This is a genomic window from Chryseobacterium sp. MHB01, from assembly GCF_034651565.1.
Lineage (GTDB): Bacteria > Bacteroidota > Bacteroidia > Flavobacteriales > Weeksellaceae > Chryseobacterium > Chryseobacterium nepalense.
Map to the genome: position 1 here is coordinate 1 of NZ_JAYEDA010000015.1, position 57,671 is coordinate 57,671.

The 57,671-nt window shown below is 36.9% G+C and carries 55 protein-coding genes and 1 pseudogene (1 of these 56 running past the window's edge); 27 read left to right on the forward strand and 29 right to left on the reverse strand.

Features of this window, described 5'->3' with window-relative positions:
* Positions 1–666: pseudogene (locus U9K52_RS18445) on the forward strand (hypothetical protein); the annotation flags it as partial.
* Positions 667–691: 25 nt separating this feature from the next.
* On the opposite strand, the gene U9K52_RS18450 reads toward U9K52_RS18445, so the two are convergent.
* From U9K52_RS18450 to tsaD, 3 genes are read right to left on the reverse strand one after another with little or no spacing between them, the layout of a single operon-like run.
* Positions 692–1,396: an RsmE family RNA methyltransferase gene (locus tag U9K52_RS18450; RefSeq protein ID WP_322927693.1), complete on the reverse strand. Its 705-nt coding sequence runs from the start codon at positions 1,394–1,396 to the stop codon at positions 692–694.
* Entirely contained in the window at positions 1,393–1,788 is a 396-nt protein-coding gene (locus tag U9K52_RS18455) for a hypothetical protein (protein ID WP_322927694.1), read from the reverse strand. The genes U9K52_RS18450 and U9K52_RS18455 overlap by 4 nt, the downstream gene beginning before the upstream one ends.
* Entirely contained in the window at positions 1,785–2,801 is a 1,017-nt protein-coding gene (gene tsaD / locus U9K52_RS18460) for a tRNA (adenosine(37)-N6)-threonylcarbamoyltransferase complex transferase subunit TsaD (protein WP_312173428.1), read from the reverse strand. The genes U9K52_RS18455 and tsaD overlap by 4 nt, the downstream gene beginning before the upstream one ends.
* A 4-nt stretch (positions 2,802–2,805) precedes the next feature.
* Between tsaD and U9K52_RS18465 the strand changes: the two genes are divergently transcribed.
* The 5 genes from U9K52_RS18465 (at position 2,806) to U9K52_RS18485 (ending at position 9,779) form a co-directional block, all read left to right on the forward strand.
* On the forward strand, positions 2,806–7,602 hold the full coding sequence (locus U9K52_RS18465; protein ID WP_322927695.1) for a hypothetical protein: 4,797 nt from the start codon (positions 2,806–2,808) through the stop codon (positions 7,600–7,602).
* Positions 7,603–7,736: 134 nt separating this feature from the next.
* Complete coding sequence (locus tag U9K52_RS18470; protein ID WP_029298841.1) at positions 7,737–8,207, forward strand: Lrp/AsnC family transcriptional regulator; 471 nt, start codon at positions 7,737–7,739, stop codon at positions 8,205–8,207.
* 68 nt (positions 8,208–8,275) lie between these two features.
* A complete protein-coding gene (locus U9K52_RS18475; protein WP_248394599.1) occupies positions 8,276–8,653 on the forward strand; it encodes a hypothetical protein in 378 nt (125 codons plus the stop codon).
* A gap of 181 nt (positions 8,654–8,834) precedes the next feature.
* Complete coding sequence (locus U9K52_RS18480) at positions 8,835–9,362, forward strand: TetR/AcrR family transcriptional regulator (RefSeq protein WP_263602438.1); 528 nt, start codon at positions 8,835–8,837, stop codon at positions 9,360–9,362.
* 3 nt (positions 9,363–9,365) lie between these two features.
* The gene (locus U9K52_RS18485) at positions 9,366–9,779 is read left to right on the forward strand and encodes a nuclear transport factor 2 family protein (RefSeq protein WP_322927697.1); all 414 of its coding nucleotides are present in this window, start codon (positions 9,366–9,368) and stop codon (positions 9,777–9,779) included.
* A 49-nt stretch (positions 9,780–9,828) separates the two neighbouring features.
* Here the strand turns inward: U9K52_RS18485 and U9K52_RS18490 are convergent, their stop codons facing one another.
* From U9K52_RS18490 to U9K52_RS18505, 4 genes are all read right to left on the reverse strand, one after another.
* Positions 9,829–10,776, reverse strand: a complete 948-nt coding sequence (locus tag U9K52_RS18490; protein ID WP_248394595.1) for a transketolase family protein — start codon at positions 10,774–10,776, stop codon at positions 9,829–9,831.
* A 53-nt stretch (positions 10,777–10,829) separates the two neighbouring features.
* On the reverse strand, positions 10,830–11,681 hold the full coding sequence (locus U9K52_RS18495) for a transketolase (protein ID WP_263602439.1): 852 nt from the start codon (positions 11,679–11,681) through the stop codon (positions 10,830–10,832).
* Between the two features lie 555 nt (positions 11,682–12,236).
* Positions 12,237–12,452, reverse strand: a complete 216-nt coding sequence (locus U9K52_RS18500) for a hypothetical protein (RefSeq protein WP_322927698.1) — start codon at positions 12,450–12,452, stop codon at positions 12,237–12,239.
* Positions 12,453–12,467: 15 nt separating this feature from the next.
* On the reverse strand, positions 12,468–13,394 hold the full coding sequence (locus tag U9K52_RS18505; protein WP_322927699.1) for an IS1595 family transposase: 927 nt from the start codon (positions 13,392–13,394) through the stop codon (positions 12,468–12,470).
* A gap of 313 nt (positions 13,395–13,707) precedes the next feature.
* On the opposite strand from U9K52_RS18505, the gene U9K52_RS18510 reads away from it, so the two are divergent.
* The 3 genes from U9K52_RS18510 to U9K52_RS18520 all read left to right on the forward strand — a co-directional run bounded on the left by U9K52_RS18510 (position 13,708) and on the right by U9K52_RS18520 (position 15,079).
* Complete coding sequence (locus U9K52_RS18510) at positions 13,708–14,085, forward strand: hypothetical protein (protein WP_322927700.1); 378 nt, start codon at positions 13,708–13,710, stop codon at positions 14,083–14,085.
* Positions 14,082–14,708, forward strand: coding sequence for a hypothetical protein (locus U9K52_RS18515; protein ID WP_322927702.1), 627 nt, complete (start codon positions 14,082–14,084; stop codon positions 14,706–14,708). The genes U9K52_RS18510 and U9K52_RS18515 overlap by 4 nt, the downstream gene beginning before the upstream one ends.
* 131 nt (positions 14,709–14,839) lie before the next feature.
* Positions 14,840–15,079, forward strand: coding sequence for a hypothetical protein (locus tag U9K52_RS18520; RefSeq protein WP_322927703.1), 240 nt, complete (start codon positions 14,840–14,842; stop codon positions 15,077–15,079).
* 280 nt (positions 15,080–15,359) lie between these two features.
* Here U9K52_RS18520 and U9K52_RS18525 read toward each other — a convergent pair whose 3' ends face one another.
* From U9K52_RS18525 to U9K52_RS18570, 10 genes are all read right to left on the reverse strand, one after another.
* Positions 15,360–16,799, reverse strand: coding sequence for a sodium:solute symporter (locus tag U9K52_RS18525; protein WP_263602440.1), 1,440 nt, complete (start codon positions 16,797–16,799; stop codon positions 15,360–15,362).
* 131 nt (positions 16,800–16,930) lie between these two features.
* On the reverse strand, positions 16,931–17,230 hold the full coding sequence (locus tag U9K52_RS18530; RefSeq protein ID WP_248394589.1) for a GNAT family N-acetyltransferase: 300 nt from the start codon (positions 17,228–17,230) through the stop codon (positions 16,931–16,933).
* 1 nt (position 17,231) lies between these two features.
* Positions 17,232–17,630 carry an OsmC family protein gene (locus U9K52_RS18535; protein WP_248394587.1) on the reverse strand — a complete coding sequence of 133 codons (399 nt, stop codon included), beginning with the start codon at positions 17,628–17,630 and terminating at the stop codon, positions 17,232–17,234.
* A gap of 7 nt (positions 17,631–17,637) precedes the next feature.
* Positions 17,638–18,171, reverse strand: coding sequence for an NADPH-dependent FMN reductase (locus tag U9K52_RS18540; protein ID WP_248394586.1), 534 nt, complete (start codon positions 18,169–18,171; stop codon positions 17,638–17,640).
* Between the two features lie 14 nt (positions 18,172–18,185).
* On the reverse strand, positions 18,186–19,088 hold the full coding sequence (locus U9K52_RS18545; RefSeq protein WP_322927705.1) for a pirin family protein: 903 nt from the start codon (positions 19,086–19,088) through the stop codon (positions 18,186–18,188).
* A gap of 527 nt (positions 19,089–19,615) precedes the next feature.
* On the reverse strand, positions 19,616–21,019 hold the full coding sequence (locus U9K52_RS18550) for an MFS transporter (protein WP_248394584.1): 1,404 nt from the start codon (positions 21,017–21,019) through the stop codon (positions 19,616–19,618).
* 173 nt (positions 21,020–21,192) lie between these two features.
* Positions 21,193–22,005 (reverse strand): hypothetical protein, encoded by an 813-nt coding sequence (locus tag U9K52_RS18555; protein WP_248394583.1) that lies wholly within the window; start codon positions 22,003–22,005, stop codon positions 21,193–21,195.
* A gap of 274 nt (positions 22,006–22,279) precedes the next feature.
* Positions 22,280–23,953: an asparagine synthase B gene (gene asnB / locus U9K52_RS18560; RefSeq protein ID WP_322927707.1), complete on the reverse strand. Its 1,674-nt coding sequence runs from the start codon at positions 23,951–23,953 to the stop codon at positions 22,280–22,282.
* Between the two features lie 317 nt (positions 23,954–24,270).
* A complete protein-coding gene (locus U9K52_RS18565; RefSeq protein WP_322927708.1) occupies positions 24,271–25,935 on the reverse strand; it encodes a GLPGLI family protein in 1,665 nt (554 codons plus the stop codon).
* Between the two features lie 109 nt (positions 25,936–26,044).
* Positions 26,045–27,250 (reverse strand): RsmB/NOP family class I SAM-dependent RNA methyltransferase, encoded by a 1,206-nt coding sequence (locus U9K52_RS18570; protein WP_263602445.1) that lies wholly within the window; start codon positions 27,248–27,250, stop codon positions 26,045–26,047.
* Between the two features lie 206 nt (positions 27,251–27,456).
* Between U9K52_RS18570 and U9K52_RS18575 the strand changes: the two genes are divergently transcribed.
* Positions 27,457–27,801, forward strand: coding sequence for a zinc ribbon domain-containing protein YjdM (locus U9K52_RS18575; RefSeq protein WP_248394577.1), 345 nt, complete (start codon positions 27,457–27,459; stop codon positions 27,799–27,801).
* Between the two features lie 486 nt (positions 27,802–28,287).
* On the opposite strand, the gene U9K52_RS18580 is transcribed toward U9K52_RS18575, so the two are convergent.
* Positions 28,288–29,223 (reverse strand): ABC transporter ATP-binding protein, encoded by a 936-nt coding sequence (locus U9K52_RS18580; protein WP_322927710.1) that lies wholly within the window; start codon positions 29,221–29,223, stop codon positions 28,288–28,290.
* An 85-nt stretch (positions 29,224–29,308) separates the two neighbouring features.
* Between U9K52_RS18580 and U9K52_RS18585 the strand changes: the two genes are divergently transcribed.
* From U9K52_RS18585 to U9K52_RS18600, 4 genes are all read left to right on the forward strand, one after another.
* Positions 29,309–29,968 carry a YceI family protein gene (locus U9K52_RS18585; protein ID WP_322927711.1) on the forward strand — a complete coding sequence of 220 codons (660 nt, stop codon included), beginning with the start codon at positions 29,309–29,311 and terminating at the stop codon, positions 29,966–29,968.
* Positions 29,969–30,129: 161 nt separating this feature from the next.
* Positions 30,130–31,140: a phenylalanine--tRNA ligase subunit alpha gene (gene pheS / locus U9K52_RS18590; RefSeq protein ID WP_322927712.1), complete on the forward strand. Its 1,011-nt coding sequence runs from the start codon at positions 30,130–30,132 to the stop codon at positions 31,138–31,140.
* Positions 31,141–31,218: 78 nt separating this feature from the next.
* Positions 31,219–32,940 carry a HAMP domain-containing sensor histidine kinase gene (locus U9K52_RS18595; RefSeq protein WP_322927713.1) on the forward strand — a complete coding sequence of 574 codons (1,722 nt, stop codon included), beginning with the start codon at positions 31,219–31,221 and terminating at the stop codon, positions 32,938–32,940.
* Positions 32,930–33,574, forward strand: coding sequence for a response regulator transcription factor (locus tag U9K52_RS18600; RefSeq protein ID WP_248394567.1), 645 nt, complete (start codon positions 32,930–32,932; stop codon positions 33,572–33,574). The genes U9K52_RS18595 and U9K52_RS18600 overlap by 11 nt, the downstream gene beginning before the upstream one ends.
* A gap of 298 nt (positions 33,575–33,872) precedes the next feature.
* Here the strand turns inward: U9K52_RS18600 and U9K52_RS18605 are convergent, their stop codons facing one another.
* On the reverse strand, positions 33,873–34,643 hold the full coding sequence (locus tag U9K52_RS18605; RefSeq protein WP_322927714.1) for a DUF3108 domain-containing protein: 771 nt from the start codon (positions 34,641–34,643) through the stop codon (positions 33,873–33,875).
* 157 nt (positions 34,644–34,800) lie between these two features.
* Between U9K52_RS18605 and U9K52_RS18610 the strand changes: the two genes are divergently transcribed.
* Positions 34,801–35,856, forward strand: a complete 1,056-nt coding sequence (locus U9K52_RS18610; RefSeq protein ID WP_322927715.1) for an NAD(P)/FAD-dependent oxidoreductase — start codon at positions 34,801–34,803, stop codon at positions 35,854–35,856.
* A 72-nt stretch (positions 35,857–35,928) separates the two neighbouring features.
* On the forward strand, positions 35,929–36,258 hold the full coding sequence (locus U9K52_RS18615; RefSeq protein ID WP_248394562.1) for a 2Fe-2S iron-sulfur cluster-binding protein: 330 nt from the start codon (positions 35,929–35,931) through the stop codon (positions 36,256–36,258).
* A gap of 67 nt (positions 36,259–36,325) precedes the next feature.
* On the opposite strand, the gene U9K52_RS18620 is transcribed toward U9K52_RS18615, so the two are convergent.
* From U9K52_RS18620 to U9K52_RS18650, 7 genes are all read right to left on the reverse strand, one after another.
* Positions 36,326–36,907: a TIGR00730 family Rossman fold protein gene (locus tag U9K52_RS18620; protein WP_322927716.1), complete on the reverse strand. Its 582-nt coding sequence runs from the start codon at positions 36,905–36,907 to the stop codon at positions 36,326–36,328.
* A gap of 13 nt (positions 36,908–36,920) precedes the next feature.
* A complete protein-coding gene (locus U9K52_RS18625) occupies positions 36,921–37,220 on the reverse strand; it encodes a type II toxin-antitoxin system RelE/ParE family toxin (RefSeq protein ID WP_248394559.1) in 300 nt (99 codons plus the stop codon).
* Positions 37,204–37,437: a hypothetical protein gene (locus tag U9K52_RS18630; protein ID WP_248394558.1), complete on the reverse strand. Its 234-nt coding sequence runs from the start codon at positions 37,435–37,437 to the stop codon at positions 37,204–37,206. Before U9K52_RS18630 ends, U9K52_RS18625 begins: the two co-directional genes overlap by 17 nt.
* Before the next feature lie 116 nt (positions 37,438–37,553).
* On the reverse strand, positions 37,554–38,999 hold the full coding sequence (locus tag U9K52_RS18635; protein WP_322927717.1) for an aminoacyl-histidine dipeptidase: 1,446 nt from the start codon (positions 38,997–38,999) through the stop codon (positions 37,554–37,556).
* Positions 39,000–39,081: 82 nt separating this feature from the next.
* Positions 39,082–39,573, reverse strand: a complete 492-nt coding sequence (locus U9K52_RS18640) for a hypothetical protein (RefSeq protein WP_248394556.1) — start codon at positions 39,571–39,573, stop codon at positions 39,082–39,084.
* A gap of 19 nt (positions 39,574–39,592) precedes the next feature.
* Entirely contained in the window at positions 39,593–40,198 is a 606-nt protein-coding gene (locus U9K52_RS18645; RefSeq protein WP_322927718.1) for a hypothetical protein, read from the reverse strand.
* Positions 40,199–40,320: 122 nt separating this feature from the next.
* Positions 40,321–40,518, reverse strand: a complete 198-nt coding sequence (locus U9K52_RS18650) for a hypothetical protein (protein ID WP_263602455.1) — start codon at positions 40,516–40,518, stop codon at positions 40,321–40,323.
* Between the two features lie 39 nt (positions 40,519–40,557).
* On the opposite strand from U9K52_RS18650, the gene recR reads away from it, so the two are divergent.
* The 5 genes from recR to U9K52_RS18675 are packed head-to-tail and all read left to right on the forward strand — an operon-like array spanning position 40,558 to position 44,703.
* Positions 40,558–41,172: a recombination mediator RecR gene (gene recR / locus U9K52_RS18655; RefSeq protein WP_263602456.1), complete on the forward strand. Its 615-nt coding sequence runs from the start codon at positions 40,558–40,560 to the stop codon at positions 41,170–41,172.
* Between the two features lie 22 nt (positions 41,173–41,194).
* Positions 41,195–41,986 carry a glycosyltransferase family A protein gene (locus U9K52_RS18660; RefSeq protein ID WP_312173494.1) on the forward strand — a complete coding sequence of 264 codons (792 nt, stop codon included), beginning with the start codon at positions 41,195–41,197 and terminating at the stop codon, positions 41,984–41,986.
* Positions 41,983–42,534, forward strand: a complete 552-nt coding sequence (locus tag U9K52_RS18665) for an acyltransferase (protein ID WP_322927719.1) — start codon at positions 41,983–41,985, stop codon at positions 42,532–42,534. Before U9K52_RS18660 ends, U9K52_RS18665 begins: the two co-directional genes overlap by 4 nt.
* A 4-nt stretch (positions 42,535–42,538) precedes the next feature.
* Positions 42,539–43,672 (forward strand): NAD-dependent epimerase/dehydratase family protein, encoded by a 1,134-nt coding sequence (locus tag U9K52_RS18670; protein WP_248394551.1) that lies wholly within the window; start codon positions 42,539–42,541, stop codon positions 43,670–43,672.
* Positions 43,669–44,703 (forward strand): hypothetical protein, encoded by a 1,035-nt coding sequence (locus U9K52_RS18675; protein WP_322927720.1) that lies wholly within the window; start codon positions 43,669–43,671, stop codon positions 44,701–44,703. Before U9K52_RS18670 ends, U9K52_RS18675 begins: the two co-directional genes overlap by 4 nt.
* Positions 44,704–44,786: 83 nt before the next feature.
* Here U9K52_RS18675 and secG read toward each other — a convergent pair whose 3' ends face one another.
* From secG to U9K52_RS18690, 3 genes are all read right to left on the reverse strand, one after another.
* Positions 44,787–45,143 carry a preprotein translocase subunit SecG gene (secG, locus tag U9K52_RS18680; RefSeq protein ID WP_263602461.1) on the reverse strand — a complete coding sequence of 119 codons (357 nt, stop codon included), beginning with the start codon at positions 45,141–45,143 and terminating at the stop codon, positions 44,787–44,789.
* Between the two features lie 130 nt (positions 45,144–45,273).
* Positions 45,274–47,319, reverse strand: coding sequence for a M16 family metallopeptidase (locus U9K52_RS18685; RefSeq protein WP_248394547.1), 2,046 nt, complete (start codon positions 47,317–47,319; stop codon positions 45,274–45,276).
* A gap of 45 nt (positions 47,320–47,364) precedes the next feature.
* Positions 47,365–48,678 carry a M16 family metallopeptidase gene (locus tag U9K52_RS18690; RefSeq protein ID WP_248394546.1) on the reverse strand — a complete coding sequence of 438 codons (1,314 nt, stop codon included), beginning with the start codon at positions 48,676–48,678 and terminating at the stop codon, positions 47,365–47,367.
* A 380-nt stretch (positions 48,679–49,058) separates the two neighbouring features.
* On the opposite strand from U9K52_RS18690, the gene U9K52_RS18695 reads away from it, so the two are divergent.
* From U9K52_RS18695 to U9K52_RS18720, 6 genes are all read left to right on the forward strand, one after another.
* Positions 49,059–50,915 carry a PAS domain S-box protein gene (locus U9K52_RS18695; RefSeq protein ID WP_322927721.1) on the forward strand — a complete coding sequence of 619 codons (1,857 nt, stop codon included), beginning with the start codon at positions 49,059–49,061 and terminating at the stop codon, positions 50,913–50,915.
* Positions 50,916–50,927: 12 nt separating this feature from the next.
* Positions 50,928–51,302, forward strand: coding sequence for a response regulator transcription factor (locus tag U9K52_RS18700; RefSeq protein ID WP_248394544.1), 375 nt, complete (start codon positions 50,928–50,930; stop codon positions 51,300–51,302).
* A gap of 136 nt (positions 51,303–51,438) precedes the next feature.
* Positions 51,439–53,772 (forward strand): ATP-dependent helicase, encoded by a 2,334-nt coding sequence (locus tag U9K52_RS18705; protein WP_263602465.1) that lies wholly within the window; start codon positions 51,439–51,441, stop codon positions 53,770–53,772.
* A 107-nt stretch (positions 53,773–53,879) separates the two neighbouring features.
* Positions 53,880–56,609 (forward strand): TonB-dependent receptor plug domain-containing protein, encoded by a 2,730-nt coding sequence (locus U9K52_RS18710; protein ID WP_322927722.1) that lies wholly within the window; start codon positions 53,880–53,882, stop codon positions 56,607–56,609.
* 104 nt (positions 56,610–56,713) lie between these two features.
* The gene (locus U9K52_RS18715) at positions 56,714–57,532 is read left to right on the forward strand and encodes an alpha/beta hydrolase (protein ID WP_322927723.1); all 819 of its coding nucleotides are present in this window, start codon (positions 56,714–56,716) and stop codon (positions 57,530–57,532) included.
* Between the two features lie 87 nt (positions 57,533–57,619).
* A protein-coding gene (locus U9K52_RS18720) for a phospholipase D family protein (RefSeq protein ID WP_322927724.1) crosses the window boundary here: on the forward strand, positions 57,620–57,671 show its 5' portion. 716 nt of this gene lie beyond the right edge of the window; only the first 52 of its 768 coding nucleotides appear in the window; it begins with the start codon at positions 57,620–57,622; the stop codon falls past the right edge of the window.

Consider the following 57,671-nt stretch of genomic DNA (forward strand, 5'->3'; position numbering starts at 1 on the left):
ATTACCGATTCTTCTACGGATTACAGGGGATATCCTGATACTTCCGGTATTGAGATTGGGTATGATAATAATGGAAATATGACGAGCCATCAGGACAAAGGAATTCTTGAGATTGATTATAATTTCCTGAATCTCCCGAGCTATATAAAATTCGATCAGGTTTATATTCCCAGAAATTTTGCACGTCCTGTTAATATACGTAGTTTCTATCAATATAACGCATCGGGAGAAAAAATTCGGAAAATATACCTTCACAAAAACCCCACTGGATCTGGGGAGGAATCTATTACTGTAGATTATCTAAATAGCTTCCAATATGAATCTAAACAGCTTAATGGTAATACACCAATTGTTTCTTTAAAATTTGTCCCGACTTCCGAAGGGTATTTTAATTTTGAAAATAATAAGTATATTTACAATTATGTTGATCATTTAGGAAATATTAGGTTAAGCTACTTTAATAATGGCAGCAGCATAGAAGTTCTTGAAGAGAATAATTACTATCCTTTCGGGTTAAAACATGAAGGGTATAATGCATTGGCAGGAAATCCTGCGTATCAGTACAAGTACAACGGAAAAGAACTTCAGGAGACGGGAATGTATGATTATGGAGCAAGATTTTATATGCCGGATATCGGACGCAATTGCAGTGGGTTTGTTTTATAGAATAATTATATTATTAAAGAAAAACTCATACAAAATCTTTCAAACTACCATAATTCCACGCCGCTACAAAAATTCCCGCTGTTTCGGTCCTTAGCCGCTGATTGCCTAAAGAAACAGCTTTCACATCATGATCAGCTAATAATTTGATCTCCTTTTCAGAAAAATCACCTTCAGGGCCGATGAGGAAAGTCATCTGGTCAAGTTTAGGGATCTCATTTAAGGCAATCCGGTGAAGGTTTTCGTGACAATGAGCTACAAATGTATTTTCTGAACTGATCGTTTTTAAAAAATCCTGAAGTTTAATGCTGTCATTAATAACCGGAAAATGAAATCTCAGACTTTGCTTGGATGCGGCAATTGCCTGTTTTCTCAGTTTGTCGATATTCAGGTTTTTACGTTCCGTTTTTTCAGTTTGTAAAATAGTAATTTCAGAAATTCCCATTTCTACGGCTTTTTCTGTAAAAAACTCAATACGGTCAATATTTTTCGTGGGAGCAATGGCAATGTGCAGTTGAGGATGAAAATCCGGCAGTCCGGTTTTAATTTCATCAATCGAGATCGCTGCCTTCTTCCCTTCAATCATCAGTCTTCCGGAAGCGAGATTCCCTTTCCCGTCGGTTATATGGATCTCTTCGCCTTCCTTCATCCGCAGCACCTTTACAATGTGCTGCTGTTCTTCATCGTTGATTGTTACTCGATTTCCTTCAATTTCTCCGTAAAATAGTTTCATAGATCTTGCGTTAAAAAAGCCACTCCTGTTTTTATGGTCGTGTAAATATCTGTATCACAATTTCGGTAAGAACAGATGTATATTTCTTCGATCCAATGGTCGTTAAGGTAAATCAGATTTAAATATTCCTGTTTTCTTAAATTATTTTTAATGGACAAATAATCTCCTTCTTTGGGCTCATAGGGAAAGCTGAAAATATTTTCGGCATTTATTTTTTGTATAATTTCATCTTTTATGTCCTGGATATACCCTGTTTCGGAGCTGGATGGAAAGTAATCCATATAAAGCTCGGAGGCATCATTTTTTCCCGTAACGGTTTCTAAGATCCAATAATATTTTGAATTTTTCTTAGATTGTGTCCCCAATATTTTTTCTTCTAAAAGAATTTTCATAGATCGTATTTTGCTGTTGCACTGGTTCTTAAATCCGTAAATTCTCCTCTTTCAAATTTCAGCTGTGCTACCATCGCAATCATCGCTGCATTGTCGGTGGTATACTCGAATTTCGGGATATAAATATTCCAGCCCAGTTTTTCCTGATTATCCTGCATGGCTTTTCTCAAAGCTGAATTCGCGGAAACACCGCCGGCAATGGCAACTTCGTTAATATTTAAGTCTTTCGCGGCCTTTTCAAGCTTGTTCATCAGGATTTCTATGATGGATTTCTGCACCGAAGCACAAAGGTCATTGATATTATTTTTAATAAAATCCGGATCTTTTCTCACTTCTTTCTGAATAAAATACAGTACGGAAGTCTTTATTCCACTGAAAGAATAATCATACTGTTCCAGTTTAGGTTTGTTAAATTTAAATGCTTCAGAATTACCTTCTTTGGCAAGCTTGTCAATGATGGGTCCGGCAGGATAATCCAGGTCGAAAATTTTTCCGATTTTATCGAAAGCTTCACCTGCTGCGTCATCAGTTGTTTTCCCGATAATTTCCATGTCAAAATAGTCCTTTACCAGGACGATCATGGTATGTCCGCCACTTACGGTAAGGCATAAAAAAGGGAATGTAGGCGGCATAGGATTTGCATCCTCAATGAAATGCGCTAAAATATGTGCTTGAAGATGGTTTACTTCGATCAGCGGAACGTCTAAGCTCATTGCCAAAGACTTAGCAAAGGAAGTTCCCACAAGAAGAGATCCTAAAAGGCCGGGACCCCGGGTAAATCCTATCGCGGAAATTGCATTTTGTTGTATATTTGCTTTAGTTAGAGATTTTTCAACAACCGGAATGATATTTTGCTGGTGAGCACGTGATGCAAGCTCAGGAACAACACCGCCATATTCTTTATGGATTGCCTGGTTTGCAGCAATGTTCGACAGAATAGAATTTCCCTTGATGATAGCTGCTGATGTGTCGTCGCAAGACGATTCAATACCTAAAATTATAGAGTCGCTCATAATAATGGCAAAGTTAGAGAATAATAACGAGAATGAGAACAAAAAATCAGTAGCTGAAAACTTAGGTAATCAGGTACAAAAAGCCGTGGAAAACGCCGGGGAAAAAGTGAAGGAGACCGTAAAAGAAGCTTCTGAGCTGGCTTCTGACGCCATCAAGCACCCGGTAGAAACGGCTGAAGAATTCGGAAAACAGGCCGTAAAAGATGTTACCAGTTACTCATGGTGGGCACGTCTGCTTTTGATTCTCTTCTGGCTCGGACTTGGACTTGTTGTTTCTATTTTTATCGCGATTAATCTTCCGGTTACCAAGCAATGGGCTGCTGATCAGGCGCTGCAGGTCGTAAACAGGGATTTCAAAGCCCAGATGTCAACGGAAAGCGTGGAGGTAAATTTCTTCGGGAATGTAAAGGTTAAAGGGTTGAAAATCAAAGATTATAAAGGCTATGATTTTATTCAGTCTAAAGAGTTTATTGCCAATTCAAACTGGCTTTCTTTATTTGGCAACATTACAAAAAACAATTCGTTAAGCTTTAACTCGCTTACGCTAAAAAATGCCGATGTAAAAGTAATTACTTATAAAGGCGACAGTATTTCAAACTTTATCCGTTTCACCCAATTGTTTGACAGCGGAAAAAAAAGAGATCCCAATAAACCTCCTTTTCAGTTGGATTCAAGACTTCAGATCCTTGATTCTAAAGTTTCTATTGTGAATTTAAATTCTCCTGGAGAAAAAGGAAAATGGTTAACTGCCACCAATTTTAACCTGAAAGCACCTAATGTAAAAATCAACGGAAGAAATATTTCGGCACTCATCAATAACATGTCCTTTACGACAAAGCGATGGGGCAAATCTCACTTTGTAGATACTTTTTCTACAGAGCTTTCAATGACGCCGGATTATCTTTCTTTAAAAGATCTGACGTTAAATACAGATCATTCGCTTTTGCAGGGAGATATAAAATTCAATCTTCATGATGACGGTTCATGGGCAGATTTTGCTGATAAAGTAAAGTGGGAAATGAATCTACGGCAGGGAAGCCAGCTGAGCGGCTATGATATCAGCTATTTTGTAACGAATTGGGACAATTTCAAGCCGTTTAATATTTCCGGTAAAATGGCTGGTCCGTTAAATAATTTCCGGCTGGATAATTTCCTAATCAGAAATCCGGATGTGAATATAGCAACCAAAACCATGAAGGTCGACAGATTATTAAAGGGTAACTTTTTAATCGAAACCCCGGATCTTTCTGCAGATTTTACCTATAAAGATCTTAAGGCCATGATGCCTTCATTCATTGCTACAAAGATGAAAAACTTTGCAGATGATTTCGGCAAACTAAAATATAATGGAACAGCAAGTGTTAATCCGAATAAGGTATATGTAGCCAACGGAAACCTCATTACCGGAATCGGACAGGCGAAAATTACCAGGTTTTCATTAACAGAGTACAGCTCATCAATGCCAAAATATGTAGGAATTGCTGAAGTTAAAGATTTAAATACTTCCGTAATTACCAAAAATAAAGCAGTAGGCTTAATTTCAGGAAGATTTGATATCAACGGTCAGAGTTTCGATGTCAACACCATGAGACTGACAACGAAATCAAGAATTACCAGTGTTGAAATCATGAATAAGGAGATCAACAACATTTATCTGGAGGGCCTTCTTGATCATAAAAAATATAACGGACTCATTACAGTGGATGATGAGCAGGCAAAAGCCAATATTAAAGGATTAATTGACTTCAGCACATCAAGAATTTCGATGAATGTAAATGCTGATGTTAATTATCTGAATATGAATTATTTTACCAATACTCCCGGAACTCAGATTGTAAGCGGAAAGGTAAATGGTAAGATGGCCATGTCTTCAATCAATGACCTTACCCTTGATGTTGAGGCAAACGGAATTAATTTCGCTACAGCCAGCCAGAAATACTATATTCCGACAGCAAAACTGAAAACGTTTATGGAAAACGGAGGCCGCGTAATTGATGTGGACGCGCCGGGAGCCGTTAATGGGAAAATATCAGGCAGATATAACCTAGGTGATCTTACAGGAATGGTAGAAAACGGATTGAACAGAATTCTCGTAGGACCAGCTCCAAGAAAGATGTACAGAGGACAGAGTTTTGCCATGAATTTTGATGTTCAACAGGGCCTGGTAAGCTATTTTCTTCCGGATCTTAAATTACCGCAAGGTGCAAAGGTAGAAGGGCAGTACGATGGAAATTCCAATAATCTAATCTTGAATCTTGATGCTGCTTCTTTAAAATATATCATGACCAAAACCCGTGAAATTACGGACGCAGACCGGGCTCTTGCAGCAGCCAATCCTGCCTATACCATTAATGAAAGGGATAATGTTACCAGGGACAGCGCTATGGTGGACAGTGTAATGGTGAGGATCAATACAGCGAATCTTGATGAACAGATTTTTGCAAGAATCAGCAGGTTACAGTATAACAAAAATATTCTCAAAGATGTTACCCTAAGCGGAAGAAATGAAGATAACACACTTCTTCATTTAGCGGCAAAATTCAAACACGGAAGTCCTGAAGATGAGCTTGATGATACGATGAAGGAATATGCTATTAATGTCAATCAGTCTACCAATGCGGGAGGAGATTTTATATTCAGATTCGAGCCTACGGAGGTTAAATTTAATGAAGTAACATGGGCTGTTGATACAAGTCCTGAACTTAATCATTCTATTACCTATCGTAAAAAGGAAAAAGATTTTGACATCAGGAATCTGAGAATTTATTCCGATAACAGTTCATTACTTGTTAAAGAAGCGCAATTCAAATCAGCTAAAGATTTTTATCTGGATGCGGAAGTCAATGATTTTTCCATAGAAAAGCTCCTGGAAATGCAGCCGGGAGGAAATACAATGAATATTAAAGGACTTGCCAACGGCAGTGTACAGATTCGCATGGATAAAAGCACGCTTCAGCCTTTAGTGGATATGACCATTGATGATATCATGATGAACGGAAACGATATGGGAGACATTACAATTTCTGCAACCAACGGATTCTCCCTGAATGTTTACGATGTTGATATCAGGGTAAACTCTGCGGGAGTAATAGGAAATAACAGCCTTCATGTAACGGGAACCGTAAATAATAATACCTCTTCGCCTACGATAGATCTTACCGCTGAAATGAGGGATTTTGATATTGCTTTTGCACAGCAGTTTGTAACTACAGTTTTTGGAAATTTAAGGGGAAAAGCTACAGGAGATCTTAAGATCAGCGGAAAATTCAGTGATTTGGATTACAGTGGCGATATCGCTTTAAAAGGATTCGGGCTTAAACTTTTATTTACCGGGGTAGATTATTCTTTTGACGATACGGTAATTCCGCTTACCAAAGGTCTGGCCATCCTGAATAATATCGGGGTTCACGACGGAAGAACAAATTCGAGCGGAAATATTTCGGGAGCAATTCAGTTTGAAACGCTCTCTTCAATGGGAGTCAACCTGGTAATGCGGGCGGACAATCTATTAGTTCTGAATACCACTCAAAAGGATTACGATTTGTTCTGGGGAAGGGTCTACGGACAGGGAGATCTCTATGTGGATGGCCCGGTTTCAGGTCTCAGTCTTTCCACTCCTAATATGAAAGCCCTGAGCGGAAGTACTTTTACATTCAATTCGGGATCTACTTCCAATGTTGAAGAGTTCAAAATGCTGAGGTTCCTTAAGGAAGGAAAAGACGGTCTGGTAACTTTAGAAGATAAGAAAAAATCCGGAGCCAATATGAATATCGATTTTGCACTCGATGTGGATAAAGGAACTACAGTAAATGTTCTGATTGGTGACGAAGTAGGAAATATTACAGTGAAAGGTGCTGCTGAAAAACTGCGTTTCCAGATGAGCAGACAAGGAAATATTGCTATGAACGGAACGTATAAAGTGGAAAACGGAACTTTTGTTTCAAAAGCAATTCTGAATAAAACCTTCCAGATTGAAAAAGGCAGCAGCATCCGGTGGGATGGAGATGCCATGAAACCCGCGCTTAACATTACAGCAAATTATGTAAGAATGGTTTCCAATGCCGGAGAATATCTTAACATGGGAAGTCTTCAGCCAATCAGTATTTTACTGCAGGCTAATATTACACAGTCTCTAGTAGATCCCCAGGTTGATCTTGATGTTACTGCGTTGGATGTTTCCAGTCAGGTTAAAGAAACACTGGCTGCAAAAATGAGCCAGGAAGGGGAGAAGGTATTGCAGTTCGGATCTGTATTGCTTTTAAATAGTTTTAATGTTTCTAAAACCGGAGGAGTTGATGTGGATGTTGCAGGCGTTGCAGAATCATCAGGATACAACCTTCTTTTAAAGCAGTTGGGTTCTGTACTTAATACCATGAGTAATGAATTCCAGATTGACCTTAATTATGTGAAAGGAGACCAATATTCCAATACGGGCGACCGTGCGAATGCAGGGGTGAGTTTCGCTCTTTCACCAAGAATAAAAGTGAAAACCGGTTTGGGAATTCCTCTTACCAAAACTGAAAATACGGAAGCCAATTATCTTTCCGGAGAAGGAACAATTGAATATGATATTTCTAAAAAGAATGATGGAAGTCTGGTGCTGAGAGGGTATTCAAAACCTTCCAATATTGGTGTCATTAATGGTGCGGGCTCAAACGGTACTGCCAATCAGGCTTATGGAGGAGGTATCGTATGGAGCAAGAGCTTCAATTCTTTATTCAAAAAGAAGAAAAAAGTAAAAAATGCACCTGAAGATCAAACAGGAATAAAAACAGATTCTATAAAATCAAATACAAAATAATTCTAAATTTATAATGATTTTTCTCATATGTGTTAATTATTGTTAATGTTTAATATAATTTTTTTAGTTAAATTATTTTTTATAAATTTGCAAAAAATACATTGTTTTTTTAAGAAAATTGTAATTTAACTAATATGAACTATCAACTGGACGAAATAGACAAGAAAATTCTTGATTTCTTAGTAGAAAACACAAGAATGCCTTTTACAGAAATTGCTAAACAGATGGATGTTTCCGCTGGTACAATTCACGTAAGAGTGAAAAAGATGGAGGATGCAGGTATTATTTTGGGATCATCTCTTAACATCGATTATGGAAAATTAGACTATCATTTTACAGCTTTCATAGGAATTCTTCTTACGAAATCTAACAGAACACAAGAGGTTTTGAAAGAGTTGTCAACCATTCCAAATGTAATCGAAGCAAGCGTTATTTCCGGAAAATACAATATTTTCTGTAAAGTAAGAGCTAAAAATACGGACGATGCAAAAAGAATTATTTATCAGATCGATGATATTCAGGATGTAATGAGAACAGAGAGTATGATTTCCATGGAAGAATATCTAAGTGACAAAAACAGACTGATCAACGCGATTTCCGTATAATCGTTTTTCAAAACAAATTATATAAAAGAACTTATGAAATCTCTCATAAGTTCTTTATTTTTGTACTTATGGAAGAATACAGCTACTTTGACGAAAATCCTAAAAAAGGATGGGGTTTTATCCTCGCATTCGCAGCCCTGATGTTATTTACCCTGATGGGGTTCGGGATTGATCTTGATGAGTATTTACAGCATGAAACCCTGAATATTCCTGCCTGGTATGCTTACACTGTTTTCGCAATTGATGCATTGATGGTGGTAAGTCTTATACTCATGTTTTTTTATAGAAAAATAGGCATTTTTGCCTTTCCTGCACTGCTTGTTTTACATTTCTTTATGCATAATTATTACCTGTCTACATTCCTGTATACGGATGTAACCAATCTTTTCCTTTTCACCGGTTTTGGAATGCTGGCCATTATTCCTAAGTGGAAGTTTTTCAGGTGATTAATAAATGCAATATAATAAATCATTAGGAGCGGGCTTTTGCCCGCTTTTATTTTTTTTTAGAGACAACATCATGAATTTCTGCTATCGGTGATAGATAAAAATGCATAACAAATATAGACAGAACGATCTGTCTGTTTTGAAAATTAATGTATACATTTGTCTTATCAAATAAAACAGTATGCCATCACCAAAAGAAAGAATTGTAAAAACAACATTTGAACTTTTTGCAAAACAAGGATATCATTCAACAGGAATTAATCAGATCATTTCAGAAGCAAATGTAGCTAAAGCGAGTTTTTATCAGTATTTTAAATCTAAAGAAGATCTCTGTGTTGAGTTTTTAAACGTAAGACATGATTATTGGTTTAATGAATTACATCAATTTACCATACAGGAAAAAGAAACGAAGTCTAAAATCCTTTCGTCTTTCGATTTCCTGATTTATATGAATGAAAAAGAAAATTTCAGAGGCTGCAGTTTCCTTAATATTTTGTCTGAAATTCCTACAGATAATGTGAAAATATTAAATGTCATTCAGCATCATAAAACAGATTTGAGAAATTTTTTTTCTGAAATAACAGAAGATAAAGATCTTTCAGATCATATTTATTTATTGTTTGAAAGCAGCATAATTGAAAGTCAGCTTTTCAGAAAAAATGAGCTTATAGAAAAATCAAAAAAAATTATCAACCAATTAATTAATTAAATTATGGAACAAAAACATCCGCTTCCGCCTTTTACACTTGAAACAGCATTGGAAAAGATTCAGTTAGCAGAAGATGCCTGGAACAGCCAGGACCCTGAAAAAGTTTCCAAAGCTTACACCACTGATAGTGAGTGGAGAAACAGGGACCAATTTGTCAATGGAAGGGAAGAAATTATAAGGTTTCTCAGCAGCAAATGGCAAAAAGAGTTTAATTATAAGCTGAAAAAAGAATATTGGGCGCATACAGACAACCGTATTGCCGTTCGTTTCGAGTATGAATATCAGAATAAAGAAGGAAATTGGTTTCGGGCGTACGGAAATGAAAACTGGGAATTTGATGAAAATGGCCTTATGAAAAAAAGATTCGCAAGCATCAACGATTTAGCTATCAAAGAAGAAGACCGAAAGTTCATCTAAATAATAAAAGCATCCAAAAGGATGCTTTTATGTATAATTCGAAAAAAAATTATTTATCTAAAATTCTTTTCACCGCTTCTTTCACGGCAGCCGAATCAATCTTATATTTTTTCATCAGTTCAGCAGGTGTCGCAGACTCTCCGAAAGTATCATTCACCGCTACGAATTCCTGTCTTGTAGGTCTTCTTCTGGCAAGCATTCCGGCAATAGATTCTCCCATTCCCCCAAGATAATTATGTTCCTCAGCCGTTACGATTTTTCCTGTTTTTTCAACCGATTTTAAGATGATTTCTTCATCAAGAGGCTTGATGGTGTGAATATTGATCACTTCACAAGAAATGCCTTCTTTTTCAAGCTCATCTGCAGCAACAAGAGATTCCCAAACCAGGTGGCCTGTTGCAACAATTGTCACATCAGTTCCTTCCTGAAGCATAATTCCTTTTCCAATTTCGAAAGGCATATCTTCAGGAATAAAAACCGGAACAGTTGGTCTTCCGAATCTTAAATAAACAGGACCTTCGTGCTCAGCAATAGCAATGGTAGCCGCTTTGGTCTGGTTGTAATCACAAGGATTGATTACCGTCATTCCGGGAAGCATTTTCATCATTCCGATGTCTTCCAAAACCTGATGTGTAGCGCCGTCTTCTCCTAAAGTAAGACCTGCGTGCGAAGCACAAATTTTTACATTTTTATTGGAATACGCGATAGACTGACGAATCTGGTCATACACTCTGGAAGTGGAAAAGTTGGCGAAAGTTCCCGTAAAAGGAATTTTTCCAGTGATGCTCAATCCTGCGGCAAGGCCCATCATATTCGCTTCCGCGATACCTACCTGAAAAAATCTTTCAGGAGCTTTTTCAATGAATTTCTCCATTTTTAAAGATCCGATAAGGTCTGCGCAAAGTGCAACAACATTTGGGTTTTTATCTGCAAGCTCAGCCAATCCGGCTCCGAATCCTGAACGTGTATCTTTTTTTTCTGTATATGTAAATTTCATTTTTTCTAATTATTAATTAAGATTACTTATTATCAATTACTTATTACTTGTAATTAATAATCAGCCGGAGCTTCTAAATATAATTGTTTGAAAGCCGTGTCCAATTGCTCGTCATTTGGTGCTTTTCCATGCCAGGCGTGAGTTCCCATCATGTAATCTACTCCGTTCCCCATGATTGTATGAAGAATAATAGCAATAGGTTTACCTTTTCCGGTTTCGGTTTTTGCTTTTTCAAGAATGGCAATTACCGCTTCAAGATCGTTACCGTTTTTCTCTTCAAGAACCATCCACCCGAAAGCTTCCAGCTTGGCATGAAGATTTCCTAATGAAAGCACATTCTCTGTACTTCCATCAATTTGCTGTCCGTTATAATCAATAGTAGAAATGATATTGTCTACTTTTTTGGAAGCTGCATACATAAAAGCCTCCCAGTTTTGGCCTTCCTGCAATTCTCCGTCTCCCTGTAAAGTATATACTAAAGAGTTATCCCCATCCAATTTCTTACCCTGAGCTACACCGAGAGCAACGGAAAGTCCCTGTCCCAAAGAGCCGGAAGCTACTCTGATCCCCGGAAGCCCTTCATGAGTCGTAGGGTGTCCTTGTAATCTGGAATCTAATTTTCTGAAAGTTCTTAATTCGTCCACCGGGAAAAATCCGAACCTTGCCAAAGTAGAATAGAATACCGGAGAAATATGTCCGTTCGAAAGATAAAAATGGTCTTCATTCTTACCTTCCATCGTGAAAGGAAGTTTATAGTTCATCACTTTTCCGTAAAGGGCTGTGAAAAATTCGGTACAACCTAAGCTTCCACCTGGATGACCGGAATTCACAGCGTGAACCATTCTTAAAATGTCTCTTCTGATTTGTGTAGTAAGAGATTTCAACTCTTCGATGCTTTTACTCATTGCTTAGAATTTATATGCACACAAATCTACAATTTTTAAATGGCTTACGGAAATGTAAAAACCCGGATCTGTGTCCGGATTTTAATCTTTTAGCGTATTTTTAATGATAAGTATTTTTAAGTAAAGGTAAGCCGGTTTTATAATTAATGATCTGATAAAGTATAATTTTAAATTTGGTAACTACATACAAGTTTACAGCAAATAAAAGTGATAAACAAATTTGTTATATATTTACAAAGTAAAAGGGACGGGTTTTATACCGCCCCGAAACCTAATTACTTTTTACAGTTTTTAGGTTTGCTTCTGTAAAAGTATTTTCTGCCATTTTGTGTTGGCTTGTTTACTCTTACGAACTTGGTTGTAGGTTTTGTCGCCATTACATTACAAGTTTAAGCGATGACAACCATCACCGTGTCACCTTCGATGCTTCTTCATTTCACCGATTCGACATTTAGATGGAAAACCTTTTATAAATATAGAAATATATCTTGAAGCAAACCAAAAAAAATATCCTTCGTTATGAGGGATATTTTTATTATGTTCAAATTTTACTTTTTAAGCTTTGAATAGTCCTTTAAAGACTTTATCAAAATTTGTAATTTCCTGAATATTTTCTGCAGTAATATAAATTTGCTTCCCAACAATAAGAACTTTCTTTATATCAACTTTAAGATCAGGATGATTTTCTTTGATATCTTTAACATCAAAGTATTCAATTCCGTTAAGATTAACGCTTTTCACGTTTCTATCTTTAAGCTCTTGTAATTCCATAATTCAAATATAAGCTTATGCTGCTAATTCTTTGTATTTGGTTCTAACATTACTATGTAAAAGTAAATGTTTGAACTTTTCATTTTCAGGTGTTTTTCTTAGATTGTATCTATAAACAAACTCGTCAACGTATTTCTGTAAGTGTTTTCGGGAAACATGATTGTACATTCCGCTCACAGCACTTTTTAATATCTTCCAGCTTCCTTCGATATTGTTCGTATGTATAAATGAGTCTTGCAAACTTACATATTCTTTCTTAGAATGATCAATTATTCTATGGTCATAATACTTTTCCAATCCATTATATCCGAGCCATTCATCGCTTATGAGCTTTGTTTTTTCAGGGTTTACAAAGCGACATATTAAGGGCTGAATGCTATTCCTTTTTGTGTCTGAAACAACAAAAGCATTTATCTTTCCGTCTCTCTGTAACATTCCCATTACTGGAGTTTTATCTTTAAAACTTCGTCCCTGGGAGTTTTGAACTTTTTTATCTTTGTGTCGGTTTTTATTCTTGCCGCCGATAAATGTTTCATCACATTCTACAATTCCTTCTAACTCATTATTGTTCTCAACAACAAAACAAGCTCTTATTCTTTGTAACATAAACCATGCGGTTTTCTGTGTAACATCAATATCTTTTGATAGCTGAATTGAGCTAATTCCTTTCTTATGTGAAGTGACAAGCCAGATAGCCAAAAACCATTTGCGAAGGCTCACTTTGGTGTTTTCAAACATTGATCCGGTTTTTACATTGAAATATTTACCGGTGTTTTTACATCTATACTTGTTGTCTTTGCATTTATAGACAATAGATGTAGAATCAAAAGGACTTTCAACAATACCATTCCATCGCATTTGCTCTAAATATTCGACGCATATTTGTTCCGTTGAAAAAGTATTCAATAGTTCTAATACTGATTTAATATTTGTGCTTATCATTGGTGTATAATAATAGAACTAATTTACGAAAAATTTCATTTAGTATTGTTTTTTAACACTTTAAACTACTATTTTTGTAACAATCTTTAACGAAAAAATTAAGCGTTAGCAGTTTATACTACCTCGTGGAATCTGGTAAATTCAAAAATAGGTGTATATAAATATGCGAATGCTCATGCCATAGGCGTGGGTCTTCCTGTTTATTTACCTATTGGCTTACCAGAGCCTCACGAGAAATAAATACAGCTAAGTCCCACGCTTTCTGTATTTATTAACCTTTCATTTTGGGACTGAGTGATTTAAAAACCAGTCAATGAAAAACATTAGTATTCCAGTTCTATTCTTTATATCTGTAATTCTTCAAATTATTTCCTGCTATATATTTTCAGGTAAAAATTCTCAACTTAGTTTTTTTCTTATTTCTGTATTAAGCAGTTTTACTGCAACCTTTTTAGCTTATGCGCTAATTTATTACTTCACATTTGATTCTGGAGAAAAGAGATCTACTTCTGATATTAAAATTGGCTTTACAACTTGTCATTATATAATAATATCAGTATTTGTCATATTCCTATTTATTCTTCCTTACAATAAACTTTATGAAAATCAAGCCATAGGGATAAACGGAATTATTCTGGCTATATATGGACGTCAAATATTAAATAAAGAACTTAATAATATAAAATCATGAAAAAACTAATGACAATTTTTACAGTGTTACTGTCAACAATTTTATATTGTCAAGATATTTATCAAAATGGCTTCTCAGCAGGATATAAAGCAGGATATTGTTATAATATTTTAGGATGCATAGCACCAATATCTCCAATTGGAGATAGAGATATTAAAAATGATTATCAAACTGGATATAATAATGGATTTGTAAAAGGCCAACAAGATCAGAAACATTATACAACACAGCATACTCCTACTGGAGGGGCTTATGGACAAGTAAAACCTGCGGTACAAGAGTTAGATTTGAGTATTGATACAGATCACATGCGTGATCTTTGGGCTGATTATTATGAAAAAAGAAGAATCAAGAAACAAAAAAAAATAGCTGAAAAACAAGAAAAGGAAGCAAAAATTTCTCAGCTTATTATAGATCGTACCACTGAAGTTATTGATGAAATAGACAAATTGAAAAAGCGATTAAAAGCTAATAGTATGAATGATGCAGAAATTGATAAGATCATTACTAATTTTCATTACGAAAATCAAACGCTCTATAATAAGTATAAAGATAACGTCAAAAAATATGGTGACTTTTACGTAGAAAATGAAAAACTAAAAGAAAAAATTTCCAAGTTATAAAATGAGCCTACTTTAATAAGCAGACTCATTAGAATTCTAAACCGTTTAATCCGGCTTTTCAAATTTACAAACTTTTCTCAATATGGGAAAAGTTTTTTCTTATATTAGTGGAAACTAAAAACTTATAACTTATGGAAAAGAAAACACCAAAAAATCAAGGAAAAAATTGGAGTACTCAAGAGATTGAAAAGTTAAAAAAACTAGCAAATGGCAACACTCCCACAGGTCTTATTGCTCACGAACTTGGTAGATCTAAGGCGTCTATTAGCAGCAAAGCTAGTCAACAGAACATTTCACTACAACCAACAAATAAATCTCCTTATGATAGAAATGTGTCTAATTCTAAGAAAGGGAATTCAAATAAGAAGTAATCTTTTCAAATCTTTTTCTCATATCATTAGACCATAGGGTTCCTGCTGGAATCATAGAACCTAAATCCATTATAAAATCATGGATTTCCTCATTTGTAATCTTTTTTAATTCTGCCATAGCTTTATTTTTGAGTGAAGTTACGGCAGAATTTATTTTTTGGCGGATTGCTAATTTCGTATCTTTGTGTAAACTTGTATGTAGTTACCTTAAATTTTTATCACGGACTTTATTTTCATTTGAAAATGATAAGTAAATACCAATTAATTTGGATAAATAATATTATTTTCTTCTGATCAGCCAAAGTCCTATGAAAGTAAGCAGGCCATTAATGATTAAAAGTTCAAGCCCGATTTTAAACTCTCCGAAGAGTTTTTCCTGATACTTGTCGATAAGAAAAGAAATCACCGGCGCGGCGATACAGACAAATGGAACCAGCTTGTCCTTCACTTTATATTTTGTGAAAATCCCGAACGCAAATAAACCTAAAAGTGGTCCGTACGTAAATCCGGCAAGCTTAAGGATTAATCCGATCATTGAATTATCATTAATGACTTTAAAAATAATAACCATTATTAAAAAAGACAAAGCAACCAAAAGGTGAATGTTTTTTCTGAATTTCTCCTTCTTGCTGTCGTCCCACTGCGTTTTTTCCCGCATTCCGAAAATATCAATGCAAAGTGATGAGGTAAGTGCCGTCATCGCACCGTCCGCACTTGGAAATAAAGCCGAAATAAGAGCAATAATAAAGATGATTGATATAAATGGTGGCATATGATTTAGGGCAATATCCGGAAACAGCTGGTCGCCTGCGCTGGAAACACTTTCCTGTGCACCGTAAAGATGAAGAAGGCCTCCCATATAAAGAAACAATGAAATAACTCCTAACAAGATGAAACCTAAAGTAACCATATTTTTCTGAGAATCTTTCAGTCTGGTTACAGAAAGGCTTTTCTGCATCATTTCCTGATCAATTCCTGTCATGGTAATTGTAATAAAAGCTCCGGCCAGAATTTGTTTAATAAAGAAACTTTTCTGATTCGGATCAAAATCAAAAATTTTCGTGTAGCCTTTTTCATTCATTGCTGTAAAACTGTCACCAATGCTTAATCCGAGATGGTTCAGCATATAAACCGTACAGATTATCAGTCCTAAAAGCATGCAGGAAGTCTGCAGGGTATCTGTCCAGACGATGGTTTTTACGCCCCCCTCATACGTGTAAAGAATAATCATTCCTAAGATAATAAGGGTAGTAACGATAAAAGGAACACCCAGACTGTCCAGAATAGAAACCTGAAGAATATTTACAACAAGGTATAACCTCGCCGTTGCACCAACCAGTCTTGAAACAATAAAGATCCAAGCACCGGATTTATAAGAAAGCTGTCCCATTCTCTGCTGAAGATAGCCATAAATGGAGGTCAGTTTCAGCCTGTAATATAAAGGAAGAAGAACGTAGGCAACAACAATGTAACCAATGAGATAGCCTAATGTAATCTGTAAATAAGAGAACTTGTCATTTCCTACTGCTCCGGGAACACTCACAAAGGTAACTCCCGATAAAGAAGTTCCGATCATTCCGAAGGCAACCAGCATCCAGTTACTTTTACGGTTTCCTATAAAGAAACTCTCATTATCACTTCCTTTTCCTGTTTTGTATGCTACCCAGAGCAGCAATGCGAAGTAGATGATGATAATGGATAATAAAATAATCGGAGACATGTTCTGTTTAAATTAAAATTTTAGCAAATATAGTTTTTTTATATTCTGCTTAAAAAAATAAAAAACCTTCCGGATTTACTCTGGAAGGTAGTTTTTAAAATAAGATCGAATAAGTCTTAGCCTTAATCATCCTATGCCTGTGCCTGATTTACCAGAACATCCTGAAGCTCCTCATGTTTCTGGAAAGTAGCTTTTGCAAAAGGACAGAGCGGAATAATGGTTTTTCCGTTTTTTCTTGCAAAGTCTACCGCAGCCAGAAGCATTTCTTTGCCAACGCCTTTTCCGTTATAAGCTTCCTCCACTTCAGTATGATCAATAATGAATCTTTCTTCTCCTGCCCAGGTATAGGTCATTAAACCTGCACGTTTACCATCTATAAACGCTTCAAAATTTCCGTTTTTTTCGTTGTTGCTTTGTTTTACTTCAATCATACTATGAAAATTTGGTTAATATTTCAATATCGTTGGTTAATATTTTATGAATAGGACATGCATCAGCAATGGCCCTGAGTCTTTTAATCTGTTCTTCATCGGGGATTATTCCTTCAAAAGTAATATCTCTTTTGAAAATTGCTCTTTTGGTTAAAGGGAAATTTTCAAGCTCCACTTCTACGTTAATGGTATCAATATTCCATTCTTTCCTGTCGATATACATTCTGAGGGTTGCTGCAGTACAGCTTGCGAGCGAAGTAGCCAGGATTTCAAAAGGATTGAAACCTTTGTTTCCGCCACCTTTATCCAACGGCTCGTCGGTAATCAGGGTGTTTTCACCGGCGATAACTTCGGTGTAGTACTTTTCTTTGCCTAAACTAGCTTTTACGGTTATAGCCATTGTCTGTTTAATTATTTATCTGTGCTTTAAAGCTACTGATTTTATCTTTTAGATCTTTTCGCATTAAAGGATCAATAACACCGCTTTCCATATCAAAATTCTCGTAAAATTTCGGCAGTGAAAAAGTTTCTTTTACATCGGCGCCGAACTGTGGAAAAAATGTTTTTGCCGTATTCATAACATTTCCGCCACCATACCCTCCGGGCGAGGTAGACATCAGAAGCATTGGCTTATTCTGGAAAACTTTTACATTAATTCTTGAAGCCCAGTCGAATACATTTTTAAATGCAGCGCTGTATGATCTGTTGTGTTCCGCCAGGGAACAGATAATGGCATCACATTCTTCAATAACCTTTAAAAAATGATGCGCTTCATCCGGAAACCCCTTTTTTTCTCGGTCTACGGAAAACACGGGCATGTCGAAGTCATTTAAATCAATTAAATTAATCTCGTCATCCTGAAAATCTTTCAACACAAACTTTACAAGCTCTCTGTTGATGGAGGTGGAAGAAGTGCTTCCTGCAAATGCTAATATTTTCATAGTTTATTTTCGTCCTATGGTTTTCTGTTTAAAATGGCTTTCGGAAGCGGTACATAATCTTCTTCGTCTCCCGGAACCAAAGGAAAAGCTTCATGGTTTTGGTCATTCCAGTTTACTTTTGCCTGCTCAATCAGTTCTCTGTCTGAATTTACAAAATTCCAGAATATAAAACGTTCCTCGTCGAAAGGTTCACCTCCGAAAAGATATACTGTTCCGTTTTCACTCATATCAAACTCGCAGAGTTTGGTATCTTTCGCAATCATGAGCTGCTTGGAACCATACGAATTTCCGTCGGTAGAAACTGTTCCGTCCAATACATACATGGCTGCTTCTCCGTAAAGATCTTTTCCGATGCTTATTTTTTTTGCATCTCTTGTTTTAATTTCGATAAAAAACAACTTGCTGTGAACGGGAACCGGAGATTTTCTTCCGAATGCTTCACCTGCGATCAGTTTATATTGTATACCATCTTCTTCCCAAGCCGGAATTTCATCTGCTTCAATATGATGGAAGGTAGGTTCTGATTGTTCAAGATGTTTCGGTAGGCCTACCCAGATCTGGAAACCGTGAAGTCTCTTGTCAGAATGTCTCAGGTATTCCGGTGTTCTTTCAGAATGCACAACGCCTTTTCCGGCAGTCATCCAGTTGACGGCTCCCGGTTGTATTTCAATGGCGCTACCCACGCTGTCTCTGTGGAAAATAGAGCCTTCCAGAAGATAGGTTAATGTTGAGAGCCCGATATACGGATGTGGCGGAACATCTAAATTTTGATAATCTTTCAATTCGGCAGGTCCCATGTGGTCTATAAAAACAAAAGGCCCGACTGCTCTTTTTTCACGAAAAGGTAAAAGCCTGCCCACCAGAAAATTTCCTATGTCTGCAGATTTTTCTTCTATAATAAGTCCGATATTTGACATAATATATTAATTTTTATTAAGCTGATGGTACTGAAATCAGCAAACATTTTCCATAAAAATAGGAAAAATAATAAACGGATTTGAATTTTAAGTTAAATTAATGCCACAGACAACCGAATCTTCCCAGGTTATAATCTTCTAAGCATGCATAATTTTTCCTCTTGCATTTATCATAAAAAGAGTCTTAATGATAGATCGGTTCATCTGCCATAATATTGATATTATAAAGCAAAGGTAAGGGAAACGCAGGCTGAATGTATTGATGTGTGGTAATATTTAAGTAAGTGAATGCTATACCTGCGGATCTGTATTTAAACAGCTCTTAACGCCAGCCTTGCATTATTCTTGTTATGATATAGTGTCACTTAAATATTAAAGTATGTCGAGCAAGAATCGACCTCCGGATGTTAGCAACCGGAGTTTTTTATAACGTCTGTTTATACTTTTATACTGAAGAAATTTAGAAATTAATTAATGAGAATAGGAGCTCAACTACAAGCTGAAATTTCCATCTAATTATAAATTTTTTAGTCTTCCTTCGATTTCATATTTTTTCCATCCGAAATATGAAGTCTTCTGAAAACAAAACCGGAAATAATCGTAAGAATGCCTATGGTAAGAAATGTATACCGGAAGGCATTATGCGGCTCACCATGAATAAGATCGGTACTTTCAAAAATCTTTAAAACAATCAGTCCGAAAGCGATTCCAAATCCGATAGCCAGCTGCTGATTGACGGATAAAAGCGAATTTCCGCTGCTGGTCTGGAAGTTTCGGAGATCTGCAATGGAAATGGTATTCATTGAAGTAAACTGAATCGAGTTGAAGAATCCCAATACCGCAATAATAGGCACAAACCAGTACAGGGAAGTATTGATGTCCGGAATGGCGAGTAAGCAGATCAGTGTACCGATAATGAAAGTGTTGATCATAAGTGTCTGCCGGTACCCGAATTTGTCTAATATTTTAATGACATATGATTTTCCGAAGATCGCGGTAAGGGCCATCGGAGCAATGATCCATCCTGAGGTGACGGCAGATTGTCCGTACGCAATCTGAATCATTAATGGTAATAACAATGGAACAGAACTGATTCCCAGTCTGGTAGCAAGATTTCCAACAATTCCTACCCTGAAAGTTCTTACCTGGAATAAATTTAACGGGAAAATAGGACTGTTATCTCTTTTCGCATGACGGTAATAGTAATACATGAAAAGAAATCCCAATATGAAAACAATAAGAACGGGCGTTGTATTCTGAAGGTCTCCGAAGAGCTCAAGAGAAATGGAAAGAAGGAGAGAAGCTGCTGCAAAAATCAGGAAGCCTTTTAAATCGAAATCCACATCTGCGGATTTATAATTGGGCATGAATTTTAATCCTAATGTTACCCCAAGAATGCCAATCGGTATGTTAATGAGAAAAATCCAGTGCCAGGAAAGGTAATCTACCATATAACCTCCAACGAGCGGGCCAAGAACCGGACCAATAAGAGCGGGGATAATAGCAAAGTTCATGGCTTTAAGCAATTCATTTTTGTCGAATGTTTTAATAAGCGCCAGTTTTCCGACCGGTGTCATAAGACTCCCGCCGATTCCTTGTATCACCCTCGAAATAACCAAATGGGTAAGGTTTTGTGAAAGGGCACAGAAAAGGGAACCGAGACTGAATAATATGATGGATGTGATAAAAATCTTTTTGGTCCCGAACCTGTCTGCCAGAAATCCGCTTGCCGGCATGAATACGGCCAGCGTTAAAACATAGCTGATAATAGCATTCTGCATATTCAGGGGGGATTCCTTCAGATCCCTTGCAATAGCCGGGAGTGAAGTGTTGAGAACAGTGGAGTCCAGCATCTGCATAAAGATTGCGGTTGCTAAGATCAGCGGTAATATTTTCTTTATCGAATTAGGTTGCGAAACGGCTTCTGACATTGTTTCTGATACTGGAATTATCCAGATTTGTTTGGTTCAAAGAATTAAAATGGTAGTGTTTACAGCAATATTTATTCCTTTGGATTTATTTATTTTAAAAAATTAGTATCAGGAGACTTTTTATAATTTTAAACCACTAAAAAAGTCCTGCAGATTTCCGCAGGACTTTGATTTTATTTTCTTGGTTTTTCAACCCCTTTCCACTCTTCGCCGGCTTTTCTGTACTGGCTCAGTTCAAAGGTTTTGAAATCTTTTGTTTTGTACTCGATGTTGTCGGTATTTTGCTCAAATGGCATGATGTAATAATATTCTGCATCCGTTCTGTCTGTTTTGGTACCTTTTTTTACGGAAGGAACATATTTCGAGAATTTGTAACTTGGAAGATACTGCTTTAATCTTGCATAGAAAGCTTTATTCTCTTTTTCATCCGGAATGATGCTCACGATGTTGAAATCGTCTTTCTTTTTATCGATCCACAGATAATACGTTGTATCTTCTCCTGTATTTCTGTTGTTGGAATTGAAAGCAAAAAGCTCTTTCGGTACCAGCTCCTTGATTTTTTCAGCATCAATCTTTGTATAATATTGTCCTTTTGAAGGATCTACATACGTTTCAAGATTGTACATCAAAACAGAGTTGTTCTCAAGGTTCTTGTTTTTGAAATATTGATTCAAAGACAGTTCTGCAGTTTCTCTTAGCTCTTTTCCTCTGTCATCAAGCTTTTTGGTAGGATTCTGAGGGTTAACTTTCTTTACAAATTCATATAAAACTTTTGGCTTTATTTCTTTCAGGTGAGGATATGTTTTCAGCTGCTCAGCTTTTACCAGCCAATAGTATTGTTGATAAAAGTCTTCTTTATCAGCATCCTTCACACTTTTATACACCATTGCAAGTTTTTTGGAGCTAAGATATTTGCCGTATTTTCCCTGTCCGAAAGCCAAAGTCATGGATAATAAAGCAAATAAGATAGTAATGTTTCTTCTCATTTTTTTATAATTGATATTTTCGTTTTCCAAATATAATTATTTATTAGATAATATTTTTCATAAACGGTTAAATTGTAACAATATTATTATCGTTACTGCAAAAGAAAATCCTGTATTGCTACAGGATTGATAAATTTATATTTATGTTGCAGGTTTTTAAGGTTAAAGGTTTAGCTTCAAAATTGATAATATGCATTGATCAATCAGGAATATTTAAAAATTGAAAGTAATTTCACAAACACAAAAAAACTTTCATGCACTCTAATCCTCAACCTTATTCTCCGTAAGAAGTTTCATGGACTTTTACAGCCCTTCCGCTGGGATCATTCATGTTTTTGAAAGCTTCATCCCATTCCAAAGCAATAGGAGTGGAGCAGGCAACTGAAGGAACAGAAGGTACGGTAGCGGCAGCTGTTTCACTTGGAAAATGTTCTTCAAAAATAGATCGGTAGCGGTATTCTTCTTTATTCTGAGGGGTATTCACAGGAAATCTGAATCGTGCATGCGTCATCATTTCATCCGTCACTTCTTTCTCGGCAACGGCTTTCAATGTATCAATCCATGAATAGCCCACACCATCCGAAAACTGTTCTTTTTGTCTCCAGACAATGGATTCCGGAAGAATGTCTTCAAAGGCTTTTCTCAATACCCATTTTTCAATCTTTCCTTCAGCGGCATTTACCATTTTATCTTTAGGGTTAATGGTCATTGCAGTATCCATGAATTCTTTATCTAAAAAAGGAACGCGGCCTTCAATACCCCAGCTCATTAGCGCTTTGTTGGCACGCAGACAATCGTAAAGGTGAAGTTTTCCCAACTTTCTAACGGTTTCATCGTGGAATTCTTTCGCATCAGGTGCTTTATGAAAATATAAATATCCTCCGAACAATTCATCAGAACCTTCTCCCGAAAGTACCATTTTAATTCCCATTGATTTAATTACTCTTGCCAGAAGATACATCGGAGTAGACGCTCTGATAGTGGTAACATCATAGGTTTCAAGATGATAAATTACATCACGGATCGCATCAAGACCTTCCTGAACGGTAAAATTTACTTCATGGTGAACCGACCCGATGTGTTCCGCTGCTTTTTGCGCAGCTGCCAGATCGGGAGAGCCTACAAGACCAACTGCAAAGCTGTGTAATCGAGGGTACCATGCTTCCTGCGTGTCCCCGCTTTCTACTCTCTGTCGTGCAAATTTTGCCGTTATGGCAGAAATCACGGAAGAGTCTAAACCGCCGGAAAGAAGCACTCCGTAAGGAACATCACTCATGAGTTGTCGGTGTACGGCATCTTCCAGGCCTTTTCTTAATACATTAATATCAGTTTCATTGTCTTTAACAGCGTCATAATTTTCCCAGTCTCTTTTATACCATTGCTGGAGTTCGCTTCCATCCTTGCTGTACACAAAATGTCCGGGTAAAAAGGATTCGATTTTTTTGCAGATTCCTTCCAGTGCTTTCAGTTCGGAAGCTACATAATAATTTCCGTTTTTATCCCATCCCTGATAGAGCGGGCAGATTCCCATATGATCGCGGGCAATAAGGTAAATGTCGTTTTCGGTATCGTACAGTGAAAAAGCAAAAATACCGTTTAGTTTTTCTATAAAATCTTTACCGTATCTTCTATAAAGTGCCAGGATAACTTCACAGTCAGACTGGGTCTGAAATTCATAATCCGGAAACTCTTCTTTTAATTCTCGATGGTTGTAAATTTCCCCATTTACGGCAAGAACTACTTTCCCGTCTTTGGAAAAAAGTGGTTGCTTTCCGGAAGTAGGATCTACAATAGCGAGCCTTTCGTGGGAGAAAACTACTTTTTCATCCTGGAAGACCCCGCTCCAGTCCGGACCGCGGTGACGGATTTTTTTAGACATTTCGAGAACCTGAGGTCTTAATATTTCAGTTTTTTGTTTAGCGTCAAAAAGACATACAATTCCACACATTGTTTTATCATTTAATTAAAACAAAAGTATTGTTGTGGTTTATAATAAACAATAAAAAAAATCATTAAGCGTATATTTTTAACTTAATGATTTATTATTTAGTAAAATTTTAATTATATGTAAAATTTTATATGATTTTAGTTAAATTTTTTAACTGCCCGTATGGTGTTAAACATATACAAAATTAAAATTGAATATTTATTAATGTATGATAATTAATTACGGAAATTTTTCCCATTACTTTGTGGCTCGAAATAATTTTTTTTCATCATTTGTGTTTTTACCTTCTTGCAGATCCAATTTGCGAGAAGGTTTTTTTATTCATTTCCCAGCAGGACACCTGAAACATTCCAGGAGCTGAAACTGTTTCCTTCGGTTGGTCCCTGAGGGATTTTTACCTGAATGGTATGTTTTCCGGCTTTAAGATCTCCAAGAGAAATAAAATCAGGATTCGTAATAGTTCCGGGGCACCAGTTTGAGCGGCTTAGGTCTGATGAAGACAGTCCGTCGCCAAAATTTCCGGATGCCGGATTATAAAGCCGGTAAGAACCGCAGTCTGATCTCCACGGAATAAAAGAAAATACCTTATTTCCGTCTAATAATACCGTATTGGTTTTCGGAACAAATTCATCACCATTTTCCCAGCCTCCGTGTCCGGTGGTAATATATCTCAACTGCGCATTTTTAAGATCTTTTGTTAAAGTAAATTCCACCATTAAGCCTTTGTCCTGGCTGAACATTGTAGAATAGTCCTGTCCTGCCATTTCCATAATATTAAGCGTATTGAATAAGGGAATCACCGTATTGTTTTTATGGATAGTCTGGTCGCTTTTATGGATGGTGATTTCCAGGCTGATTTTGTGGCCACCTTTATCATAGTTTCCTATAAAAGTTCCGATCCACAATTCTTTGTCATTTAAAGCAGATTTCAGTTCAGTAATGTCCTGTCGGTATGGACTGGTTTTCTGCCAGGTTTTATCTTTAATCTGAAGATTATTGAATTTATTAATCCCGAAAGCGGTAAAGAAACGCATCATTTCCACCGCCGGATTATAATTTTCTGTTGCGGTAACGCCGAAATACTGCTTTCCGTTTCCGTTGTCGTACGCCGGAAGAGTTTTTACACCGTTTTCCAATCCGTCCAGAAAAGATTCTTTTTTATCCTGCGGAATAAAAAATACGGTCCCCGTTCTGTCGTAGGCATCTCCGTTGGACTGCTGTTTTAGCTCAACGAAGATATTGTCGCCTTCCTTTATTTTTGGGAATTTAATTTTTTTAAGGATAATAGTTCCGTTGGCAAATCTTTTAACCTCACCATCGGATTTTGAATCTCCGGAAAAGTTGATCGTTTCGTTTTCAAAAACTTTTAATGTGGTAAACCTGCTTTTCCAGAGCATGTCCTTGTAGCCCAGCTGATCCGTGGAAGTAACCTGGCTGCTGAGAATTTTATCAATATCCGTTTTCTTGATTTTTTTAATCGAACTGGCGGATAAAAGTGAATTTTTATTTCTTTCAATTTCCAGCACAAAACCTAAACTTTGTCCCAGTACAGAGGGGCCACCGTTAATCTTAAGATCAGTGGTATACCAGATTTCGATGGTATTGGAATTAATTTTGGTTACTGCTTTTTTGCAATTGTAGCCTAAAATTTTCTTTGTTTCATTTGTGAATTCAAAGTTTTGTTTATTTACAGATTCAGCATCGGATGTAGAAATAATTTCGTCCGGTTTCAAAAATGCATAGGAAATTACGGTATTGGAAGGTTTTTCAATTTTGGTGATTTCAAACGGGAATTCCGCTTTTTGTTCTCTGATTTTGGTATTCAGAATAAAATTTTCCTTTTCGTTGGCCCAAACCAGCGTGGCAGACTGATTGGGAATTACTTTTCCATTATATGAATTGATGTACTGGACCTCATAGGTTTGTGAAAAAGATAGTAATGATAATACAATGAAAAAACTGAGTGAAATTTTTTGAAACATATTGGATTAATCGTTTTTACAAAGATAAATTTTATATCTGTTGCGGATGTGCTCAAATAAAAAAACTACCCTGATTTCAGAGTAGTTGTATTTTGGTATGTTATTAATCCTAAGAAACTCTTTCGATCAGAGCCATATAAAATCCGTCGTAGCCTTCGCTGGGCATTACCTTTTCATCCTTGATCATTTTGAAATTCGGATTATGTTTCAGGAACTCTTTTACCTGCTCATTATTTTCGGATGGTAAAATAGAACATGTTGCATACACCATTTTTCCTCCTTTTTTTAGCATTTTAGAATAATCCTGAATAATCTGCTGCTGTTCTTTTTTGATGCGGTCTATAAAATCCTGATCGATTTTCCATTTGCTGTCCGGATTTCTTTTTAAAACACCAAGTCCTGAACAAGGTGCATCAATCAATAAACGGTCAGCTTTGTCGTGAAGTCTTTTAATTACTTTATTATCTGTAATCAGACGGGTTTCAATGTTATGGGCTCCGGCTCTTTTTGCGCGTCGTTTCAGCTCTGCAAGCTTCCAGTCGAAGATATCTAATGCGATGATTTGCCCTTTATTGCCCATTAATGCGGCAAGATGGAGTGTTTTTCCGCCGGCTCCGGCACACGCGTCCACTACACGCTGGCCTTCTTTTACATCAAGGAAATACCCGATTTTTTGTGAAGAAGCATCCTGAACTTCAAACAAACCTTCTTTAAAGGCAGTAGTAAGAAAAACATTTTTTTTCTCCTCCAGCTGTACTGCATCGGGATAATTTCTTACCGGATAAGAGGTGATATTTTCGTCCGCAAGATCAGAAATAAGTTCTTTAGTGGTAGTTCTTAAAGAGTTAGCTCTCAAAACAGTCGGCGCCTGTTCATTTAAGGCATACATTTCTTTTTCCCATTTTTCGCCCAGTTCTTTTTCAAGAGTTTCGGCAAGCCATTCCGGAATTGAATGTTCAATGGCTTTTGTGGGAACGGTTCCTTTTTTCAGTTTTGTAAGAATGTCGGCAATTTTTATTCCGTCAAATTCTTCAAATTTTTTATAATTGGTTTTGCTCCACAGAAGGTAGGCAATCATCAATTTATAGACATTGTTGGGTTTCACGCCTTCTCCCATGTAATATTCAAGGCGCTTTTTCCAACGGATGATATTGTAGAAAATCTCAGAAACAACGGCTCTGTCCTGGCTTCCCCATTTTTTGTTTGCTTTTAAAAGTCTTTCGATTACTTTATCGGCATATTTATTTTTCTCAAAAAATGTTTCCTGTAAGGCATCGTGAATTCCGATGGCTAAGTTTCTGTGAATAAGTTCCATAATTGGTTCTGCTATTTTGAATCTGCAAAAATACGAATTAAAGTTGAGAATGTCAGGCTGAAAGTTTTAAGGTCGCGGAATAAGGATTAAAACAAAATTTTATTATTAGGTATTTGCAGCCTAAATCTAATGTTCCGGATATATCTCATGTTTTTAGATTTTAATTAAAAACATTAAAAAATTACCTTTGCAAAAAAATTAATACAATGAGTGATTCTGTACTTTGTCCGAAATGCGGCTCCGAATTTACCTATCCTAGCGATAATGTAATGGTTTGTTCACAGTGTTTTTACGAATGGAATCCTGAAGAAACAACTGCAGGGGCATCAGATTCGGGAAAAATTTTAGATTCAAATGGTAACGAACTTCAGGACGGAGATTCGGTGGTTGTTATCAAAGATCTTCCGGTAAAAGGAGCGCCGAAGCCGGTGAAAGCAGGGACGAAAGTAAAAAACATCCGTCTGAGACCAGACAGCGATCATAATATTGACTGTAAAATAGATGGTTTTGGTGCAATGGCCCTGAAGTCTGAATTTGTGAAAAAGGCATAAAAAAAGGAAAGAATTGGACAGTGTAATCTTTCAAAAAACTAGATTGCAGGAATGCTAATTTTCGTTTTAGGAGGCAGAAAGAGAATTAACCAAAAATTTCCTTATGCTGTGGAAGTACAAATGTAATGAAAACTTTTAAACGAGGTTCTTACATTTGTATTTTTTTTATGCACAATTCCACAATAAGTATTGGGAAATGTGTTGTTTATAGTTGTAAAGCGTAAAATTCAAAGTGTTTAATAAAAGATTTTCAGAAGCTTTTAACTATATTTTTTATTATTTTTTAGGAGCTTTTGATTACATCGAAAAGCAAAATATATTTTATTGGAAGCTTTTTCCCGCTCTCCGCACTCGCTATTTTCTTGATTTTGGCTGCGGCGGCTTCGCCGCCGCAGCCAAAATCAAGAAAATGAGCTCAAACAGATGCTTCGATCGGGGCTAGGGTATCAGTCATTTTTCAGTTTTAGTCGGAAAAGGAAAAATAGATTAATCAAATGTAATGTTCACTGACTTTTCGATTTGCCGATCGGTGTACATAATCAGTTCTTTATTCTTTGTCATTATTTTATTCCAGTAATGATTTCCGGCAAAACGGCTTTCCAGGACTTCCGCTTCAATACCATTTTCCGAAAGTTTTATTTCTTTGGGATAATAAGAAAATTTCGGAAGCTGAAAAACGGCAATTTCATCTGTATTGAAAATATTGACTTCACCAAACATCTTTGCAACATAAGAGTTGTAAGGATTTTTAAAGGTCTCTTCGGGACTTGCTTTCTGAATGACCTCTCCGTTTTGCAATACGACAATCTCATCCAGCCATGGAATGATATCCTGGAGCTCATGTGTAGAAATAATCAGTGAAATATTTTGTTGCTTAACATATCGGAATAACTTTTCACGAAGTTCGATTTTTCTCGGAAAATCAAGATTACTGAAAGGCTCATCAAGGATCAGCAGTTTCGGAAGAACGGAAAGAGCCCGTGCTATGGCCACCCGCTGCTGCTGTCCGCCACTCAGGTATTTCGGGAGAACATTAGCGAATTCTTGCAGGCCTACAACTTCCAGCAATTCTGAAACAGTTTCTTTTTTCTTTGTTAAATTGATATTAGAAATAAATTTGCCTACGTTTTCAGCTACGGTTGCATAAGGCATCAGGTCAAAATTCTGGGCAACAAACTTCATTTTAGCTTCTCCGGGAACCAGGTTTCCTTTAGGTCCGTGCAATTTTTCGCCATCAAAAACAATAGTACCGCTCTGCCAGTCGAGAAGTCCGTAAATCAGGCTTAACAAAGTCGATTTTCCGCAGCCGCTTTCCCCTGCAAGCGCGATGATTTTCCCTTCGTCAAAATGCAGGTTAAGGTTCTGAAACAAAGGTTTTTCTATAGAATATGAAAAGAATAGATTATTTATTTCTAATAGCATAATACAAATGTAATGAATTGAAATCTTTCTAGGAAAGAACAATTTTTTTTATTATTTTAGCAGGAGTAACAAAATTTAAAAAATTATGAAAAGAAAGCTATTTTCGGTAGTTTTTTCTGCTTTTCTGGCTTCATTTATCATCGTTTCCTGCAAAAAGGAAAAACCTGTAACCGGTGAAAGTAATGAGGTGGTAACTGCTAAAGATGGTGCCCAGTTTGCAGTCGATACTTTAAACAGCAAAGTAGAGTGGAAGGGATATAAAATATTTAAATCTGAAAATACAAGCCATTTCGGAATCATTAAGTTTGAAAGCGGAGATGTAATCGCAAAAGACGGTAAACTGCAAAGCGGAAAATTTGTAGCGGATATGACTTCTCTCACTTCTGAAGATCTTAAAAAAGATGCCGCACAAATGGAAAAACTTAACGGTCATCTCAAAAGCGGAGACTTTTTTGAAACAGAAAAATTTCCTACAGCATCTTATGAAATTACAAAGGTTTCTCCTTTGGCAGAAGGTGATTATAATACTGTACTGGATGGAAATTTAACCATTAAAGGCATCACAAAACAAATGCAGTTCAAAGCAAACGTATCCGTTAAAGACGGTGTGGTAAGTATTGCTACGGAACCTAAAGACATCAGCAGAAAAGAGTTTGGTGTTGAGTTTCAGAGTCCTGTCGAAAACGGGGTGATTAAAGATGAGATTACGCTCCAGATCAATGTAAAGGCATTGGAAAAAAAATAAGGATGATCCAGTCTTTCTTTTTAAAAGAAAAAGATATTTTTTATTTACTTGAAAATTGATTGAAATCTGCTCTTAACAGGAGCGGATTTTTTTAACAATTTAAGGAAAAATATTTCGCCGAAAAACCGTATTTTTGCAAAACATTCTGAAAGGGTAAAACAATGATAGAAAAGATAGAAGAGTTACTGGTTGAAGTAAACAGTTTCAATGCTACATCAAAAGAGGAGATTGAAAACTTCCGTATCAAATACAATGGAAAGAAAGGAATTCTGAATGATTTTTTTGAAAAATTCAAGGACGTTCCGAATGACCAGAAGAAAGATTTCGGACAAAAGATCAATACTCTGAAACAGGCAGTTAATGTAAAACTGGAGGATTTGAAAAATGCTTCAGCATCTTCTGTTATAGTTGAAAAGGAAGATCTTACGAGACCTGCCTTCCCTCTGGATCTGGGTTCAAGACATCCCATTAATCTGGTGAAGAACAGAATTATCGAGATTTTTAAATCTATTGGTTTTGCCGTAGCAGACGGACCCGAGATTGAAGACGACTGGCATAACTTCACCGCACTGAATCTTCCGGAATACCATCCGGCCAGAGACATGCAGGATACCTTTTTTATTGAGCAGAATCCTGATATTCTTTTAAGAACGCATACCTCTTCAGTACAGATCCGTTACATGGAAGAAAATCAGCCGCCTATCAGAATTCTTTCTCCGGGAAGGGTTTTCAGAAATGAGGCGGTATCTTCGCGGTCGCACTGTATTTTTCATCAGATCGAAGGTTTGTATATTGATAAAAATGTGAGTTTTGCAGATCTTAAACAAACGATTCAGTTTTTCACTACAGAGCTTTTTGGAAAATCAAAAATCAGATTGAGACCTTCTTATTTCCCTTTTACAGAACCAAGTGCAGAAATCGATGTATACTGGGGATTAAATTCTGAGACCGATTACAGAATTACCAAAGGAACCGGATGGCTTGAAATTATGGGCTGCGGAATGGTAGATCCTGCTGTTCTGAAAAATGTAAATATAGACCCTGAAAAATATTCCGGTTATGCCTTCGGAATGGGAATTGAAAGAATTGTGATGCTGCTCTATCAGATGAGTGATATCAGAATGTTTTTTGAAAATGACATCAGAACACTGGAACAGTTCAAGAGTCTTTAATGAAATTAAATAAAATATATAAAATCCTGTAAATTATTTTATGGGATTTTTTATTATTTTTACATTTAAATTACGCAGATGGTTGAAAAGATAAGTTTTAGATTAAGGAAATTCATTCACTACTCTTTGATTTTATGTATATTACTTATACAGTTTCTGATTGCGGGCTTTTTCTACAATGAGTTCATTACAAAGAAAAATTTAAAGTTTATTGAAAGTCAGCTAAAAGAGATTCATTCCCTGGAAAAGCTCACAAATAATTCTAAAAAAGAATTGTTAAACGCACAGGTTGACTTTCAGAAATATGTCTCTAATAATGATAAAAAATATCTGGACTTATATTTTAAATCTTTACATAAACTTGATAAGAATCTGGACAGTATCGACAGTTATAAAAATAAATATCCTAGATTAAAAAACATACTGATTTTAGAAAATAAAAATTCTCCAAAGGTTCAAAGGCTGAAAAACCTTATTGATTCCGTGCATGAATATTCTACCAATACAAGCCTTAAAAGACCCTATGTTTTTCCCGAAATCAGAAAGTATGATCTTGATTATAATTTTGATAAGTTTAATATAGAAAGGAAAACCTATTCTGATACGATAAAGAAAAAAAGATTTTTCGGGCGTTTAAGAGATGCAATATCCGGAAAAGAAAATGTGCGCAAAGACAGTATTGTTGTAACCATGAAACAAGGAATTAATCCCAATACAGCACTCATAAAAGCTGAATTTGACAGTATTTTGGATGTAGTTAATAATCATTATAAAGTACAGGTTAAATATATGCAGACCAATGTTTTACGGAAAGAAAGCAATAGTACTGCTTTTTATAAAATATTCGGTAATCTGCTAATGTATGGAAATAGTGTCATGAATATTTATGACTATGCCATCAAGAATTCTAGGGCAGATCTGGAAAAAGAATATTATCGACAAAACTCTGCAAATAACCGCATCAGGACGAATCTTATTTTCGGAGCAATGATTCTTATGCTTATAATCTCTGTTCTTATTATGATGCTTACAGGTGTCGCTTTTTCTTATGAAAAGAAATTAAAAGCAGCTAATCTTCAGATCAAAGCAAATCTTGAATTTAAAAACCGGGTTTTGGGAATGTTAAGCCATGAGTTAAGGGCTCCGTTGAAAATTATCGGTATTCTCATTAATAGAATCAGTGAGAAAACGGATGATAAAGAAATCAAAGAGTATCTTAAATCTATTGGTTTTACCAGCAATACGTTATTGCTCCAGGCAAATCAGATTCTGGAATATACTAAAAACCAGCATGTAAAAAATAAACTCATTCCGGTTACTTTTAATCTCAATAGCCAGATCACATCTATATTAAGCTCCATTGAAAATTATATAGAAACAAGAAACAATACATTTGTGGTGAATAAAGCGATCAATCCGGACCTGATGGTGTATTCGGACAATGCTAAAATCGCCCAGATTTTTATGAATATTCTTGGCAATGCCAATAAATTTACAGAGAACGGGCAAATAACTGTTACTGTAAAAACTGAAATTACAGAAGAATCTGTAGTCACTTTAACAACAGAAATTATTGATACCGGAGTTGGAATCGCAGAGTCTGATCTTAAAAAAATATTTGAACCTTATTATCAGGGTGTTTTATCAGATGATATCGAAAATATTGGTGCAGGTCTGGGTCTGAACTTATGCAAGGAACTGATAGAACTCTACGATGGGCAGATTTCGGTTCAAAGCGAACCGGGAAAAGGTACAAAGGTTTATTTTTCTCTTAATTTAAAAGTCAGTTATGATAAATAAGGATGAAGAAAAACTATTTTTTCTGCTGGCAGATGATCATATGCTCATTCGGCAGGGAATGATATTTATACTGGATGCTGCGGGAATCAATTATGAAGCCTTTCATGCATCAAATTTCCGGCAGATCAGAGAATGTATCAATGATAATCCCATTCATATCGCGATAATCGATGCTCATTTTCCCGAAGGAAACAGCCTTCAGATAATAACAGAAATCAAAGAAAAAAAACCGGAAATTAAAATTCTCATTTTTTCCGGAATTGATGAGAATATACATGCTCTTAAATATCTGAATGCAGGAGCAGACGGATTCCTGAGTAAACTTAGTGAGGAAAAAGAGATAGAGGAGGCAATATTCTCAATAATTGAGAAAGGTGAATATATTTCCCCCGTAACGCAGGCCTTGCTGATGAATTCACTTAATAATCGCAATCTGGTTAATCCACTGCTGTCTTTAACAGAAAGAGAACTTGAAATCGCACGCATGTACGCTGCCGGTTACGGCAATCTCGAAATTGCAAACATGCTGGACGTGAAGCAAAATACCATCAGTACAATTAAAAAAAGAATGTTTAAAAAGCTTAAAATTGAAAATATCGTTAAGCTGATTGAGCTAGTTAAAAATCATTCCTAATAGGGTTGTAGAAAAATATCTACAATTGTGTCGATATATATCTAATGTTTTTTTAGTGATTCTATATCCATGGTGCAATATCTTTGTACCATAATAATCAGCTGTTATTACCCTGTAAAACAATCTTTGATTCTGAAAACACAAATGATGAAATAAAAAAAGAATCAAGGATTAAAAAAACGCAAATGATGATTTAAGTATATCTTCGGGGAAGTGGATCTGCTTATTATCAAATGCAAAAAAAGACCTCCGGAATTTTCGGAGGTTTTTCTTTTATTACTGATTTTTGTTCAGAGTTTTATTTTGTAAATTTTAATGGATATTTTACATTGCTGTATCCGTCAATACTGGCCTTTAGAGAACCTACGGCGAGCTCTGCTTTTAGAAGTATCGGGAGGTGATTTGCATCGTTGGAAACCCACATCACCACACCTTCTTTTTCTTTAAAAACCCTTCCGCTTTTTACAGATGGAATAATTTTTAAACAATTAATAGTACCGAACTTAGTCTTAAGATTCTCTGTACCGGTAACCTTTAGCTGAAAAGGAAACATTTCATCATCAATCCAGACATTCATATTAATTACCGTTCCCACTTTCAGTTCAGCGGGGCTTTTACTTCTTAAATAATAGAAACAGGAAAGCATATCTTGTACTCCTTTCACAGATTTTATAACCTTGGAACCGTTGGCAGGCGTTTTTTTATCTGTAAGAACCAAAGTATTATTATCATGATTAAAGGTTGTTTCAAGATGCTGACGATAGCTTCCCTCTTTTACATTTCTTACATAAAAACTCGGAAGTTCGGTATTCATATTAATATAACTTTCATAAAGGTCATCAACCTTAAAAAACGCTCGTACCGCTCCTGTAGTCTGCCCCGTTCCCTTTACGTACAAATGCGGAACTCCTCTGTAGGCACTTTTTTTTGCTGTTAAATTAGCAGTTCCCGCATTAAGAAAACCGTAATGGATTCGCAGGCTGATAGACTCACCATCTGCAATATTGGTGATCTGACTAAAACTTAATGTAAACAGAAACACCAAAATAATACTCAAAAATTTTTTCATACTCAAAATTTTACAAAAACACTGCCAAATAAAAACAACTCCGGATTTCAAAATCTATTTGATAAATCTCAGTTTTTTATTTAGACTGAATTAAATATGCTTCGCATTAAAATTAGTAAATTTGCAGCCACAAGTATAATTAAATTATCTTATTATTATGATAACGACCGATATATTGATCATAGGAGCCGGACCTACCGGGCTATTTGCCGTATTTGAAGCAGGTTTACTAAAAATGAAGTGCCATATCATTGATGCACTTCCACAGCCGGGAGGACAGTTGGCCGAGCTTTATCCAAAAAAACCTATTTTCGATATTCCGGGTTATCCATCTGTAAATGCAGGAGAACTTATTGATAATCTGATGGAACAGATTAAGCAATTTCAGCCGGGCTTTACCTTAGGAGAAACCGCTGTTTCCTACACAAAAGTTGATGACGAATGGTTTGAAGTAATTACCAATAAGGGAACTGTTCACCGCGCAAAAGCAATTGCTATTGCAGGAGGTTTGGGAACTTTTGAACCCAGAAAACCAACCATCGAAAATATTTCCGATTACGAAGAAAACGGACTTGAATATTTTGTAAAAGAACCTGAACATTTCAGAAATAAAAAAGTAGTGATTGCCGGAGGTGGAGATTCTGCACTGGACTGGAGTATTTTCCTTTCCAATGTGGCAAGCGAAGTAACGCTGATTCACAGAAGAAACGAGTTCCGTGGTGCTTTGGATTCCGTGGAAAAAGTTCAGGATCTTAAAAACCAGGGGAAAATAAAATTAATTACACCTGCTGAAGTTACCGCCATTAAAGGTGATGGAAAAGTGGAGGCGATTACCGTAGCCGTTGACGGACAGGATCCTTATGATATCGAAACAGATTATTTTATTCCGCTATTCGGATTGACGCCAAAATTGGGTGAGATCGGAAACTGGGGATTGAATATTGAGAAAAATGCAATCGTGGTAAACAATGCTTTAGATTACCAGACGAATATCGACGGAATTTACGCCATCGGAGATATCAACACCTATCCTGGAAAACTTAAACTAATTCTTTGTGGCTTCCATGAAGCTACGTTAATGTGTCAGAGTGTATACAACAGGTTGAATCCGGGCAAGAAATTCGTTTTAAAGTACACAACGGTAAGCGGAGTAGACGGATTCGACGGAAGCCGAAAAGAAGCGGAGAAAGCAGTTGTGAAAAAAATTGACTAAATTTGTTGTCTGTTGACGGTTAATGTTGAAAAATGACCGCCATCAACCATTAACAAAGAACTATCAACTAAAATGAGTGATATAAATATAAAAATCACCGACCGGGAAGGTGTTACCCACGATGTGGTAGCTCCCACCGATATGTCGATGAATTTGATGGAGATTATCCGTTCTTATGAACTTGCAGAAGAAGGAACCATCGGCGTATGCGGAGGAATGGCAATGTGTGCTTCTTGCCAGGTCTATGTGATCAGCGATCCGGGACTGGAAGAAATGGGAGCAGAAGAAGACGCCATGTTAGGTGAAGCTTTTCATGTGCAGGACAACAGCAGATTGGGATGCCAGTTACATATTGTTCCGGAAATGGAAGGACTGGAAGTGGAAATTGCTCCTTATCCTTAGAAAATTTTATTTAAATTATAAAAGCAACACCCGAAGACTTTCTTCGGGTGTTGCTTCTATAATAGATTTATGTTTCATCCTTTGAAATCCATTTTCCCACCGTCGGAGCCTTATAATTCCTCATCATTTCCAGCAATTCATCAATATTATTACTGATCAGCAGCATATCGCGGTTAATTTGCTTTAAAAAGCCTTTTTCTACCATATTTTGAACAAGGTTTATTAGATCATCATAAAATCCGTCAATATTAAGAATGCCAATCGGTTTTTGATGAAGCCCGAGCTGTGCCCAGGTAATCATTTCGAAGAATTCTTCCAGCGTACCGTAACCTCCGGGAAGTACGATGACGCCATCACACAATTCATTCATTTTGGTCTTTCTTTCATGCATGGTTTCAACCAGAATCAGTTCGGTAAGCTGTTTGTGCGCAATTTCTTTGGATTGTAGAAAATAGGGAAGAACGCCCATCACTTTTCCTCCGGACTGTAAAGCTCCATCAGCAACAGCACCCATCAGACCGACATTTGCGCCGCCGTAGATCAGTTGTATATTGTTTTTTGCCAGTGTTTTTCCCAGCAAAACTGCCTGTTCTTTATAAATGTCTTCCGAACCAAAACTTGATCCGCAGAATACGGTGATGCTTTTCATGGTTAAATTAGAATTAAATTTTTCTTTTTTGAGGAGATTGTCTGTTTGAGAAGAAAGATAAAATTTCAACATCGCTATCATTTACACGATAATACATAGTGTTAAATTGCAGAATAATTGCCTTGTAAACATCTTTGGTTTCGGATACAGGAAATATAAAAGGATTTTGAGATATAATTTCTATCGAACTTTCAATTTTATGAGAAAGTTTTCTGATTTCTTTATCTGTAAAATTATTTTGAAGATAATCTATGGTTTGTTCTAATTCCTTTAAAGCATTTGGAGTCCAGAAAATTTTATAACCACTTTCCATATAACTTTCTGGCTTCGGAATGAGGTTTTAATTCTTCATTATCAGCTTCGGATATTCCCTTTTCAATAGATTTTTTCTCTTCTTCCGAAATCGCATTCCACCAGTCTTTAGTTTCCTCTTTTCTAAATTGGATCAATTTTTTTATAATAGAAGTATCCTCCAATGTAGACAACCATTGAATTAATTCAAGTTTTTCATTGAGAGTCTGTGTGTTCATAATTGGTATTATTTATTCAAATTTAAAAATTTAAAATAAAAATCTATAAAGATTTAGAAACAAAAATATCCAAAATCAAAATAATTTTGGATATTCAATATAGCAATTTTACAATTCTATTTTAAAGGAATATTGGCTAGAATATCTTTCGTAAAACTCCAGAATTTCTGTGCAGAAGGAATATTCGCTTTTTCATCAGGCGAATGTGCCCCTCTGATTGTAGGCCCAAAACTCACCATTTCCATTTCCGGATAATTAGCTCCGATAATTCCGCATTCAAGGCCGGCATGACAGGCAACAACATGAGGCTTTTCTCCGAACTTTTCAGCATAGATGTTTTCCATCAGCTTTACAATTTCCGAACCGGGCTTCGGTTTCCATCCTGGATAAGAACCGCTGAATACGGTTTTCATTCCTGCAAGCTCAGCAACGGATTTTAGCTGCTCTGCTACAGAATCTTTTGAAGATTCTACGGAAGATCTTGAAAGGTTTAAAATTTTCAATGCACCCTCTTTCAATTCTACTCTTGCCACATTGTTGGAAGATTCCACAAGATCTTTTACATCAGGGCTCATTCTGTAAACACCGTTGTGAAGTGACTTCAGCGTAAGGATGATTTTTCTTGAATCTTCTTCGGAAAGGGCTTTTTCTGAAGTGGTTGAACTTTCAATGTTGATATGAAGATTAGGCTCTACGGTTGCAAACTCTTCAATAATTTCTTTTTTCAGTCCGTTGGTTACCTCATCGATGAATTCCTGGGCATTTCTTACGGAAACAATGGCCACCGCTTCTCTTGGAATAGCATTTCTCAGTCCGCCACCATCGATGGAGATCAGCTGAATATTTTCTTTGTCGAGTGCTTTATAAAGAACTCTGCCCAGAATTATATTGGCATTACCGAAACCTTTGTGGATATCCATTCCGGAATGACCACCCTGAAGGCCTTTTACTTCAATTCTGATGATTTGTCCTTTTGCTACTTCCGTATTATAGTCCTGTGAAATAGTAACGTCAATTCCGCCGGCACAGCCGATATCAATTTCGTCGTCTTCTTCCGTATCAAGGTTTAGGAGAATCTGCCCGGTCAGCTGTCCGGGTTTTAAACCTAAAGCTCCTGTCATTCCGGTTTCTTCATCGATCGTAAAAAGAGCTTCAAGATCAGGATGCGGAATATCCGTGCTTTCCAGGATTGACATAATAGTAGCGACTCCCAGTCCGTTATCGGCTCCCAGAGTGGTCCCTTTCGCCTTTACCCAGTCTCCATCCACTTCCATTTTGATGCCTTCCGTTTCAAAATCGAAATTAACATCGTTGTTTTTCTGGCATACCATATCCAGGTGTGATTGAAGAACTACAGATTTGCGGTTTTCCATTCCCGGTGTTGCTGGTTTTTTGATAATTACATTACCCGTTTCATCAACCGTAGTTTCCAGTCCTAAGTTTTCACCGAATTCTTTAATGAATGCAATTACTTTTTCTTCTTTTTTTGAGGGTCTCGGAACAGCATTCAGCCTGGAAAAATTCTTCCAGATAATCTGCGGTTCTATATTAGATAGCTCCATTGAAATTTATTTTTCTCAAAATTACAAAATAAAAAATGCTTCCGGATATCGGAAGCAGTATTTTTACCGGCAGCAGGAAGCTTTAGCATCCGCATTCACCATAGATTGGGATGTTTACAACAGTTCCGTCCGGTTTTTCAATGGTGAGCGTTCCTTCAAAGAGCAATGCCTCTTCACCTTTTATTTTTTTACCTTTTACGGAAATTTTATAATCATCATTTTCAATTTCCTTGCTCAGTACTTCATCAGCTTCCATATCACTTGAAGCGATAAGGTTTAAAGCGATTCTTTTGCCGTCAAGTTTCATGTATGCGGTTTTCCCGGCATCATCAGCGTAAATATATTTTTCGGCCAGAAAATCTGCTTTGCTTTTGGCAAAATAACATGAACATTCCTTGATTTCAGGAGGAAAAGGAAAGGTTTCGACAGCGATTTTCTTTGATGAAAGATCGGTAGCTACACTATCTTTAACTATGTTAGAAGAATCTACTGAAGCGGAATTCTGAGATCCCTGCTGTTCTTTTTTACAGGCAACCAACAGAAAAGCTGAAAAGAAAATGATAAAATATTTCATTGTTTGCGGTTATATAAGTTTATCCTCTTGCTCTTTCAAGAAGTGTCATCATTAATAAGGAAAGGATCACAAGGCTTTCTTCTTCATCATCAATATCGATGAGGCGATCAAGCTGAAATCTTCTTCCAAAAAATGACGGCATTTTTTTAAGTTTAAAATATTCTTTTCCGTCAATGCCGGTAACGGTGTAGGAAGGGTTCAGGAAGTATCCTGTAAATGCTCCGACAAGCGGGATTTCGCCTACCAGATGGTCAAAAAAACGTACCCATGCACTATCTTCCTGGATTTTGAATTTTGGCTGATCGTTGGCATCCAGAATATCATAGCTGGCTTTCCAAAAAGAACGCATTCCTTTTCTTGCCATTCTTCCGAAGTTTCTTCCGGTGGCAATTTCCGATAAAGAATAGGAAGCATTAAAATCAATCCACTGGTTGGCTCTGATCCTGAAAAGCTCTTTGGATTTGCTTTCATCATTAAAAACAATAACATCCTCCTTCAGCTTAAACATTTTCTGACGCACATACGCCACGTAGTTACCGTTTCTGTCCGTGATGTTAAAATCACTGGCCAATGTTGTAATCTTAAATTTAAAATCCAGCGGATAATTTAAATTGTTAAGTACCATTTCGTTTATTTTTCAAGTTAATATTTAGTGGATCAAAGATAATATTAATTGCTTTAAAACAGAGGGTATCTTAACGTCATTTAATTTAAAAAGTAATGATTTTATGAACATTTAAGATTAATTTAGGCTAAAACCTCGAAAGCTTCTTTCACCCCTGCACCAGGTTTTCCGGTAACCTTGAAAGTCTCCTGCACCCCTGCGACAAACTTTCCGGAGACCGGGAAAGCTCCCTGCACCCTAGTAACGACTTTTCCGGTAACCGGGAAAGTTCCTTTCACCCCTGCGGCAACCTTTCCGGAAAGAGAATTGCTTCGGAGCATTCTGAAAATATTCTGAATCTTTTTACTTATTTTTGTGTTATGGATTACCCTAGTAAAGTTTTGGCAAAAGCAGTGGACGAAATTTCCGGCCTCCCGGGAATAGGCAGAAAAACGGCATTGCGTTTAGCGCTGCATTTATTGAAGCAGCCGGCCTCCCGATCAGTAAGTCTGGGAAATTCTCTCATCAGTCTGGTAAATGATATCAAATACTGCAAAGAATGTCATAATTTTTCAGATTTTGAAGTGTGCGAGATCTGCAGCAATCCGAAAAGACATGACGAACTGATCTGTATCGTGGAAGATGTGCGGGATGTGATTGCTATTGAAAATACAGGGAAATATACAGGAAAATATCTGATTTTAGGTGGTAAAATTTCTCCTATGGAAGGTATAGGGCCCGGTCAGCTGAATATTCCGAGTATCGAAAAAAAGCTCAGTGAAGGTAGGGTAAAAGAATTTATTTTTGCTCTAAGCGCAACCATGGAAGGCGATACCACTGCGTATTATATTTACAAAAAATTTAAAAATTTTGATATCAACTTTTCCAGTATTGCAAGAGGTATTTCCGTAGGCGATGAACTGGAATATGCCGATGAGATATCACTGGGAAGATCAATTATCAACAGGCTTCCGTATAATGAAGAGAAGTCATAATCTTATATAAAATATTTAGAATATGATCTCTGTAATAATTCCTATGTTTAATGCTGAAAAAACGATAATCAGAGCTCTTGATTCCGTGAAAAATCAGGATTACGATCTGCATCAGTTTGAAGTGATCATCATTAATGACGGATCCACGGACAGCAGTGCAAAACTGGCGGAAAACTACAGAGATAGTCATCCTGAATTGAATATGAAGATCATCAGCCAGGAAAACGGCGGGGTTTCCAAAGCCAGGAATGAAGGTATGAAAGCCGCAACAGGCCACTATATTGCACTTTTGGATTCGGATGATGAATGGCTTCCTGCAAAAACTCAAAAGCAGATGAAGTTCCTGGAAGATGAAAATCTGAATGTGGATTTTGTTACCAGCCTCAGAAACGGCGAAAAAATATGGTTTCCCTACAAAAAAAATGCAATCAATCTTGCCCGGATTACCCTGAGGAAATTATTGTTAAGAGTAGACGGGCAGACTTCTACAGCAATATTTAAAAGAAAAGTTCTGGAAAACACCGGTTTTTTTGATGAAAACCAGCAGTACTCTGAAGATGCCAATTACTGGATGAGAGTTTCCAAAAACAATTCCATGTATATTCTCGGGGAAGAACTGGTATTTACGGGAGGGGGAAAAAGATCTTTCGGAGTGTCGGGCCTTTCTGCAAATTTACCGGAAATGGAAAAAGGCATACAAAAAAACCTTAGGGAAATGTACCTCTCCGGCAGAATTCATTATTTTGAATATATTTTATTTTTTATATTCTCAAAATTGAAATATATTGTACGGATTTTTAAAACCAGCATATGATCTATAAAATCTTCTGGGCATTGAGGGCTGTTATCTATGCTCCCTTTTTCGGAAAATTCGGCTTTCCTTCATATTTGGGAAAACCGTTATTTTTGATGGGTACCCGAAAAGTTTTTATAGGCAAAAAAGTGCGTATCTTTCCGCATCTCAGATTGGAAGTGCACCGTAATGGCAATATTCATATAGAGGATGATGTGGTGATTTCCCAGAATGTGCATATTACTTCTGCGGGTGATCTTACTATCGGAAAAAGCTCACTGATACTGGCCAATGTTTTTATTACAAATATTGACCATGATTATCAGGAACTGAATAAACATATAGTGAAGCAGGAATACCTTGTAAGTGAAACGGTAATCGGGGAAAATTGCTATATTGGTATGGGAGCAGCCATCATGGCAGGTACCAGATTGGGTAAACAGTGTATTGTGGGAGCAAACTCCGTTGTGAAGGGAGCGTTTCCGGATTATTGTGTCATTGTGGGAGCTCCGGCTAAAATTGTTAAAAAATATAATTTGGAAACCCAAAAATGGGAAAAAGTAATATAAAAGTATGGAGAAGATTCTGATCACGGGAGGTGCCGGATTTATAGGAAGCAAGCTGTCTCTGGAACTTAAGAAAAAAGGATATGAGGTTACGGTTCTGGATAATCTTTCTTCTCAGATTCACGGAAAAAATCCGGAAGAAGACTCTCCCTTGTACAGGAGCATTTCAGGGAAAGTGAATTTTATCAAAGGGGATGTGGTAAATCCTGAAGACTGGGAAAAAGCAATTGACGGGCAGGAAGTAATTGTTCATCTTGCTGCAGAAACAGGAACAGGACAATCAATGTACCAGATAGAGAAATATACGGAAGTCAATGTTTCGGGAACGGCAATAATGCTGGATCTTCTGGTCAATAAACCTCACCGCGTAAAAAAAGTAGTGATTGCTTCTTCAAGAGCAGTATATGGCGAAGGGAAATATCTTCATCCGGAATTGGGATTAATTTATCCCAAACCAAGAAATATAGAAGAAATGCGCAATGGTATTTTTGAGATTATTTATCCAGATGGGCAGATGCTTCGTGCCTTGCCTACCGATGAAGAATCAAAAATACATCCTACTTCCATTTACGGAATCACAAAATATACCCAGGAGCAAATGGTGATGACAGCCTGCTCATCAATGGGTGTGGCACCGGTAGCAGTAAGATTCCAGAATGTGTATGGTGAAGGACAGTCTTTGCTGAATCCTTACACCGGTATTTTATCAATATTTTCATCACAGATCCTTAACGGTAATGATATCAACGTTTTTGAAGACGGAAACGAATCACGGGATTTCATTCATGTGGATGATGCTGTGAAGGCTACTATAAAGTGTATTGAAAATGATGCAGCTAATGGTGAGATTTTCAATGTTGGTACAGGGGTTTCAACTTCCGTGACTACCGTAGCGGAAAATCTCAGGAAATTTTACAATATCGATTTTCATATCAATGTATCAGGACAGTTTCGTTTAGGAGATATAAGGCATAATTTTGCAGACATCAGCAAAATAAAATCAAAGCTTAATTTCCAGCCGGAAATTTCTTTTGAAGAGGGAATGTCGAAATTTGCGAATTGGGTACTGCGGCAGAATATCCAAGATGTAAAATTCAAGGAATCTCTGGATGAAATGAAAGTAAAAGGACTTTTAAAATGATACATCTACATGGCAAAAAAATACTCTTTTTATCAGTCAGTTTTTTTAATTACGAAAAAGCCATAGTACGAAGGCTTTCTGAGTTGGGAGCTGAGGTGGATTTTTATGACGAGCGGCCTTCCAATTCAAACTTTTCAAAAGGAATTATTCGCTTTAATAAAAAGTTTTATCAGTTAAAAATAAAAGAATATTATAACCGGATTTTAAATGAAATTCAGGGCAATACCTATGATTTTTTCTTTCTGATTAAAGGAGAAGCTATTCCTTCCTTTTTTCTTGAAAAAATAAAGGAGCGTAATCCTGAAATGGAAATGATCTATTATAATTTTGACCCATTGAAGGAATATCCTGATCTCATTTCAAATCTTATTTATTTTGATAAAAAATTTACTTTTGAATATAACGATTCAGTAAAATATAACCTGAATTTCAGGCCATTGTTTTATCTGGATGAATATGAAAACCTGAATCTGAACCCTCAACCGCCACAGTATGATGTAGTGTTTATCGGTAGTGCTCATACAGACCGGTATATAGTGGGGGAGAAAGTGAGGACTATTGCGGATAGTCTTAATTTAAGATCTTATTTCTATTACTATGCAATGGGCAGATTTGCTTTTCGATTGAAAAAGATTGTTGATAAACATTTAAAGGAGTTTGATATTTCAAAAGTAAGTTTTGAAAAATTAAATCATCATCAGATTATTGATTTTTATAAGAAATCAAAAGCTGTTCTTGATATTAATAAACCTTTTCAGCATGGTTTAACGATCAGGACGTTTGAAGTTCTCGCTTCGGGAAGAAAATTGATCACAACCAATTCGGATATCAGGAATTACCCTTTTTACAATTCTGATAATATTCTGGTCATCGACAGGGAGGATATTCGGCTCGACCCTGAATTTTTCAAAACAGACTTCAAAAAAATAAATCCTGATGTTTTATATAAAATGTCCCTTGATTCCTTTATTGAATGCCTTTTCGGAGATTCGCAGGATGATTATTGGAATGCTTTCAGGAATAAAGCATAAGTTTTTAAACAGATAATATCCATATTATAAAAATAAAAAGCAACCCATAAGAGTTGCTTTTATTATATGAGAAAATTATTTGCTTATTTGGTTGGCGCAGGAGTCTGAGCCGGTGTTGTTGTCGTTGTAGTGGCAGCCGGAGCAGAAGATTGCTTAGCCGGAGCTTCTTTTGATACCGGTACCTGTGCAGGCGCGGCAGCGGAAGGTTTACCTGTAATCACAACGCTTAAAAGGATAAGAACGATAATCGTTGCTCCTAAAGTCCATGTTGCTTTTTCCATAAAGTCATTGGTTCTCTGTACACCAAACTGTGCAGAAGATGCTCCCCCGAAAGTACTGGAAAGACCTCCTCCTTTTGGATTTTGAGCCATAACAATGATTACCAGAAGAATACTGGCGATCATAATAAGAACCATCAATAGTATAAATATAGAATCCATTAATTTGATATCTTTTTGAATGGGCAAATTTAATCTTTTTTTACCGAATAGCAAAGAAAGATAGCGCCAAATTTGATAAAAATAAAAAACGGCAACAATTGTTGCCGTTTTTCTATAAAAATAAGAAGCCTTATTTAAAATCAGAATCTTTTGCCTGATTTATTTCATAAGATTTCACTTTCATGGTCATATCCATTCCCATTTGATTTACAGAGATCGTGTAAGGCATTTTTACTCCTGCAACATCTTTGTAATCAGAGAACGTAGTGGGAACACTTACTTCCTGTCCCTGTGCTTTAACGGTTCTTGTTTCTCCTGTTTTCAAACCCGTTTTTACACTGTAATAATAAGTTGTTTCAGGCCCTTTGATTGCATAAGAATCTTCTCCTCCTACTTTTTCAATCCCGGCTAATTTATATTCAGGAGATTTCGCGAAAGCCATTTCTTCAAAAAGCTCGGTATTTTTTTGCTTTTCGGCAATCTGTTCAGGCTTCATAGGAACTTTTTGTCCCATTTGCTCAGAATATCCTGTTTTTCCGTCAAATACCTGCTTCTGAACAACCTGTCCCATAGCGGTTACCTGTGTCATCTCTTTTCCACCCTGTGCCTTCATCATTTTCATGTCGATATTCTGACCCTGGATAGACATAGAAGCATTTACGGTGTAAGAAGAAATTTTAGAAAGGTTTGCTGTTCCTCCAATTGCAGTAAGATATTTATCTGCAACAGAAGCTACCGTTACGCTGGCGTCAACTTTCTGTGCCGTTGGTTTTGCTACAGGATTTGCATCTTTATCATAATATTTTACAGGATAACCCAGTTTTTCCAGTCCTTCAGAAATATCCGATGCTTTTCCGGCAATGAAAATTCTGCTCTTCGTTGGATAAATCGTAGAATTCACCGCACTGGAAACATCAGCAGCACTTACTTTATCGATTGATTTCAGATAATTGGTATAGAAATCGTCCGGAAGATCATAAATTTTCTGATTCAGGGCAAATCTTGCAATAGTTGCCGGCTGTTCAAGAGACATGATAAATGATCCTTTCAGTTTTGCTTTTGCGTTTTCAAGTTCTTCAGGCTTTACACTGGAAATACCGTTAAGCTCATTCATGAATTCCTTCACTGCTTTATCTGTAACCTCATTTCTTACGCTTGCGCTTGCGGAGAATTGTGGAGAATACTTACTTGCACTCATGTTGGAATAGGCTCCGTAAGTAAATCCGTTTTTCTCACGAAGGTTCATGAATAGTCTTGCTTCACCGCCACCGCCAAGAATATAGTTGGCAATGGTAGCCGGGAAGTAATTCGGGTCCTTCATCTTTAAATTGTTGATGTTGTTTACGGAAACCACAGACTGTACAGCGGTAGGTACGTCAACAACATCGATTTCTGTAGTGGCTACGTTGGATGCAGGCTCTACAGCATTAAGCGGAGTATTTGCTTTTTTCCAGCCGCTGAATGCTTTCTCGATCATTGGTTTTACCTTCTCGAATTTTACATCACCTACAATTACAAGATAAGCATTATCCGGAGCGTAATATTTTTTGTAAATATTCTGTACGTCTGCAAGCTGTATTTTCCCGATTGTTTCAACCGTTTCAAATTCTCCTCTTGAAGTATTCTTACCGTACATTAATGCATTGGATACTTTTGAAGCAATTGCAGATGCGTTTTTTTCTGAAGATTTTAATCCTTCAATCGCTCTTTCTTTAGAATCTTCAATTTCTTTTGCAGAAAATTTAGGATTAATGATCGCATCAGCCATTAAGCTTAATACCTGCGGAAAATATTTTGAAAGTGAATTTGCTGCAGCTCCGTTTGAAGAGAAGGAAAGATTGGCTCCAAGATAATCAACTTTCTTGTTGAAATCATCTTTACTCATTGTGGTCGTTCCGTTTTCAAACTGTTCTGCCATGATTTCGCTTACTCCGGCTACACTTCCTTCATAATAAGGAGGTCTGTCCATGGTAAGACTTGCGTTTACTCTTGGCAGTTTGTTGTTTTCCACAACCATTACCGTAAGACCATTGCTCAGTTGGAAAGTTTTTGGCTTTGCAATATTGATAGCGGGAGTTGGTCCCGGTTTCGGCATTGCATTAAGATCTATTTTTTGTGCTGAAATCGTTCCTGCGAATAAAAACGCTGCAGCTATATATGTTAATTGCTTTTTCATTTGTAAAAATTTAATTTTAATAATCAATAGTAACCGGATTAGTGTTTACTTTTTTTCAGGTACGTAATTAATGATTATTCTTTGGTTTGAATTAAGATACTTTTTAGCAGCATTCTGAAGATCCTGTCTGGTGATAGATCTGTAAATGTCGATTTCTTTGTTGATAAGATTTGTATCGCCCATCAAAACATGATTTGTTGCCAATGAAGCGGCAATTCCCTGGATGCTTGAGTTAGCATTTACAAACTGATTTTCGTATTGGTTCTGAAGTTTTTGATAATCTTCTTCGGAAATCAGAGTCGTCTGAAGTTTTTTAATTTCAGCATCAATATCAGCCTGTAAAGTTGCCTTTGTTGTCTGTCCCATTGGAATTGCGAAAAAAGCGAAGATTCCGTAATCTTCAAGACCCTGATTGAAAGCAGCTACCTGTAATGCTTTTTTGTCCTGATCTACTAATTTTTTATATAGAACAGAAGATTTACCACTGCTCAGATAAGATGAAAGCATGTCTAAAATATAAGCGTCTTTCTCTTTGTTACCCGGTGTTCTGTAAGCAAATACATAAGCCGGAAGCTGGATGTTTGGATCCGTAGCCGTTACCTCTTTTTCCTGAGTAATTGGAGTGTCTTTAGGGAAGTTTTTAGGATAAACCGTTCCTTTAGGAATTCCTCCGTAATATTCCTGAATCCATTTTTTTGTCTGTTCAGGTTTGATATCTCCCGCAACAACTAAAGTAGCGTTGTTCGGAATATAGTATTTCTTATAAAATGCCTGGAACTCTTCAAGTTTTGCAGAGTTCAAGTCTTCCATAGAACCAATCGTAGGCCAGTTGTACGGGTGATTGGTAAATAAATTCTTCTGAATGGTTGTGAAAAGATTTCCATAAGGCTGGTTGTCCATTCTTAATCTTTTCTCTTCTTTTACAACTTCTCTTTGAGTATCAACACCCACCTGGTTGATTACGGCATGACGCATTCTTTCAGCCTCCATCCAAAGACCCAGTTGCTCGTTGTTGGAAGGGAAAGTTTCGTAATAATACGTTCTGTCGTTTGTTGTATTAGCGTTGTTTTGTCCTCCGTTTGAAGAAACTATCTTAAACCAGTCACCTCTTTTAATATTAGGTGTTCCTTCAAATAAAAGGTGCTCGAAGAAGTGAGCAAAACCGGTTCTTCCTTTTACTTCATCCTTTGCACCAACATGGTACATCACACCTGTAGTTACAACCGGTGCCGAATTGTCCTGGTGAAGGATTACATGAAGACCGTTTGGTAAGTCATACTCTTCAAATTTAATTTGTTGCGCATTCAGAGCCATTCCGAAAAATGCCGCTGCTGCAACAGAAAGAAGTCGCTTTTTCATAAAATAGAAATTGTTTTGTCAATTAGTGCCAAATTTACTTTAATTGTTACAATTTTTCCAAGATAATTTTTCAGACCTTAGAATCTGTTTAAATTAAAGGTTTTTATAAACTAAATTTGTGAATTTATCTTTATTATAATTCAAAAATTCGTATTTGGGATTTTAATTGTAACTGTGTGAATATAATTATTTTATAGAATTATATTTTGATGAATTTAATAATTGAGAAATATCTTTTATCAATAAAAAATATTTATATGAAATTTTAAAACATGCGTTTCAAAGTCGTATATTTATTCAAAATACCGCCACTGCGTGGTATTGTTTTATTTTATAGTGTTCGGAATATGAATTATTTTTACAACAAACAATCCTAAATAATGAAAAGCTTTTTAGAGCAAAATGTTTCACAGGAGTCGCTCATTACGCTCTTTAGCCAGGCGCCTGTAGCCATGTGTCTGCTAACCGGTGATAATTTCAGTATCAACAGTGCCAATCCGCAGATGCTGGAAATTTGGGGCAAAGAAGCTTCTGTTATTGGCAGATCTTTATTTGAGATACTTCCTGAAATAATTGAGCAGGGTTTCAAGGAAATTTTAGAAAATGTTTACCGTACAGGAGAAATTTTTAAAGGAAACAAATGGCCTGTATTCTTAGAAAAATATGGTAAATATGAAGAATATTTCTTTACTTTTATTTTTGCTCCGGTTTATAATGACAATAAAAAAATCATCGGAATAAGCATTGTTGCCACGGAAGTTACCGATCAGATCTTTTCAGAAAGAAAACTTAAGGAAAGTGAATACCGCTTTGAACATCTCATCAAAAAATCTGATTATCCCATAGCGATCTACCGTACTGAAGAATTATATATAGAGTTTGCCAATGAACAAATGCTTAAAACCTGGGGTAAAAGCGCTTCTGTAATAGGAATGAAACTGGAAGATGCACTTCCGGAACTTGAGGGACAGCCATTCATCGGTCTCCTGAAAAACATTTTCAAAACCGGAGAAACATATGCATCTAAAGAAGCCAGTGCGGATCTTATGGTAAACGGAAAACTTCAGACATTTTATTATGACTTTTCTTATAAACCACTGAAAAGTCCTACCGGTGAAGTATATGCCATCTTGAACATGGCCGTAGACATTACAGATCTGGTAATGGCAAAAAAAGAAATTCAGGAAAGGGAAAAGAAATTCCGGGATCTTGCAGATTCTATGCCTCAGTTTGTCTGGACCTGCGATACGAAAGGAGAAATTACCTACATGAATAAAAGCTGGTACCGATATACCGGCTCAACGGAAAACGAAAACCAGACCAGTCTTGTGAAAAGGATGATGCGGCCGGAAACCATAGCAAAAGTTGATCAGGTATGGGAAGACTGCATAAAAACAAATACCCCTTTCGTAATGGAATATGAGCTTGAAGATCCTGTGCAGAAAGGAAATTACAGATGGTTCCTCGGAAGAGCAGTTCCTAATTTTGCCGAAAACGGGGAAGTCAATCAATGGACGGGGACTTTTACGGATATTGACGAATTCAAGCAACTCGAAACCCAGAAAGATAATCTTCTGGGAATAGCAAGCCATGAGCTTAAGACACCGCTTACGAGCCTGAAATTATATACCCAGTTCATTAAGAACAATCTTGAAAAAGCAGGTGATCCTAAAAATGCAAATGTTGCCAGAAGAATGGATTATCAGATTGATTTGTTAACGGGACTTATCAACGAATTGCTTGATGTAACCAAAATACAGAAAGGGCAGATGCAGCTTAATGAATCTCTATTTGATTTTGATAAACTGGTGGATGAAGTGGTAGAAGAGCAGCAAATGACTTCAAGACATAAACTTTTTGTAAGCAGATCCGTCGCAATCGGGGATGTTTTTGCAGACCGGCATAGAATATCCCAGGTAATAGCCAACCTTATAAGCAACGCCATCAAATATTCACCGGATGCTGATGAGGTACATATTTCCACAAGCTTACACGGAGATCGGGCGCAATTTAATGTTAAAGATTTCGGGATCGGTATTCCTAAGGATAAACAGTCAAAAGTTTTTGAACAGTATTACCGGATCAGCGGATCAAAAGATTATACATTTTCAGGGCTAGGACTGGGACTTTTTATCTCGGCTGAAATTATAAGAAGGACAGGCGGAGAAATTTTTGTTTCCTCTTCAGAAGGAGAAGGGTCTGATTTTTGCTTCAGAATCCCCAAGTATAAAAATTAATTTAAGTTTATCATGTCTAATGCTGCAAAAATTATGGTAGTGGATGACAGTCCCGCGATTGTTGATTCTATTGAAATGATGCTCGATTTTGAGGGGTTTGAAGTTGCCAAGTTTTATAAAGGTTCGGAAATGTTCAGTGCACTGGATCCTCATATGAAACCTGATGTTATTTTAATGGATATGTGGCTTTCCGGTGAAGATGGCAGAGATTTTTGCAAGCTTATCAAAGCTCATGAACATTTTCAGGACATTCCCGTACTCATCATGTCGGCAAGCCGCGGATTGGAACAGTCTGCGCTTGATGCAGGTGCAGATGAATTTATTGCCAAACCTTTCGATCTGGGAAATATGGTGGAAAGAATCAGGCATTACATAAAATTACCTTAGATAAATTATCATATCTCTTACAACTTCTCTGAAAATTTATAGTTTTAAAGAATTAATTTAACACTATTTACAGTATCATCGAATTTGAATTCTCCATATAATACACTAATTTTGTGTTCCCAAATTTTTTGCAAGCATGGAGGATTATCTGAAAGGACTGAATGAATCACAATTTGAAGCTGTTACCACGTTACAGGGACCGTTAATGGTTCTTGCGGGAGCAGGTTCAGGGAAGACGCGTGTGCTTACCATGCGTATCGCACATCTCATTACAAACGGTGTTGATCCTTTTAATATTTTAGCATTAACCTTTACCAACAAGGCAGCAAAAGAAATGAAGGAACGTATTGCCAAAGTGGTGGGGCAGAGCAATGCAAGAAGTCTCTGGATGGGAACTTTTCACTCGGTTTTTGCAAGGATCCTGAGAAATGAAGCGCACTATCTGGGATATCCTTCCAATTTTACCATTTATGATCAGCAGGATGCCCTGAATGTCATCAAAAAAGTATTGAAAGATATGAATATTGATGCCGATTTGTATAAACCTAAAAAAGTTCAGGCAAGAATTTCTACCTATAAAAATAATCTGATTACCGTAAAGGCTTATTATGCCAATCCCGAACTTATTGAGGCCGACGAAAAGGCCAATATGAAGTTTATTGGGCAGATCTATCAGCGATATGTTGAGCAGTGCTTCAAAAACGGGTCTATGGATTTTGACGACCTTTTGCTTAAAACCAATGAGCTGCTTACCCGCTTTCCGGAAGTGCTGGCTAAGTATCAGGATAGATTCAGGTATATTCTCGTGGATGAGTATCAGGATACCAACCATTCCCAGTACCTTATTGTAAAAGCGTTGGCTTCAAAATTTGAAAATATCTGCGTCGTGGGAGATGACGCACAGTCTATTTACTCTTTCCGTGGTGCCAATATCTATAATATCTTAAACTTTAAAAAAGACTATCCGGACGCAGTAACAGTTTCCCTGGAACAGAATTACCGCTCTACCCAGAACATTGTAAATGCGGCCAATGTGGTTATTGCTAAAAACCTTCAGCAGTTCAAGAAGAATGTTTTCAGTGAAAATGAAGAAGGAGATAAAATCAAGATTTACCGCTCTCTTTCAGATGCCGATGAAGCGAATTTTGTGGCCGGAAATATCTGGGAAACCAGAAACCGTGAACAGAGGAAATACAGTGATTTTGCAATCTTATACCGCACCAACTCCCAGACACGGGCTTTTGAAGATGCGTTAAGGCGTAAGAATATTCCGTATAAAGTATATGGAGGTCTGTCTTTCTATCAAAGGAAAGAGGTAAAAGACCTGATTGCCTACCTTCGGCTTTTGGTGAACGAAAATGATTCTGAAGCATTGATGCGGATTATTAATTATCCTGCAAGAGGAATCGGTGAAACTACTCAGAATAAATTGGTTGTATTTGCCGATGCTCAGAATGTTTCGGTATCGAAAGTATTAGATAATCTTACGATGTATTCACCACATTTAGGCTTTAACAATGGCGTTTTAAATAAGCTCAGTGATTTCTGGTCGATGATTAAAGCATTTCAGGTATTGCTTAAAACAGAAACGGCTTACAGTGTGGCCATGGAAGTTGCCAAAAGGAGCGGACTGATTAAATTCCTAAAAGACGATCAGACACCGGAAGGAATTTCCCGTGTAGAAAACGTTCAGGAATTAATGAACTCCATGCAGGGGTTTATCGAAGAGCAGATGCAGCTGGAAGACGGTGATCCAAGCTTACCGAATTTCCTTGAAAATATTGCCCTATCCGCAGATACCCAAGATAAAAATAATGAAGAAGATATGGTTTCTCTAATGACCATTCACCTTTCAAAAGGGCTGGAATTCCCGGTTGTACACCTGGTGGGTCTGGAAGAAAACCTGTTCCCGAGCTTTATGAGTTCATCTACCAGGGAAGATCTTGAAGAAGAAAGACGTTTGTTCTATGTTGCTCTCACGAGAGCTGAAAAGCAGGCATTTTTCTCATATGCCATTTCACGATTCCAGTGGGGGAAAATTACTGATGCAGAACCGTCAAGATTCCTTAGCGAAATTGATGATATCTATCTGGAATTTGTAAATCCGGCTATTGAAAAACGTTTCATCAATAATTCAGGGGTAAGATCCAATATTTTCGACGAGCATCCGTCTGAAATGAGAAGTTTCAAAAAAGTTGAAAAGAAAACCATCGAAAGAAGCGGAGATTCTAAACCTATCGCCGAACCGAGAAAGCTTAAACCGGTGAGCACTGCAAAAATCATCAATCCGAGCGGCGCATCTTCTCAGGATATAGAAGTAGGTGATAAAGTAAGACACGACCGTTTCGGAATCGGTGAAGTGACTTTCCTGGATGGTACCGATCCTCAGAATATCAAAGCAAAGGTTATTTTCCAGCATGAAGGAGAAAAAAATCTTATTCTGAAATATGCTAAACTAACTAAGATTTAAAAAACAAAAACAGAGGTTTAAAATTTCTGTATTTAATTAGTCTATAAATTTTGTGGACTAATAAATATGCTTTACATTTGCTGCTTCAAATAGTAAAAGAGCAATGTATGAAAAATAAAAAAGCTATACTTTCGGCTTCCGTATTATTTTTCCTGGGAACATTTACCTATGCACAGGAAAAGGATACACTCAAAACAAATAATGTAGAAGAAGTTGTGATCCTGGGTTCCAGAAGTGGAGCGAGGTCCAAAACAGACAGTCCTGTTCCGGTGGATGTGTTTAATATTAAAGAGTCTTCGGTTATTTTACCGCAAACTAATATAGGACAAATTCTTAACGCCATTGCGCCGTCATTTACATCAACCATACAGACTAATGCAGACGGTACCGATCATCTGGACCCTGCACAGCTGAGAGGGCTTGGTCCGGATCAGGTTTTGGTTTTGGTAAACGGAAAAAGAAGGCATACTTCGGCACTTGTAAATGTAAACGGATCACCGGGAAGAGGAACGGTAGGAACAGACCTGAATGCCATTCCGTCTTTTGCCATCAACAGGATTGAAGTTTTAAGAGATGGTGCTTCTGCGCAGTATGGTTCCGATGCGATTGCCGGAGTTATTAATTTAGGCTTAAAAAAAGATACCGGAAAACTCACGGGACAGTTAAGCTATGGCGGAAATCTTACGCCTGCAGCAAATGATCATACCGGAGATTTTGACGGTCAGAATATTCAGGTTGACCTTAATTACGGGAATAAAATCGGGAAAAAAGGAGGTTTCTACAATATTACCTGGACTTCACAGTTCCGGAATCCTACTTTCAGAGCGGGAACGGAAAGCGGAAATATTTTCAATGCCTACAATGCGATTGAGCAGCGTGCTTTAAATAACGGTGTCAATCTTTCTTCACTGTTCAGCAACATCAACAATACGGCAAACTCACAGCAGATTATTAATACGATTCACCAGTATGCGCAGGATGTAAACTATTTTTCCCAGGCTTATCAGAATCAGATCCAGTCGGCAACTACAATTTCTGCATTACAAGGACTTTTGGGCGCCAATGTAACCGATCAGGAGCTGGCTTACCGTGGATTGAACAGAAAAGATTTCAATATGCAGGTGGGACAGTCCAAACTGAATAATCATCAGCTTTTCGCCAATATTGAAGTGCCGTTGAATGACAACTGGAAAGTTTATACTTTTGGCGGTTACAGCTTCAGGCACGGTACTTCCGGAGGCTTCTACAGAAGACCCAACCAAAGCAGAACCTTTACGGGATTATACCCGAATGGATATCTGCCGCAGATCGGGACCGATATTCAGGATCTTTCTCTTTCTGCAGGAATTAAAGGAAACTGGAAAGGCTGGAATGTTGATTTCAGCAATACGTTCGGACATAATTCTTTTAATTATGACATCAAAAATACAGGGAACACCTCTTTACGATTTAATTCTCCAAATGAATTTGATGCAGGAGGGCTGAGGTTTTCCCAAAACACCATTAATCTGGATTTTTCAAAAAAATATGATGTTTGGAGCGGGATCAACATCGCATTCGGTGCAGAACATCGTTATGAAAACTTTAAAATAACACCAGGAGAAGAAGCCTCCTATTCAGCGTATGATATCAATGGTAATTTACAGACGGCTGCTACTCCGAATAATTTGAAGCCTACTGACTTCTTTGGGAATCTCCTTCCGGGCGGATCGCAGGTTTTCGGAGGTTTCAGGGCTGCAAATGCGGTCGATAAAAACCGACAGGCCGTGGCAGGATATGCCGATTTTGAATTCAACTTTACCGACTGGCTTTTGGCTGATGCCGCAGTGCGCTATGAAAATTATTCAGATTTCGGATCTACATTTAATTATAAATTGGCTTCAAGAATTAAGCTTGATGATAATCTCAACTTCAGGTTTGCAGGTTCTACAGGTTTCAGGGCGCCTTCTATTCATCAGATTTATTATAATGTAACTTCTACATTATTTACCAACGGACAGCTTCTGGAAGTGGGAACTTTCAGCAATGATTCCAGAATTGCCAATTTATTGGGAATCCCAAGCCTGAAACAGGAAACCTCAAAATCAGCGAGTGTGGGATTTACTTATAAAATTCCTTCTGCGAACCTGAGTTTTACAGCAGACGGATATTTTACCAGAATTGATGACCGAATTGTTCTTACAGGACAGTTCACAAGAGCTGCTGTTTCTCCGCAGGCTCAGGCTGCTTTTGATGCTGCAGGTGTAAATGCAGCCCAGCTTTTTGCCAATGCAATAGATACCGAAACGAAAGGATTGGATGTGGTAATCAGTCATAACATTAGATTCTCAGGTTTAAAACTTGATAATAATTTTGCAGTCAACCTCAACAAAACCAAAAAAGTGGGTGATATCCATTCCTCAGGTTCTTTACAGTCCCCGAGCTTAGAAAATATCTATTTTTCCGAAGCTTCAAGAATTTACCTGGAAGAAGCCGTACCGAGAGTAAAAGCAAGTTTATCCAATCAGCTTAGTTTTGGAAAGGCCATTTTCTATCTTAGAAATACCTATTTCGGTAAAGTGACCAGCCCGGATATTATCGACGCCAATGGAGACGGGATTGTTTCTCCTAATGAACACCAGGAAATTACCGACAAAATCATTACCGATGTGTCTTTAGCATACCAGTTTACTAAGAATATCGGTCTTACAGCAGGGGTGAACAATCTGTTTGATATTTATCCCACTAAAAATCTCCCTGCGTCCAGTAATAATGACCAGTTTATCTATTCCCGGTCAACCTCACAGTTCGGGCAAAACGGAAGGTTTGTGTTTACAAGACTTAATTTTAATTTTTAAGCCTGCTTTTATACTGAATTTACAATGAATCCGGATATTCCGGGTTCATTTTTTATATAACTGGACTTCAATTTGTATCTTTAAACCATCAAATAAAGTTGACAATGAAAAGGATTCTGATATTTTTAGTTTTTACACTGTTTTCAGTACCGTTTTTTTCACAGGAATACCGTACCGAAAACAATATTCATTATTATGATGAAAAAACGAATGCATCTGATGTTTACATCAACGAAAGATGCGTTCTGGATCTATATGTTCCTAAAAATACTAAAAACTTTTCCACGGTAATCTGGTTTCATGGCGGAGGAATCACAGGTGGAGAAAAAGAAATTCCCGAAGCTTTAAAAAATAAAGGGATTGCCGTGATTGGTGTTAATTACAGGCTTTCGCCAAAAGTAAATGCTCCCAAGTATATTGAAGATGCAGCAGCAGCTACGGCCTGGGTTTTTAATAATATTAAAAGATACGGAGGTGATGAAAGCAAAATTTTTATTTCCGGACATTCAGCCGGAGGCTATCTTGCGATTATGGTAGGACTAAATAAAATGTACCTCAATACCTATGGAATTGATGCCAATAAGCTTGCCGCAATCGTTCCCTTCAGCGGACAAATGATATCCCATTTTACCATAAGAAAAGAGAAAGGGATTGATGAACTGGATGCCAGAATTGATGAATATGCACCGCTTCATTTCATTAGGGCAGATGCACCGCCGTTGCTTCTCATAACCGGTGACCGTGAAAAAGAACTGTTGGGAAGGTATGAAGAAAATGCGTACATGGCCCGTATGATGAAACTGAAAGGCCATAAGGAAACCACATTGTACGAACTTCAGGGATTCGATCACGGAGGAATGGCCCTGCCTGCTTTTCCTTTATTGCTTAATGAAATCAAAAGAGTTGAAAAACTGAAAAAATAAACATTTAATAAATAGTTGAACAGTAGCTTTGCAAATTATTTGCAAAGTTTTTTTGTCCTTTCAAATGGGATTAAAATTTATTTCGGTATGGGAATTTTCTACAACAATGCACTTTGTGATATTTATATTGGAAAAAATG

Excerpts from the sequence above, each read along its gene's own strand:
- U9K52_RS18565 (WP_322927708.1), bottom strand. The coding sequence starts at position 25,935 with ATGTTTCAAAAAATTTCACTCAGTTTTTTCATTGTATTATCATTACTA.
- U9K52_RS18585 (WP_322927711.1), top strand. The coding sequence starts at position 29,309 with ATGAAAAGAAAGCTATTTTCGGTAGTTTTTTCTGCTTTTCTGGCTTCA.
- U9K52_RS18535 (WP_248394587.1), bottom strand. The coding sequence starts at position 17,630 with ATGGCTATAACCGTAAAAGCTAGTTTAGGCAAAGAAAAGTACTACACC.
- U9K52_RS18595 (WP_322927713.1), top strand. The coding sequence starts at position 31,219 with ATGGTTGAAAAGATAAGTTTTAGATTAAGGAAATTCATTCACTACTCT.
- U9K52_RS18485 (WP_322927697.1), top strand. The coding sequence starts at position 9,366 with ATGGAACAAAAACATCCGCTTCCGCCTTTTACACTTGAAACAGCATTG.
- U9K52_RS18505 (WP_322927699.1), bottom strand. The coding sequence starts at position 13,394 with ATGATAAGCACAAATATTAAATCAGTATTAGAACTATTGAATACTTTT.
- U9K52_RS18500 (WP_322927698.1), bottom strand. The coding sequence starts at position 12,452 with ATGGAATTACAAGAGCTTAAAGATAGAAACGTGAAAAGCGTTAATCTT.
- U9K52_RS18600 (WP_248394567.1), top strand. The coding sequence starts at position 32,930 with ATGATAAATAAGGATGAAGAAAAACTATTTTTTCTGCTGGCAGATGAT.
- U9K52_RS18510 (WP_322927700.1), top strand. The coding sequence starts at position 13,708 with ATGAAAAACATTAGTATTCCAGTTCTATTCTTTATATCTGTAATTCTT.
- U9K52_RS18660 (WP_312173494.1), top strand. The coding sequence starts at position 41,195 with ATGATCTCTGTAATAATTCCTATGTTTAATGCTGAAAAAACGATAATC.
- U9K52_RS18540 (WP_248394586.1), bottom strand. The coding sequence starts at position 18,171 with ATGAAAATATTAGCATTTGCAGGAAGCACTTCTTCCACCTCCATCAAC.
- pheS (WP_322927712.1), top strand. The coding sequence starts at position 30,130 with ATGATAGAAAAGATAGAAGAGTTACTGGTTGAAGTAAACAGTTTCAAT.
- U9K52_RS18475 (WP_248394599.1), top strand. The coding sequence starts at position 8,276 with ATGGAAGAATACAGCTACTTTGACGAAAATCCTAAAAAAGGATGGGGT.
- U9K52_RS18615 (WP_248394562.1), top strand. The coding sequence starts at position 35,929 with ATGAGTGATATAAATATAAAAATCACCGACCGGGAAGGTGTTACCCAC.
- U9K52_RS18640 (WP_248394556.1), bottom strand. The coding sequence starts at position 39,573 with ATGAAATATTTTATCATTTTCTTTTCAGCTTTTCTGTTGGTTGCCTGT.
- U9K52_RS18550 (WP_248394584.1), bottom strand. The coding sequence starts at position 21,019 with ATGTCAGAAGCCGTTTCGCAACCTAATTCGATAAAGAAAATATTACCG.
- U9K52_RS18625 (WP_248394559.1), bottom strand. The coding sequence starts at position 37,220 with ATGGAAAGTGGTTATAAAATTTTCTGGACTCCAAATGCTTTAAAGGAA.
- U9K52_RS18710 (WP_322927722.1), top strand. The coding sequence starts at position 53,880 with ATGAAAAATAAAAAAGCTATACTTTCGGCTTCCGTATTATTTTTCCTG.
- U9K52_RS18465 (WP_322927695.1), top strand. The coding sequence starts at position 2,806 with ATGGCAAAGTTAGAGAATAATAACGAGAATGAGAACAAAAAATCAGTA.
- U9K52_RS18620 (WP_322927716.1), bottom strand. The coding sequence starts at position 36,907 with ATGAAAAGCATCACCGTATTCTGCGGATCAAGTTTTGGTTCGGAAGAC.
- U9K52_RS18700 (WP_248394544.1), top strand. The coding sequence starts at position 50,928 with ATGTCTAATGCTGCAAAAATTATGGTAGTGGATGACAGTCCCGCGATT.
- U9K52_RS18705 (WP_263602465.1), top strand. The coding sequence starts at position 51,439 with ATGGAGGATTATCTGAAAGGACTGAATGAATCACAATTTGAAGCTGTT.
- U9K52_RS18695 (WP_322927721.1), top strand. The coding sequence starts at position 49,059 with ATGAAAAGCTTTTTAGAGCAAAATGTTTCACAGGAGTCGCTCATTACG.
- U9K52_RS18635 (WP_322927717.1), bottom strand. The coding sequence starts at position 38,999 with ATGGAGCTATCTAATATAGAACCGCAGATTATCTGGAAGAATTTTTCC.
- U9K52_RS18490 (WP_248394595.1), bottom strand. The coding sequence starts at position 10,776 with ATGAAATTTACATATACAGAAAAAAAAGATACACGTTCAGGATTCGGA.
- U9K52_RS18605 (WP_322927714.1), bottom strand. The coding sequence starts at position 34,643 with ATGAAAAAATTTTTGAGTATTATTTTGGTGTTTCTGTTTACATTAAGT.
- U9K52_RS18645 (WP_322927718.1), bottom strand. The coding sequence starts at position 40,198 with ATGGTACTTAACAATTTAAATTATCCGCTGGATTTTAAATTTAAGATT.
- U9K52_RS18555 (WP_248394583.1), bottom strand. The coding sequence starts at position 22,005 with ATGAGAAGAAACATTACTATCTTATTTGCTTTATTATCCATGACTTTG.
- secG (WP_263602461.1), bottom strand. The coding sequence starts at position 45,143 with ATGGATTCTATATTTATACTATTGATGGTTCTTATTATGATCGCCAGT.
- U9K52_RS18495 (WP_263602439.1), bottom strand. The coding sequence starts at position 11,681 with ATGAGTAAAAGCATCGAAGAGTTGAAATCTCTTACTACACAAATCAGA.
- U9K52_RS18450 (WP_322927693.1), bottom strand. The coding sequence starts at position 1,396 with ATGAAACTATTTTACGGAGAAATTGAAGGAAATCGAGTAACAATCAAC.
- U9K52_RS18530 (WP_248394589.1), bottom strand. The coding sequence starts at position 17,230 with ATGATTGAAGTAAAACAAAGCAACAACGAAAAAAACGGAAATTTTGAA.
- U9K52_RS18515 (WP_322927702.1), top strand. The coding sequence starts at position 14,082 with ATGAAAAAACTAATGACAATTTTTACAGTGTTACTGTCAACAATTTTA.
- U9K52_RS18470 (WP_029298841.1), top strand. The coding sequence starts at position 7,737 with ATGAACTATCAACTGGACGAAATAGACAAGAAAATTCTTGATTTCTTA.
- asnB (WP_322927707.1), bottom strand. The coding sequence starts at position 23,953 with ATGTGTGGAATTGTATGTCTTTTTGACGCTAAACAAAAAACTGAAATA.
- U9K52_RS18675 (WP_322927720.1), top strand. The coding sequence starts at position 43,669 with ATGATACATCTACATGGCAAAAAAATACTCTTTTTATCAGTCAGTTTT.
- U9K52_RS18580 (WP_322927710.1), bottom strand. The coding sequence starts at position 29,223 with ATGCTATTAGAAATAAATAATCTATTCTTTTCATATTCTATAGAAAAA.
- U9K52_RS18455 (WP_322927694.1), bottom strand. The coding sequence starts at position 1,788 with ATGAAAATTCTTTTAGAAGAAAAAATATTGGGGACACAATCTAAGAAA.
- U9K52_RS18545 (WP_322927705.1), bottom strand. The coding sequence starts at position 19,088 with ATGTCAAATATCGGACTTATTATAGAAGAAAAATCTGCAGACATAGGA.
- U9K52_RS18670 (WP_248394551.1), top strand. The coding sequence starts at position 42,539 with ATGGAGAAGATTCTGATCACGGGAGGTGCCGGATTTATAGGAAGCAAG.
- U9K52_RS18685 (WP_248394547.1), bottom strand. The coding sequence starts at position 47,319 with ATGAAAAAGCAATTAACATATATAGCTGCAGCGTTTTTATTCGCAGGA.
- U9K52_RS18575 (WP_248394577.1), top strand. The coding sequence starts at position 27,457 with ATGAGTGATTCTGTACTTTGTCCGAAATGCGGCTCCGAATTTACCTAT.
- recR (WP_263602456.1), top strand. The coding sequence starts at position 40,558 with ATGGATTACCCTAGTAAAGTTTTGGCAAAAGCAGTGGACGAAATTTCC.
- U9K52_RS18715 (WP_322927723.1), top strand. The coding sequence starts at position 56,714 with ATGAAAAGGATTCTGATATTTTTAGTTTTTACACTGTTTTCAGTACCG.
- U9K52_RS18665 (WP_322927719.1), top strand. The coding sequence starts at position 41,983 with ATGATCTATAAAATCTTCTGGGCATTGAGGGCTGTTATCTATGCTCCC.
- U9K52_RS18690 (WP_248394546.1), bottom strand. The coding sequence starts at position 48,678 with ATGAAAAAGCGACTTCTTTCTGTTGCAGCAGCGGCATTTTTCGGAATG.
- U9K52_RS18525 (WP_263602440.1), bottom strand. The coding sequence starts at position 16,799 with ATGTCTCCGATTATTTTATTATCCATTATCATCATCTACTTCGCATTG.
- U9K52_RS18480 (WP_263602438.1), top strand. The coding sequence starts at position 8,835 with ATGCCATCACCAAAAGAAAGAATTGTAAAAACAACATTTGAACTTTTT.
- U9K52_RS18630 (WP_248394558.1), bottom strand. The coding sequence starts at position 37,437 with ATGAACACACAGACTCTCAATGAAAAACTTGAATTAATTCAATGGTTG.
- U9K52_RS18650 (WP_263602455.1), bottom strand. The coding sequence starts at position 40,518 with ATGCTCCGAAGCAATTCTCTTTCCGGAAAGGTTGCCGCAGGGGTGAAA.
- U9K52_RS18610 (WP_322927715.1), top strand. The coding sequence starts at position 34,801 with ATGATAACGACCGATATATTGATCATAGGAGCCGGACCTACCGGGCTA.
- U9K52_RS18570 (WP_263602445.1), bottom strand. The coding sequence starts at position 27,250 with ATGGAACTTATTCACAGAAACTTAGCCATCGGAATTCACGATGCCTTA.
- U9K52_RS18520 (WP_322927703.1), top strand. The coding sequence starts at position 14,840 with ATGGAAAAGAAAACACCAAAAAATCAAGGAAAAAATTGGAGTACTCAA.
- tsaD (WP_312173428.1), bottom strand. The coding sequence starts at position 2,801 with ATGAGCGACTCTATAATTTTAGGTATTGAATCGTCTTGCGACGACACA.